54 protein-coding genes, 1 pseudogene and 1 riboswitch (1 of these 56 running past the window's edge) are annotated in these 57,671 nt (G+C 31.3%); of the genes and pseudogenes, 32 read left to right on the top strand and 23 right to left on the bottom strand.

Annotated features, from left to right (window positions below):
- Positions 1–218: 218 nt before the first annotated feature.
- From ACREVX_RS08635 to ACREVX_RS08645, 3 genes are all read left to right on the top strand, one after another.
- Positions 219–2,000: an urease accessory protein UreH domain-containing protein gene (locus tag ACREVX_RS08635; RefSeq protein ID WP_431543780.1), complete on the top strand. Its 1,782-nt coding sequence runs from the start codon at positions 219–221 to the stop codon at positions 1,998–2,000.
- A 679-nt stretch (positions 2,001–2,679) separates the two neighbouring features.
- The gene (locus ACREVX_RS08640) at positions 2,680–3,216 is read left to right on the top strand and encodes a hypothetical protein (RefSeq protein WP_431543781.1); all 537 of its coding nucleotides are present in this window, start codon (positions 2,680–2,682) and stop codon (positions 3,214–3,216) included.
- An 85-nt stretch (positions 3,217–3,301) separates the two neighbouring features.
- Positions 3,302–3,436: an LDCC motif putative metal-binding protein gene (locus ACREVX_RS08645; RefSeq protein ID WP_431543782.1), complete on the top strand. Its 135-nt coding sequence runs from the start codon at positions 3,302–3,304 to the stop codon at positions 3,434–3,436.
- 441 nt (positions 3,437–3,877) lie between these two features.
- Here the strand turns inward: ACREVX_RS08645 and ACREVX_RS08650 are convergent, their stop codons facing one another.
- Complete coding sequence (locus tag ACREVX_RS08650) at positions 3,878–4,372, bottom strand: GNAT family N-acetyltransferase (protein WP_431543783.1); 495 nt, start codon at positions 4,370–4,372, stop codon at positions 3,878–3,880.
- Positions 4,373–4,787: 415 nt separating this feature from the next.
- Here ACREVX_RS08650 and ACREVX_RS08655 point away from each other — a divergent pair, with 415 nt between their 5' ends.
- From ACREVX_RS08655 to nagB, 13 genes are all read left to right on the top strand, one after another.
- The gene (locus tag ACREVX_RS08655) at positions 4,788–5,150 is read left to right on the top strand and encodes an ArsR/SmtB family transcription factor (RefSeq protein WP_431543784.1); all 363 of its coding nucleotides are present in this window, start codon (positions 4,788–4,790) and stop codon (positions 5,148–5,150) included.
- A 66-nt stretch (positions 5,151–5,216) separates the two neighbouring features.
- Positions 5,217–7,388 carry a heavy metal translocating P-type ATPase gene (locus ACREVX_RS08660; RefSeq protein WP_431543785.1) on the top strand — a complete coding sequence of 724 codons (2,172 nt, stop codon included), beginning with the start codon at positions 5,217–5,219 and terminating at the stop codon, positions 7,386–7,388.
- A 336-nt stretch (positions 7,389–7,724) separates the two neighbouring features.
- Positions 7,725–8,033, top strand: a complete 309-nt coding sequence (locus ACREVX_RS08665; RefSeq protein ID WP_431543786.1) for a PTS sugar transporter subunit IIB — start codon at positions 7,725–7,727, stop codon at positions 8,031–8,033.
- A 30-nt stretch (positions 8,034–8,063) separates the two neighbouring features.
- Positions 8,064–9,392: a PTS sugar transporter subunit IIC gene (locus ACREVX_RS08670; protein ID WP_431543787.1), complete on the top strand. Its 1,329-nt coding sequence runs from the start codon at positions 8,064–8,066 to the stop codon at positions 9,390–9,392.
- Positions 9,393–9,466: 74 nt separating this feature from the next.
- A complete protein-coding gene (locus ACREVX_RS08675; protein WP_431543788.1) occupies positions 9,467–9,784 on the top strand; it encodes a PTS sugar transporter subunit IIA in 318 nt (105 codons plus the stop codon).
- A gap of 15 nt (positions 9,785–9,799) precedes the next feature.
- A complete protein-coding gene (locus ACREVX_RS08680; RefSeq protein ID WP_431543789.1) occupies positions 9,800–10,084 on the top strand; it encodes a hypothetical protein in 285 nt (94 codons plus the stop codon).
- Between the two features lie 86 nt (positions 10,085–10,170).
- Entirely contained in the window at positions 10,171–12,876 is a 2,706-nt protein-coding gene (locus ACREVX_RS08685; protein WP_431543790.1) for a sigma-54-dependent transcriptional regulator, read from the top strand.
- A gap of 18 nt (positions 12,877–12,894) precedes the next feature.
- On the top strand, positions 12,895–13,803 hold the full coding sequence (locus tag ACREVX_RS08690; protein ID WP_431543791.1) for an N-acetylglucosamine kinase: 909 nt from the start codon (positions 12,895–12,897) through the stop codon (positions 13,801–13,803).
- Between the two features lie 71 nt (positions 13,804–13,874).
- Positions 13,875–15,023 (top strand): anhydro-N-acetylmuramic acid kinase AnmK, encoded by a 1,149-nt coding sequence (gene anmK / locus ACREVX_RS08695; RefSeq protein WP_431543792.1) that lies wholly within the window; start codon positions 13,875–13,877, stop codon positions 15,021–15,023.
- Between the two features lie 3 nt (positions 15,024–15,026).
- Complete coding sequence (locus tag ACREVX_RS08700; protein WP_431543793.1) at positions 15,027–16,112, top strand: DUF871 domain-containing protein; 1,086 nt, start codon at positions 15,027–15,029, stop codon at positions 16,110–16,112.
- 195 nt (positions 16,113–16,307) lie between these two features.
- Positions 16,308–17,039 (top strand): GntR family transcriptional regulator, encoded by a 732-nt coding sequence (locus tag ACREVX_RS08705; RefSeq protein ID WP_431543794.1) that lies wholly within the window; start codon positions 16,308–16,310, stop codon positions 17,037–17,039.
- Positions 17,040–17,064: 25 nt separating this feature from the next.
- Positions 17,065–18,237 carry an N-acetylglucosamine-6-phosphate deacetylase gene (nagA, locus tag ACREVX_RS08710; RefSeq protein WP_431543914.1) on the top strand — a complete coding sequence of 391 codons (1,173 nt, stop codon included), beginning with the start codon at positions 17,065–17,067 and terminating at the stop codon, positions 18,235–18,237.
- A gap of 35 nt (positions 18,238–18,272) precedes the next feature.
- The gene (gene nagB / locus ACREVX_RS08715; protein ID WP_431543795.1) at positions 18,273–18,998 is read left to right on the top strand and encodes a glucosamine-6-phosphate deaminase; all 726 of its coding nucleotides are present in this window, start codon (positions 18,273–18,275) and stop codon (positions 18,996–18,998) included.
- 84 nt (positions 18,999–19,082) lie between these two features.
- Here the strand turns inward: nagB and ACREVX_RS08720 are convergent, their stop codons facing one another.
- Together ACREVX_RS08720 and ACREVX_RS08725 are read right to left on the bottom strand one after the other, a co-directional pair.
- Positions 19,083–19,514, bottom strand: a complete 432-nt coding sequence (locus ACREVX_RS08720; RefSeq protein WP_431543796.1) for a CBS domain-containing protein — start codon at positions 19,512–19,514, stop codon at positions 19,083–19,085.
- A 277-nt stretch (positions 19,515–19,791) separates the two neighbouring features.
- Positions 19,792–20,049: pseudogene (locus ACREVX_RS08725) on the bottom strand (MATE family efflux transporter); the annotation flags it as partial.
- 108 nt (positions 20,050–20,157) lie between these two features.
- Between ACREVX_RS08725 and ACREVX_RS08730 the strand changes: the two are divergent.
- Positions 20,158–22,071, top strand: a complete 1,914-nt coding sequence (locus tag ACREVX_RS08730; RefSeq protein ID WP_431543797.1) for a BMP family ABC transporter substrate-binding protein — start codon at positions 20,158–20,160, stop codon at positions 22,069–22,071.
- Positions 22,072–22,091: 20 nt separating this feature from the next.
- On the top strand, positions 22,092–22,688 hold the full coding sequence (locus tag ACREVX_RS08735; RefSeq protein WP_431543798.1) for a metallophosphoesterase family protein: 597 nt from the start codon (positions 22,092–22,094) through the stop codon (positions 22,686–22,688).
- A 108-nt stretch (positions 22,689–22,796) separates the two neighbouring features.
- Here ACREVX_RS08735 and ACREVX_RS08740 read toward each other — a convergent pair whose 3' ends face one another.
- Entirely contained in the window at positions 22,797–23,696 is a 900-nt protein-coding gene (locus ACREVX_RS08740; RefSeq protein ID WP_431543799.1) for a DMT family transporter, read from the bottom strand.
- 278 nt (positions 23,697–23,974) lie between these two features.
- Between ACREVX_RS08740 and ACREVX_RS08745 the strand changes: the two genes are divergently transcribed.
- Complete coding sequence (locus ACREVX_RS08745; RefSeq protein WP_431543800.1) at positions 23,975–25,117, top strand: cysteine desulfurase family protein; 1,143 nt, start codon at positions 23,975–23,977, stop codon at positions 25,115–25,117.
- Between the two features lie 93 nt (positions 25,118–25,210).
- A complete protein-coding gene (thiI, locus tag ACREVX_RS08750) occupies positions 25,211–26,353 on the top strand; it encodes a tRNA uracil 4-sulfurtransferase ThiI (protein WP_431543801.1) in 1,143 nt (380 codons plus the stop codon).
- 166 nt (positions 26,354–26,519) lie between these two features.
- Here thiI and ACREVX_RS08755 read toward each other — a convergent pair whose 3' ends face one another.
- Positions 26,520–27,092, bottom strand: coding sequence for a phosphatase PAP2 family protein (locus ACREVX_RS08755; RefSeq protein WP_431543802.1), 573 nt, complete (start codon positions 27,090–27,092; stop codon positions 26,520–26,522).
- Positions 27,093–27,460: 368 nt separating this feature from the next.
- Here ACREVX_RS08755 and ACREVX_RS08760 point away from each other — a divergent pair, with 368 nt between their 5' ends.
- Positions 27,461–28,999, top strand: a complete 1,539-nt coding sequence (locus ACREVX_RS08760; RefSeq protein WP_431543803.1) for a DUF4153 domain-containing protein — start codon at positions 27,461–27,463, stop codon at positions 28,997–28,999.
- Positions 29,000–29,124: 125 nt separating this feature from the next.
- Here ACREVX_RS08760 and ACREVX_RS08765 read toward each other — a convergent pair whose 3' ends face one another.
- From ACREVX_RS08765 to ACREVX_RS08775, 3 genes are all read right to left on the bottom strand, one after another.
- Entirely contained in the window at positions 29,125–29,865 is a 741-nt protein-coding gene (locus ACREVX_RS08765; RefSeq protein WP_431543804.1) for an amino acid ABC transporter ATP-binding protein, read from the bottom strand.
- Positions 29,866–29,996: 131 nt separating this feature from the next.
- Positions 29,997–30,638 carry an amino acid ABC transporter permease gene (locus ACREVX_RS08770; protein ID WP_431543805.1) on the bottom strand — a complete coding sequence of 214 codons (642 nt, stop codon included), beginning with the start codon at positions 30,636–30,638 and terminating at the stop codon, positions 29,997–29,999.
- A gap of 85 nt (positions 30,639–30,723) precedes the next feature.
- Complete coding sequence (locus ACREVX_RS08775; RefSeq protein WP_431543806.1) at positions 30,724–31,524, bottom strand: amino acid ABC transporter substrate-binding protein; 801 nt, start codon at positions 31,522–31,524, stop codon at positions 30,724–30,726.
- Positions 31,525–31,696: 172 nt separating this feature from the next.
- A riboswitch (FMN riboswitch) is annotated at positions 31,697–31,811 on the top strand.
- Between the two features lie 263 nt (positions 31,812–32,074).
- Between ACREVX_RS08775 and ribD the strand changes: the two genes are divergently transcribed.
- The 5 genes from ribD to ACREVX_RS08800 all read left to right on the top strand — a co-directional run bounded on the left by ribD (position 32,075) and on the right by ACREVX_RS08800 (position 36,146).
- A complete protein-coding gene (gene ribD / locus ACREVX_RS08780) occupies positions 32,075–33,172 on the top strand; it encodes a bifunctional diaminohydroxyphosphoribosylaminopyrimidine deaminase/5-amino-6-(5-phosphoribosylamino)uracil reductase RibD (RefSeq protein WP_431543807.1) in 1,098 nt (365 codons plus the stop codon).
- A gap of 43 nt (positions 33,173–33,215) precedes the next feature.
- Positions 33,216–33,863: a riboflavin synthase gene (locus ACREVX_RS08785; protein ID WP_431543808.1), complete on the top strand. Its 648-nt coding sequence runs from the start codon at positions 33,216–33,218 to the stop codon at positions 33,861–33,863.
- A 125-nt stretch (positions 33,864–33,988) separates the two neighbouring features.
- Positions 33,989–35,191 (top strand): bifunctional 3,4-dihydroxy-2-butanone-4-phosphate synthase/GTP cyclohydrolase II, encoded by a 1,203-nt coding sequence (locus ACREVX_RS08790; RefSeq protein WP_431543809.1) that lies wholly within the window; start codon positions 33,989–33,991, stop codon positions 35,189–35,191.
- Positions 35,192–35,257: 66 nt separating this feature from the next.
- Positions 35,258–35,719, top strand: coding sequence for a 6,7-dimethyl-8-ribityllumazine synthase (gene ribH, locus ACREVX_RS08795; protein ID WP_431543810.1), 462 nt, complete (start codon positions 35,258–35,260; stop codon positions 35,717–35,719).
- Between the two features lie 121 nt (positions 35,720–35,840).
- On the top strand, positions 35,841–36,146 hold the full coding sequence (locus tag ACREVX_RS08800; RefSeq protein WP_431543811.1) for a hypothetical protein: 306 nt from the start codon (positions 35,841–35,843) through the stop codon (positions 36,144–36,146).
- A gap of 57 nt (positions 36,147–36,203) precedes the next feature.
- On the opposite strand, the gene ACREVX_RS08805 is transcribed toward ACREVX_RS08800, so the two are convergent.
- From ACREVX_RS08805 to ACREVX_RS08840, 8 genes are all read right to left on the bottom strand, one after another.
- Positions 36,204–37,280, bottom strand: coding sequence for a GGDEF domain-containing protein (locus ACREVX_RS08805; protein ID WP_431543812.1), 1,077 nt, complete (start codon positions 37,278–37,280; stop codon positions 36,204–36,206).
- Between the two features lie 89 nt (positions 37,281–37,369).
- Complete coding sequence (locus tag ACREVX_RS08810; protein WP_431543813.1) at positions 37,370–38,098, bottom strand: HAD-IB family hydrolase; 729 nt, start codon at positions 38,096–38,098, stop codon at positions 37,370–37,372.
- A 75-nt stretch (positions 38,099–38,173) separates the two neighbouring features.
- Positions 38,174–38,755: a 5-formyltetrahydrofolate cyclo-ligase gene (locus ACREVX_RS08815; protein WP_431543814.1), complete on the bottom strand. Its 582-nt coding sequence runs from the start codon at positions 38,753–38,755 to the stop codon at positions 38,174–38,176.
- Between the two features lie 291 nt (positions 38,756–39,046).
- Complete coding sequence (locus ACREVX_RS08820) at positions 39,047–40,741, bottom strand: peptide ABC transporter substrate-binding protein (protein WP_431543815.1); 1,695 nt, start codon at positions 40,739–40,741, stop codon at positions 39,047–39,049.
- 95 nt (positions 40,742–40,836) lie between these two features.
- Positions 40,837–41,814, bottom strand: coding sequence for an ABC transporter ATP-binding protein (locus ACREVX_RS08825; RefSeq protein WP_431543816.1), 978 nt, complete (start codon positions 41,812–41,814; stop codon positions 40,837–40,839).
- Positions 41,814–42,824 (bottom strand): ABC transporter ATP-binding protein, encoded by a 1,011-nt coding sequence (locus ACREVX_RS08830; RefSeq protein ID WP_431543817.1) that lies wholly within the window; start codon positions 42,822–42,824, stop codon positions 41,814–41,816. Before ACREVX_RS08830 ends, ACREVX_RS08825 begins: the two co-directional genes overlap by 1 nt.
- Positions 42,825–42,837: 13 nt before the next feature.
- Complete coding sequence (locus tag ACREVX_RS08835; protein ID WP_431543818.1) at positions 42,838–43,776, bottom strand: ABC transporter permease; 939 nt, start codon at positions 43,774–43,776, stop codon at positions 42,838–42,840.
- Positions 43,777–43,787: 11 nt separating this feature from the next.
- A complete protein-coding gene (locus ACREVX_RS08840) occupies positions 43,788–44,708 on the bottom strand; it encodes an ABC transporter permease (RefSeq protein ID WP_431543819.1) in 921 nt (306 codons plus the stop codon).
- A 986-nt stretch (positions 44,709–45,694) separates the two neighbouring features.
- On the opposite strand from ACREVX_RS08840, the gene ACREVX_RS08845 reads away from it, so the two are divergent.
- The 3 genes from ACREVX_RS08845 to ACREVX_RS08855 are packed head-to-tail and all read left to right on the top strand — an operon-like array spanning position 45,695 to position 47,569.
- Entirely contained in the window at positions 45,695–46,681 is a 987-nt protein-coding gene (locus ACREVX_RS08845) for an FAD:protein FMN transferase (RefSeq protein ID WP_431543821.1), read from the top strand.
- On the top strand, positions 46,665–47,051 hold the full coding sequence (locus ACREVX_RS08850; protein WP_431543822.1) for a NusG domain II-containing protein: 387 nt from the start codon (positions 46,665–46,667) through the stop codon (positions 47,049–47,051). The genes ACREVX_RS08845 and ACREVX_RS08850 overlap by 17 nt, the downstream gene beginning before the upstream one ends.
- 23 nt (positions 47,052–47,074) lie before the next feature.
- On the top strand, positions 47,075–47,569 hold the full coding sequence (locus ACREVX_RS08855; RefSeq protein ID WP_431543823.1) for a Gx transporter family protein: 495 nt from the start codon (positions 47,075–47,077) through the stop codon (positions 47,567–47,569).
- A 68-nt stretch (positions 47,570–47,637) separates the two neighbouring features.
- Here the strand turns inward: ACREVX_RS08855 and ACREVX_RS08860 are convergent, their stop codons facing one another.
- Genes ACREVX_RS08860 through rsxC form a run of 6 tightly spaced genes read right to left on the bottom strand, consistent with a single transcriptional unit; the run spans position 47,638 to position 52,641 of the window.
- Complete coding sequence (locus tag ACREVX_RS08860) at positions 47,638–48,492, bottom strand: RnfABCDGE type electron transport complex subunit B (protein ID WP_431543915.1); 855 nt, start codon at positions 48,490–48,492, stop codon at positions 47,638–47,640.
- Between the two features lie 6 nt (positions 48,493–48,498).
- Positions 48,499–49,086 (bottom strand): electron transport complex subunit RsxA, encoded by a 588-nt coding sequence (rsxA, locus tag ACREVX_RS08865; RefSeq protein ID WP_431543824.1) that lies wholly within the window; start codon positions 49,084–49,086, stop codon positions 48,499–48,501.
- A 33-nt stretch (positions 49,087–49,119) separates the two neighbouring features.
- On the bottom strand, positions 49,120–49,809 hold the full coding sequence (locus ACREVX_RS08870; protein WP_431543825.1) for an RnfABCDGE type electron transport complex subunit E: 690 nt from the start codon (positions 49,807–49,809) through the stop codon (positions 49,120–49,122).
- On the bottom strand, positions 49,809–50,357 hold the full coding sequence (locus ACREVX_RS08875) for an RnfABCDGE type electron transport complex subunit G (RefSeq protein ID WP_431543916.1): 549 nt from the start codon (positions 50,355–50,357) through the stop codon (positions 49,809–49,811). Before ACREVX_RS08875 ends, ACREVX_RS08870 begins: the two co-directional genes overlap by 1 nt.
- A 25-nt stretch (positions 50,358–50,382) precedes the next feature.
- Positions 50,383–51,303 carry an RnfABCDGE type electron transport complex subunit D gene (locus ACREVX_RS08880; protein WP_431543826.1) on the bottom strand — a complete coding sequence of 307 codons (921 nt, stop codon included), beginning with the start codon at positions 51,301–51,303 and terminating at the stop codon, positions 50,383–50,385.
- Positions 51,304–51,318: 15 nt separating this feature from the next.
- A complete protein-coding gene (gene rsxC / locus ACREVX_RS08885) occupies positions 51,319–52,641 on the bottom strand; it encodes an electron transport complex subunit RsxC (protein ID WP_431543827.1) in 1,323 nt (440 codons plus the stop codon).
- A gap of 428 nt (positions 52,642–53,069) precedes the next feature.
- Between rsxC and ACREVX_RS08890 the strand changes: the two genes are divergently transcribed.
- The 3 genes from ACREVX_RS08890 (at position 53,070) to ACREVX_RS08900 (ending at position 57,505) form a co-directional block, all read left to right on the top strand.
- Positions 53,070–54,716, top strand: a complete 1,647-nt coding sequence (locus tag ACREVX_RS08890; protein ID WP_431543828.1) for a YceG family protein — start codon at positions 53,070–53,072, stop codon at positions 54,714–54,716.
- A 149-nt stretch (positions 54,717–54,865) separates the two neighbouring features.
- The gene (locus ACREVX_RS08895) at positions 54,866–55,966 is read left to right on the top strand and encodes a toxic anion resistance protein (RefSeq protein WP_431543829.1); all 1,101 of its coding nucleotides are present in this window, start codon (positions 54,866–54,868) and stop codon (positions 55,964–55,966) included.
- 213 nt (positions 55,967–56,179) lie between these two features.
- A complete protein-coding gene (locus ACREVX_RS08900; protein WP_431543830.1) occupies positions 56,180–57,505 on the top strand; it encodes a replication-associated recombination protein A in 1,326 nt (441 codons plus the stop codon).
- A gap of 46 nt (positions 57,506–57,551) precedes the next feature.
- On the opposite strand, the gene ACREVX_RS08905 is transcribed toward ACREVX_RS08900, so the two are convergent.
- Positions 57,552–57,671, bottom strand: partial view of a M3 family oligoendopeptidase gene (locus ACREVX_RS08905; protein ID WP_431543831.1) — the 3' portion only. The gene runs 1,650 nt beyond the window's last position; only the last 120 of its 1,770 coding nucleotides appear in the window; its start codon lies off the right edge, out of view; it ends in the stop codon at positions 57,552–57,554.

Here is a 57,671-nt window from a genome sequence, read left to right on the forward strand (position 1 = left end):
GTCTAATCAGTATAACGAAATATTATCTTAGAACTTGTTAGTTCTATAGAACCGCCCTGTACCGAACGGTATGCGGGGTGGTGTGAGAGGTCGGCTAATCAAATAATGATTAGCCTCCTACTCGATTATTAAATTCTTTTAGTTTATCTTTATAAAATCTACACATCTTATTTGTATAATATAGTTAATAATATAATATAATGGAGTAGAGGTGACCTATGAGTATTAAAAAACAAAATATTAAAGTTTACAACATGACATGTACCTCCTGTGAAGCTAGAATAGAAAAGTCTCTGATGAGTATCTTTGGAGTTACTAAGGTATTGGCTGACTACAAAAGCGAAAGTGTGTTTGTGCAATATGATGATGAAACGTGCAACATTGCACTAATTAAAGAAAAGATATCGAAACTAGGTTATAGTACAGAGGATTCTGGAAATTTTAAACTTATTGGATTACTAATAATAGTTCTTGCTATTTTTCTTATAAGCAAGGCTGGTAATAGTTTTGACATGGAATCTAAGCTAGCAAACGCATCTTATTTTGTTCTGTTCATAGTGGGTGTTTTCACTTCATTACACTGCGTAGGTATGTGTGGTGGAATAATGTTATCACAAAGTATAAGTGCGGAGAATAAGAGCAAATTTCAATCTCTAAAACCTGCTATATTTTATAATTTAGGCAGAGTAATATCCTATACTATTCTTGGAGGAATAATTGGAGCTTTAGGTTCTGTTTTTTCTCTTACTTTACCTTTTAAGGCTGGGCTTCAGGTTTTAGCTGGTTTTTTTATGATTATTATGGGACTCAATATGTCTGGATACAGTCTTTTTAGAAGATTCAACATAAAATTACCTTTGTCTGTATGCAATATTAAAAAGAGCGGAAAAACTCCATTTATTGTAGGGATTTTGAATGGGTTTATGCCATGTGGACCTCTTCAAACTATGCAATTATATGCTCTTGGAACAGGAAGTGCGGTACTTGGGGCTACTTCAATGTTCATATTTTCGCTTGGTACGGTACCTCTAATGCTTGGATTTGGAGCTGTTTCTGGTCTTTTAAGTAAGGGCAACACAAAGCAACTTGTAAAATTTGGAGGGATTCTTGTAGTTGTTTTAGGGCTTATTATGGGTAATCGTGGGCTAGCTCTTGCTGGAATTAACATATCTCCTATAGCTTTAATGCGCGCTGCTTATCAGGAAAATAATTCTGCTCTGCAGACGGATACACCTTCAAAGGGTTCAAAAGCTATTATAGAAAATGGAGTTCAAGTAATAAATATGACTGCAACTGCACGTGGATACACGCCTAGCGTATTATATGTACAAAAGGAAATACCAGTTAAATGGGTAATAAATGGAGAACAGCTAACTTCATGTAATAATTCTATTGCTGTCCCCTCTCTAGATATAGAAAAAAAATTAGAATCTGGTGAGAATATTATAAATTTCACACCAGGCGATAAAGATATAAATTATAGCTGTTGGATGGGTATGATAGGTGGAGTAATTAAGGTAGTAGATGATGTTAATGCAATAGGTGCTTCAAGTAATGCTACTACTAGTGATAATACGGTTGCGAGTGCTGAGACTCCCGTTAGCTCTAGTATCTATGAAACTGATTTAACTAAAACCCCAATTGATATCTTAGTTAAAAAAGCCAAGATTACAAATGACACTCAAAGCTTAAGTATAAGTGGAATTGGTTATGAATTTTCTCCAATTATAGCGGTAGTACAAAGTGGTCTTAAAATTAATTTATCAATTGACTTAACAAAGTTTGATAATGCGGAGGGGCCATATTCAATAATTGATGCAGACTCTAAGCAAATTTATTCATTTGAAGGCAAAAAAGCAATTAATCAAGTTGAATTTACCTTTGATAAATCTGGTGTCTATGGAATCATTAAAGATGAAAATACACTAGCTTTAATACATGTATCTGAGGATATTAAACCAATAGTGATTGAAGAAATACGAGATAGATACTTAAAATAAAAATTAAATTAACTTTATATTATATACTTTATGGTAAAATTAGCGCTTTACATAATGGAAGATGGGGGTATAGTGAAAATATGTAATTATTCCCAAATACCAATATTGCTCTAATTCCAGTGCTTCAGCTTCTCGTATTGTTTCCACTAAGTTTTTTTTGTTAGTAAACATATTTTAACTCATTTTAACAAAGCCAGATACAAAATACAAGGAAACTACCATATGTACCAACAGAATAGGAAAAAATAAATTATTATAAAGAATTATAATATTGAAATAGTGTGCTATTTTAAAATTTAAAGTAATGTTAAATTTTTATTGTTAACTAATATAAATGTAGCTCAAGACATATCTCACAGTCTTGAGCTTGAATTTTAAAGTCGTTTTTCCTCATCCTGGCCAGACTTACCTCCTTTTGAACCTTTAAGCATCATTGGTATCTTAAATAGCATCATTAGTGGTATTTAATTGATAGAATATTATCTTTATAAAATCAACACAAAAGTTTGGTACTATATAATTAAAGAAAAAATATTAATCATTTAATACTCTTACGAATTATTTCCCCCCATATGGTGGGGTGGGTAAATTAAAATAACTCTTCATCTATAAATATGTAAGTTATAATAAAAAAGTCGAAACAAATTTAATTACTAATACAAGGAGATGATTTTATAGTATGTTTAAGTTTATTAATAAAAAACCTAGTTTGAAGGTAGATAAATTAATTAGAACCATAAGAGATATTAAACTTAGTAATGCAATCATAGAGGAATCAGATTATATGACAGATTCAGGATATAATAAAATAATAGTAAAATTAGATAAAGTAAATATAATTGATATAATAAAAATTGATTCATTCTCAAAAGAAGAAGAGCACAATATTGAAATTGAGCTTGAAGATAACTCAAATAAGCTTATTGTATATAAATCTCCTCCAGTATATGTAAGCGAAGAAAATAACGGGCGATTGTTAATTAAAGATAATGATATGTATTTATTTAACAGGTCGTTAATAAAAAATGATGTAGTTAAGTGGATTATTAAAGGAAATTGGTGCAAGTATATAGTCTTCAAAATTAATGAATTAGAATTAGAAATAGAAAGCTTGAAATTAAAACAGAAAACTGAGGGAATTAAAAGAGAAGAAAAACTTATAAGGGAAAAAAGTAATAAAGTTAAAAATTTTAACAACTTATTTAAAGTAGATTAATATAGACCATCTCAATATTCATATTATCTTCATAAAAAAATGTTAAACTGAGCTTATAAATAATGTTGAAATCGGAGGTTTAAAATTGAAAAAATTAAAGAAGTGGTATGATAATTTTTTAAAAAGCATGGAAAAAGCCAATAAAGAATCTTTTGGTGATAAAAAACTAGATTGTTGTGGATTAAACTCAAATAAAAATAAAAAATCGGAACAAAATTAGCAACATAAATTGTCCACTTCGTTACCAATTTTTGTAATGGCGTCGCATCAGCAACCTATTATATGGGAATACGCTGAGCTAGGTGAGGATGGGCATCTGATTTGGGTGTGACCTTAATTACACAATATAATCTTTATACAAATTTTACATTTATTAGTCGGCTGATACGACCCTGTTGTAAAATGTGGAAGTGTATACGCACAGGTTTTACTTTTTTATGTGTCTATCTCACAACATTGTTTAAAATTTAATTAATTTTGTGCATTCGCTTTCTATGGCAAACATATTTATTTATAAGTACTGATTGATCACCATAAATGAGTAGGGAGCGGTTATTTTAATATATACTTTATTTAAATGTAGAATTTTGCTAATTATATATCTCATTTTGTAGGCATGTATTAACTATGTAGCTATTTATTGCAGTCTTCCACATTTTAGTTAGATGATTTTTCCCATATAATATTCAGAAACATATCTTCCATCAACTATAAGTGAGTTTTCTTTTAAACCTTCTTTTTTGAATCCCATTTTTTCATATAATTGAATGGCGACGTCATTATGTTCTATCACAGTTAATTCTAATCGTGTAACCCTATTTTTTAATGCCCATTTCTCCAACTCTTCAAATAGTTTCACTCCAATTTTTTTACCTCTATACTTTCTTAATATCCCAATAACTATATAAGCTCTATGACTTATTCTTTTAGCAACACCAATTTCAGATGATAGGAATCCAATTATATCTCCTTTATATTCAACTACTAATCTTAACGATTTTGAACTGCATATATTATTAATATTAGAATCCATTTCTTCTAAAGTCGTTTTTCTTTCTCCTGGTTCCCACATCATATTGGTTGTTTCAGTATCCAATTGATTTAACATATTTAAGAATTTCTCTGAATCCTTAATTTCAATTTTTCTTATAAGCATACGGTTACCTCCACGTTATTTATGGCAAGTTTTTAATATAAGTTCGTCTATTTAATTTATGTAAATTGCTTTACAAAATAATGACGTTTACTGGTTAATGGATATTGTTCTAATGTAAAAACCTCTTATTTTTTCTAAATCAGTCATAGTGACGTCCTCCTCAGATTTTATATACTTTTATCGAATTAACTTATTTACTTTATTATACTATATATTCCATATAAGAATGCAGTTTTAAAGGATAAAAAGCCATAAAACATAACAAACGTTATATTGTATTGAAAAGAAAATAAATTGGTAATAAAGAATAACAGCATAAAAATTTTATAGTTTTTTTGTTGACAAGTATAAAGTGTCCGCATATAATGAACATATGAACAATAATTCATACGTTCATATAAATGGAGGGTAATAAATGGATAAAAATATAGAGTTTTGTAATTGCTCAACAATACATGAAGATGTAGTAGATAAAGTAAGAAATTCAATACCGCCAGCGGAAACTTTATATGATTTAGCAGAACTTTTTAAGGTTTTTGGAGATAGTACAAGAATTAAGATTCTTTGTGTATTATTTGAAACTGAAATGTGCGTTTGTGATATAGCAGCTTTACTTATCATGACTCAATCGGCCATTTCACATCAACTTCGTGTTCTTAAAAATGCTAGACTTGTAAAATATAGACGAGAGGGTAAGGTTGTATATTATTCTTTGGATGATCAACATGTTAAACAAATATTTGATCAAGGACTTATACACATAAAAGAACTTAGGTAATATCCTAATACATAAACAAAATTAATAATATATAGAAGATAAGAAACTTTGAAAGCGGGGGAGAAAATGGGTGCTGTAATAAAAAGAGAATTCATTTTAGAAGGTCTAGGTTGTGCTAATTGTGCAAATAAAATTGAAGCTCAATGTAAAAAAATAGATGGAGTAATAGATGCCAATATAAATTTCATAAGTAAAAGCTTAGTAATTCAATTTCAAAGTGAAGAAAAAATATCTGAAATTATAGATGAGACCACTAAGATAGTTAAGAGGATAGAACCTAGTACCAAGGTTATACCAAAAGAGGCAAAAACATTTAGGGGTGTGGATAAACAGCATGACCATGAACATGGTCACAACCACAGTCACGAACATGGACACGGAGATGCAGAAGGAAACAATAAAAATAAAATTATACGTTTTTCAATAGGCGTAGCTATTTTCTTAATAGGAATTGTATTTAAATTTGATTATTTAGTTGAGTTTGCTTTGTTTTTCGTAAGTTATTTGTTAATCGGTGGGGATATCCTAATAATTGCTATAAAAAATATATTAAGAGGTCAAGTGTTTGATGAGAACTTCTTAATGGCACTTGCTACGGTGGGAGCATTTTCTATTGGACAATTTTCAGAAGGTGTTGGGGTTATGCTCTTTTATAAAGTAGGAGAATTTTTCCAAGATATAGCTGTTAATAAATCAAGAAAATCTATATCTGCACTTATGGATATAAGACCAGATTATGCTAATAAAAAAATCAATGGTGAAATTATAAAAGTAGATCCAGATGAAGTGCACATTGGAGATATCATAATAGTAAAGCCAGGAGAAAAAGTACCTTTAGATGGCTTTGTTATAGAAGGCAAATCATTAATAGATGCATCTGCTTTAACTGGTGAATCAGTTCCAAAAAATGTTAAGACTGGAGATGAAATTTTAGCTGGTTGTATAAATAAAAATGGGTTATTAACAATAGAGGTTGCAAAAGAATTTGGAGAGTCAACCCTTGCTAAAATTTTAGATTTAGTACAAAATGCTAGTAGCAAAAAAGCACCAACTGAAAATTATATAACTAAATTTGCAAGGTATTACACACCTATTGTAGTTATAAGTGCAATAGTTCTTGCAGTGGTTCCCCCTCTTTTATTACCGGGTGCTACTTTTTCACAGTGGATATATAGAGCTCTAGTATTTTTGGTAGTATCTTGTCCTTGCGCACTAATAATATCTATTCCACTAGGATTTTTTGGAGGAATAGGTGGTGCATCTAAGAATGGTATCCTGGTTAAAGGTGGAAACTATCTAGAGGCACTAAATAGCGTTGAAATGGTAGTTTTTGATAAGACAGGAACACTAACTAAAGGAGTATTTCAGGTTACTCAGATGAATGCCGAGGGTAGTATAAGTGAAGATGAGTTACTGGGGTATGCAGCTCATGTAGAAAGCTATTCTAGTCACCCCATTGCAACATCAATATTAAAAGCTTATGGCAAAGATACACGAAAAGAGGATATTGAAGATGTTTTGGAGATAGCGGGAAAAGGAATTAGTGCTAAAGTAAAAGGGAAATATATTTTAGCTGGTAATTCTAAGTTAATGGATAGCGAAAAAATTTCTTATAAAAAGGCTGAAAATTCTGGAACGGTAATTTATTTAGCGATTGACAAGAAATATGTTGGCAGTATTATTATTTCTGATGAGCTAAAAGAAGATTCTGCTTATGCAATAAGAAATTTGAAGTCTATGGGCGTTAAAAAAATAGTAATGCTTACAGGTGACAATAAAGATATAGCATCAGATATTGGGAAAATTCTCGGTGTAGATGAAGTTTATTCAGAGCTTCTTCCACATGAAAAGGTTGAGAAGTTAGAACTACTGCAAAAGCAAAAATCACCTAAAGGAAAGATAGTATTCGTGGGAGATGGTATTAATGATGCACCTGTACTAGCTAGAGCAGATATAGGAATTGCAATGGGTGGTGTAGGATCTGATGCAGCTATAGAAGCTGCAGATATAGTTATAATGACAGATGAACCGTCCAAAATCGCACTTGCAATAAAAATTGCTAAAAGAACAAAAACAATTGTTATGCAAAATATTATATTCGCACTAGGTGTAAAAGCAATTATTTTGATATTTGCAATTTTTGGAATTTCAACTATGTGGGAAGCGGTTTTTGGTGATGTAGGAGTTGCGTTAATTGCAGTCTTAAATTCAATGAGAGCTATGAAGGTAGATAATTAACAGCAACTAAATCATCTCCTGCGGAGCTGCAATATTAAAAGGTTAACAGGAACGCAATGTTCTTGTTAATCTTTTTTTAGTTGAATTATTTAAGTTATTAGTAAGATTTAGAGGTCCTTCTAGCAAGGATCTTGGAGCTCTAATATAATTTTAAAAATCTAGTGTATCAAATTTTGGGCTAAAACAGTGTATCAATTTGGAGGGATGTTGATACACTGTTTTATAATGAAGATAAATCAACGTTTATAGGAACTGGCATGAAATTTGCTTATAATATTAGTGTAAAGATAAATTATTAGCAAAATTACTTAATAAAATAACGGGAGGTAAATTATTATGAAAGTTTTATTAGTATGTTCAGGGGGAATGTCAAGTGCTATTGTTGTTAAGGCTGTAAAGCAAGAAGCGGACAAGCAAAGCTTTCCACTTGAAATAAAATCAGTAGGAACAGGAGAATTTCAAGATGAACTAGGTGACGGAAACTATAATTTAGTCATAGTTGCACCTCAAGTTAGACACAGAATGAAAACGTTTGAAGAACAAGCTAAACCATTTAATGTTCCAGTAGAAGTTATAGTACCTATGGGATATACACCAATAGGCGCATCAAAGGTATTAAATCAAATTAAAAAACATGTAAAATAAATTATACCATACGAGGGGGATATATTTAAAATGGAAAGATTCTTAAAATGGATTGAAGAAAAGTTATTACCACCCATGGCATCATTATCAGAACAAAGACATTTAAGAGCTATAAGAGACGGAGTTATTTCTACAATATCACTAATTATTGTAGGTAGTTTTTTCTTGATAATTGCTCAGCCACCAATTGCATCATGGGCACTAGCAATAAAACCTTTTGTACCCAAAATTATGATTCCTTACAGATTGACAATGGGATTAATGTCATTATATGCAGCCTATGGAATGGGGTATAGCTTAGCTAAATCATATAAATTAGATGGAGTAACTGGAGGAGTTTTGTCACTAGCAGCATTCCTTTTAGCAACTACACCAGTCAATATTGATGCAGTATTAGCGGAAGCTACAAAAGCTGGCGTTGCTGGAGCAACTCCTGTTGGATGGGTACTGCCAATGGCTAATCTTGGCGGTTCAGGTTTATTCGTTGCAATAATTTGTATGATACTAGCTGTTGAAACATTAAGATTATTAACTAAATATCATGTTACTTTAAAGATGCCAGAACAAGTTCCAGAATCAGTAGCAAGATCTTTTGAAGCGCTAATACCAGCAGCTGTAATTATAACGTTTGTATGGTTCATAAGAGTTTGGTTAGAGTTTGATATACAAGCTGCAATAATGAATTTGTTTAAACCTATTGTAAATGTAGCAGGAAATAGCTTAGGTGGTATTTTATTACCAGTTATATTTGTAACTTTACTTTGGGCAGCAGGTATTCACGGAATGTCAGTTATAGGTTCTCTTGTTAGACCTATATGGCTTGTATTACTTGATCAAAATACTGCAGCAGTAGCAGCAGGAAAGCTTATTCCAAATATAGCTCCGGAACCATTTTTTCAATGGTTTATATGGATAGGAGGAGCAGGTGCTACGTTAAGTTTAGCGCTACTTATGTGTTTTTCTAGTTCAGAGTACTTAAAAAGAGTTGGAAGATTTTCTATTATACCTGGTGTATTCAACATCAATGAGCCATTAATTTTTGGTGCACCAATAGTTATGAATCCAATACTTGCTATACCATTTATATTAGCACCTACTGTAGCTGCAATTATAGCTTATGGAGCTACAACTTTAGGACTCGTATCAAAAGTATATATAATTGCACCGTGGACATTACCAGCACCAATAGGAGCCTATGTAGCTACTGGTGGGGACTGGCGAGCTCCACTGCTTGTAATATTTAATATTATATTAGCAACATTTATCTACTATCCGTTCTTCAAGGTTTATGAGAAAAAGATGGTTGCAGAAGAACAGTCACAAGTTACTAGTAAAAGTGGAGAAGTGATTACAGGTTAATAAATAATATTAAATTAATTTAGCACCGATGATTATTTAATCATCGGTGTAATAAAATAAAAAGGGTGATTAAGATGGATGACAACATGGAAGAACAAATATTTGAATTAATAAGTCATGGTGGAGATGCTAAAGGGTATGCATATGAAGCATTAACTGCGGCTAAAGAAAACAAAATGGAAAAGGCAGAGAAATTATTAAATAAGTCGCAAAAAGAATTAGATATAGCACATACTACTCAGACAAAGCTTATACAAGCAGAACTTAATGGTGAAGACTTAAAAATATCATTACTTATGATTCATGCTGAGGATCACTTAATGGCAGCTATTTCTGAGAAAAACCTTATTAAAGAAATGATAGATATAATTAAACTAATACACGCTAAATAAAGGAGGACTTGCATAGTGATAAAGTATATATATATATTAGGATGCATTGCGTTAGTTTTAGGATCTGTGAAGGTTACAAAGGTTTTAATGAAAAAAATTAAACTAAACAGGTGGATTATTGGCTCTATGGCTCCTTTCGTTCTAATAATCCCATCTCTACTATTTAAGAATATGAGTATGATAGTATGGAATTTACTATCAATAATTTTCTGTGTAATGTGTATAATGTTTTTTGAAATTACTAGATATAAATTAGAAAATAATGAAATTAAAGGGATATTAAATTATAAGAAAAAGTAGAATTAACAGGAATTTATCTATTTATTTTAATGATATAATGTATTTATTGTCGATGTCATTAAAATACATACAAGGCGGTGTAAGCAATGAAATACGAAATTGTTTATGAAACACTAAAGGATTTATGTGTAAAGCAATTAAAGCAAGGGGATAAGGTAATTGGCTATAGCACTGACGAAATAGCTAGTTTACTTAATATGGAAAGAACTAATGTAGCTAGAGAGTTTGGAAAACTAATTAAAGAAGGGCTAATATATAAGAGTAAAGGCAGACCTGTATTGTACTATCTAAAAAATATAAATTCTGATTTGATTGTGACAAAAGACGAGGATGAAATCCAGAATAAAATGTTTTCTGTATTTGATACGATGATTGGTAATGATTTAAGCTTAAAAAATGTTATATCTATTGCAAAGGCGGCAATCGTATATCCACCAAGAGGATTGCATACCCTCATAATTGGTGAAACTGGAGTAGGAAAGTCATTTTTTGCAAAATGCATGTTTAAGTATGCTTTGGAGATTAAAACTATAAAGGATAAGAATAGGTTTGCAGTTTTTAACTGTGCTGATTATGTTAATAATTCACAGCTTTTAATAGCCCATATTTTTGGAGTGAAAAAGGGCGCATACACTGGAGCTATTGACAATCAAGAAGGAATTATTGAAAAGGCTAGGGATGGCATTATATTTTTAGATGAAGTTCATAGACTTCCACCACAAGGTCAGGAGATGTTATTCACTCTAATTGATGAGGGTAAATATACACCACTTGGAAGTACACAAGAGATTAATATAAATATTATGATTATTTGTGCTACTACTGAGAATATTAAGTCATCATTACTTAAAACTTTCACAAGGAGAATTCCTGTAACTATTTCTCTCCCAAATTTAAGGGAAAGAACAGTAGAAGAAAGAATAAGATTAATTGAGAGCTTCTATAAAGATGAATCTAAAAGAGTTTTAAAGAAAATTGAGATAGAAGAAGATGCTTTAACAGCACTACTTAATTATGATTGTACCAGTAACATAGGTGAACTAAAAAGCAATATACAAATTTCCTGTGCTAAGGCTTTCCTAAGAAGTATGTTTTCTGATTCTTTAGTAAAAGTAAAGCTTGAAGACTTTTCTGATGAAGTAAGAACAGGACTTTTAATGGCTAAGAAAATAAAGCCAAGGAATTTCAATCTAATTACAAATAGTTATTTAAATTCAAATAATAAGGATGAGCAAAATAATGAAGATAAAGAAAATAATGAAGATAAATATAGATTATCAGAGAATATATATGAATTTATTGAAATGAGAACAAAAAACTTGCAAGCTAAAGGTCTGGATCGTAGTGCAATTGAAAATAAGTTATCTAGTGAGGTTGAAAAATTTATTAATAGTTATCTTACAAACATTAATAATACTCATAAGGAAGATGACATAAAGAGAATAATAAACAATGAACTATATGATTTTTTAAATAAGTTTATGTATTTAGCTGAGTATAAGCTAAAGAGAAAAATAACGAAAAATATTTTCTTGGGATTATTAGTACATATAGATACGTTTTTAGGGCGCATCAACGAAAATAGAACTATAGAAAATCCTAAGATAGATGAAATAAGAAAAAAATATTCAGAAGAATTTAAAATAGCAATGAAATTAGCAGAAATGATAGAACAGAAGTATAAAATAGATGTACCTATTGATGAAATTGGATTTATTACTATGTTTTTTGCAGCTGATGTTGAGAAAGGTGAAGGCAGAGTGTTGATTATTGTAGCTATGCATGGAAATAGCACAGCTACATCAATGGTAGAAGTATCAAATCAACTTTTAGATACGAATTTTGCTATACCTTTTGATATGCCTCTTTCTATGAAACCAGAAACGGCACTTCATGAAATAGAGGAACTAATAATTGAAAACCATGAAGGTGTCGGTGTTATACTTTTGGTAGATATGGGTTCTTTAAAGTTTTTTGATAAAATAATTGCAAATAATACAGGTATTGAAGTAAAGGCTGTGGATATGACTACCACAGCTATGGTTATAGAAGCTACGAGAAAAGCCATTATGAATCAGGAAATAGATGAAATTGTAAAATCTATAGACTTAGAAAGTAGATTCCTAGGAAATTTTCTTGGTGAAAGTGTAAAGCTAAAAAAGGATGTTATTATAACTGCCTGTTCTACTGGTCAAGGCACTGCTCAGAAGTTAAAGGATATTATCTACAGCAAGTTTGACAAAGATAAACATGAAGTAATTAATCTAAGTATAAAGGATAAAGAAGAATTTATAAGAACTGTAGAAAATATAAAAAAAGAATCAAATATTGTAGCGATAATAAGTGCTTTTAACTTGAAAATCAAAGGTATAAAATATATATGTTTAAGTGATTTTTTCAAGGATTTTATGGGAGAAGACTTTGAAGAGTATATAAGTGATGAAAAGTCAATTGAGGATATTAAAACAGTATATACAGATTATTTAGAGATTGAAGATGGAGACTATATTGTAAACAGTTTTATTGAGATTGTATCTACTATGAAGTACACTTTTGATATTTATATGGATAGCGAGAAGTTAAATGGAGTTCTTATGCATTTTGGGTGTTTAGTACAGAGACTTATAAATAAGGAAGATACGCCTAAATGTAAGAATATTAAAACTATACTTTCCAGAAATGGAGATGTATTTAGCCAACTAAAGTTAGGACTTGCAAATTTAGAGAAGAGGCTGAAGATTACTTTCTCAGAAGATGACCTTACAAATATTGTGGAAATACTTAAAAATTAATTGGAAGGGGATTTAGTTTTGAATTATATAATTGGTGTGGATGGTGGAGGGACCAAGACTGAGGCGGTTGCATACAGTTTGGAAGGCAAAGAGTTAGGTAAAGGTCGTTCAGGTTTTGGAAATCTCCTTCTAAATTTCAAGCAGGCATTAAAAAACATAATAAATGCCGTTGAGTTATGTAAAGACGGTATAAATGAATATGGTGGTAATTTGGATTGTTTGTGTATATACGTAGGCCTTGCGGGACTAGAAACTATTGGATATAAAGAAAAAATAGAGAATGTACTTAAAGAAAAGTTTAATTGCAAAGTAGAAGTATGTAATGATGCAGAGATAGCGCATGCAGCGCTACTTAAAGGCAAAGATGGAATCATGACTATATCTGGAACTGGTTCAATATGTTATGGTTTGTATAAAGGCAAGCGGGATAGAACTGGAGGCTGGGGTCATATTTTAGGTGACAAAGGAAGCGGCTATTATATAGCATTGGAAGCTTTTAAAAAGATGGCTTTTGAGGAAGATTCAGGACTAGAAAAAAGTAAACTTACGCTAGCTATTATGAGTAAACTTAATATAGACAATGTAAATGATATAAAAGAATTTATTCACTCAGAAAATAAGGGAGAAATTGCATCATACGCACAACTAGTTGTGGAACTTGCTAATATTTTCGAGGTAAATTCAGTGAATATACTTAGAAAAGCAGGAGAAGATCTAGCAATTATGACAGAAAGGCTCTATAAAAAACTTGAAATAAATGAACCAATTAACATAGGGGTTAAGGGAAGTATTCTTACTGAGGTTAGTCTAGTAAGGGAAGAATTTTCAAACTACTTACAAGCTAAATTGTCTGACGTTACCATAATAATGGAGGATATTTCTCCAACAAAAGGAGCCTGTTATTTACATAAGGCAATAATGAAATAGATTATCTAAGGGGAATATGTAAATAATATTATATCTAAGCATTAATAAGAACTTTATTGGGAGGGTTTATAATGGAAAAATATGCTGTTGGACTAATGTCTGGAACTTCATTAGATGGTATAGATGCTGCATTAGTTAAGATACATGGATTTGGTGAACAAATTAAAGTAGAATTAGTAGAATTTATAAACGAGGAAATTCCAGAAGAAATAAAAGAAGAAATAAAAGAATGTTTTTCTATAGATAAATCTAACGTAGAGCTTATTTGCAGCTTAAATTTTAAACTAGGTTATTTATTTGCCAAGGCAACTAAAACAGTTTGTAATAAAGCAAATTTCCCAATGGAGAAACTTGATTTTATTGGTTCTCATGGGCAGACAGCATTTCATATACCTAAAGCTTATGGAATGTATGCAAAATCTACACTTCAGATTGGAGAACCTGCTGTAATAGCATATGAAACCGGAGTTACAGTAGTTTCGAATTTTAGAACCATGGATATGGCTGCAGGAGGAGAGGGGGCGCCTCTAGTTCCATATACAGAATATTTATTATATAAATCAGAAAATAATAGAGCGTTACAAAATATAGGTGGAATAGGTAATGTAACTGTATTACCTGGAAATTGTAAATTAGAGGATCTTCATGCCTTTGATACTGGCCCCGGAAATATGATTATCGATGAAGTAACTAAAAGGTTAAAGGGACTAAATTATGATAAAGGGGGCACGTTTGCCTCAGAAGGAGTGATAAATAGTAACTTATTAAATGAGTTAATGGATATACCATATATTAAGCAAGAACCACCTAAAACAACAGGTAGAGAGCTTTTTGGTAACCAATTTGTTGAGCAACTATTAAGGAATTGGAAGAGTTTAAAAGCTGAGGATATCATAGCTACGGTTACTGCGTTTACAGCTAAATCTATCGCATATAACTATAGGCAGTTTGTATTTCCGAGGTGCAAGATTGATGAAATTGTTTTGGGTGGTGGAGGAAGTTATAATAATACGCTTGTAAAAATGATAACGGACTATTTACCAGAGTGCAAGGTGCTTATCCAAGAAGAGTTAGGGTATTCGTCTGATGCTAAGGAAGCTATTGCATTTGCTGTTTTAGCAAATGAAACTTTAAATGATAACTGTGGCAATGTAATTGGAGCTACAGGAGCTAGAGAAAGAGTTTTATTAGGTAATATTACATACGGAAAGAGGAGATAAAATATGAGACAATTAGGAATTTCAATATATCCAAGCCATGCAAGTCTTGAAGAAAATATAGCATATCTAAAGCTAGCACATAAATATGGGTTTAAAAGAGTATTTACATGCCTTTTATCAGTAGAAGGTGACAAAGAGAAGATAGTTAAAGGGTTTAAAGATATGATAAGCCAGGCAAACAAATTAGGAATGGAAGTAATTGCAGATGTTAGTCCTAGGGTATTTGGAGAACTAGGGATAGGTTATGATGATTTATCATTCTTTAATGATTTAGAGGCTTATGGAATAAGGCTTGATATGGGATTTAGTGGACTTGAAGAATCACTTATGACTTTTAATTCTTATGGGCTTAATATTGAAATAAATATGAGCAATGGAACAAAGTACCTTGAAAATATAATGAGCTACAAACCAAATACAGAAAAACTTTTAGGATGCCATAACTTTTATCCACATAGATATTCGGGCTTAAACTATGAGCATTTTATAAATTGTACAAAACAGTTTAAACAATTTGGAATAAGAACTGCAGCGTTTGTATCTTCTAAGGACGCTACTTTTGGACCGTGGCCAGTTAGAGAAGGGTTATGTACTTTAGAGTCTCATAGGACTTTACCTGTTAAGGTTCAGGCAATGCACTTATTTGCAACTGGACTTATTGATGACGTAATCATAGCTAATGCTTTTGCTTCAGAAAAAGAACTTAAGGCATTAAGTGAGATTAACAAAGAAAAACTTACTTTTGAAGCAATACTTGTAGATAGTATACCAGAAATAGAGAAGAAAATAGTATTAGAAGAATTTCACTTTAACAGAGGAGACGTATCAGATTATTTAATAAGGTCTACTCAAAGTAGAGTAAAATATAAAGGCCATGAGTTTGTGCCATTTAATTCTCCAGACATAAAGAGAGGAGACTTACTTATAGACACATCACTTTATGGACATTACGCAGGAGAACTTCAGGTCGCACTAAAGGACATGGAGAATTCAGGAAAAACAAATGTGGTAGGAAGAATTATAGAGGAACAATTATTTTTATTAGACTATATAGAAGCTTGGCAAAAGTTTGCAATAGTTGAAAATTAATGAAGGGTTTATCAATGTTTAAGGCAGTATTTTGTATTTGGGAAAATAAGAATGAATAATTAAACTATTGAGGTCTATTAGGTTGCAAAAAACACAAATCTAAGATATGATTGGTATATACAACATAACAACATGATAATATATAAATTATTATTGTCTATACAAAAAATTACTGTTAATTAAGGAGGGAAAGTTTTGAGGAAGGTATCAAAGAATAATCCCATTCCACTTCATTATCAAATAAAGGAAATCTTACAAGAAATGATAGAAAATGAAGTTTTAAAACCAGGTCAATCAATACCAACAGAAAGAGAGTTATGCGAAGTTCAAGGAGTTAGCAGAATGACTGTAAATAAGGCTATTATGTCCTTAGTAAATGAGGGGTTAATTTATAGAGAACAAGGAAAAGGAACTTTCGTGGCTTACCCAAAAGTTAATCGTGAAATATCGCCACTCAAAAGTTTTAGCGAGCAAATGGAACAAAATGGCGTTATATCTAGAAGTGAAATATTATCTTTTAAAGTAATAAAAGCAACCAAGAAATATAAAATCGAACTAAAAATGCCTGAAAATGAAACTAAAATTATTGAGATTAAAAGGGTGAGATTTAGTGATGAGCAACCAGTGGCAATCGAAACGGCATTGCTTCCGCTCTATTTATTTATAGGCATGACTAGAGAGATGATTGAGGATAAATCACTATATGAAATTTTTAGAAAACATTATGGATATAAGCTAGATAAAGCAAAACAAACAATTGAACCCACGATACTTAATGATTATGAAAGTAAACTTTTAAATCAAGAAGATGCTACTTTGGCATTAATATTTAGCCAAACTACCTATTTAGAAAATGGAATCCCAATTGAATATACTAAGGCAACATTTAGAAGTGATAAGTATAAATATCAAATCACATTGAAATGATAAATATAAGACGGGGGTGATTAATATTAAAGCTATAATTAATGGAAAACTTATTATGAAAGATAAAGTAATTGATGGCAGCGTAATAATTTTTGACTCGAAAATTATAGATATTATAAGTAAAGATAAATTCGCTGGGTATAAAAAAGAGTATGTAAAGGAATATAAACAAGAAATGCTAGTGATAGATGCTAAGGGTAAATATGTATCACCAGGATTTATTGATATTCACATTCATGGCTCTGGCGGCTTTGATACTATGGACGCTACAAAGGAAGCCTTAAATGGTATAAGTACCACAATTGCTAAAAATGGAGTAACGTCATATTTACCTACTACAATGACTACGGATAGTTTAAGTATATATAAAGCGCTAGATGTTGCACGGGGTATTATGAAGTTAGAAGCAAAGGGAGCAAAAGTTTTAGGTGTACATATGGAAGGACCTTTTATAAATGAGAAGTACAAAGGGGCGCAGAAGGCAGATAATATTATAAAACCAAGTTATGATGTTATAAAGGATTATTTAGATATTATTAAAATCATAACACTTGCTCCAGAAAAGGATGAAAATCATAGTTTTATAAAAAAAGTTAAAGGTAATTCTGAAATTACATTGTCAATGGGACATACAGATGCAAGTTATGAAGAGGCAGTCCAGGCAATTGAGGATGGAATAACACATGCAACACATACATTCAATGCTATGACTCCATTAAATCATAGAAAGCCAGGCGTTGTAGGTGCAATATTTACAAGTGATATAACTTGCGAGCTAATAGCTGATTTAATACATGTTCATCCTGCAATTTTTAATATACTTATAAATCAAGTAAATAAGAATAAACTGGTACTCATAACAGATTCTATGAGAGCTGGTTGCATGAAAGAAGGTACATCTGAGCTTGGTGGACAGAAGGTAACAGTTAAAGACGGGGCTGCAAGACTTCAGGATGGAACATTAGCAGGAAGTATTTTAACTTTGAATAAAGCAGTACTTAATATTCTAAGTAATAGTGAACTTAAGATTTATGAAGCAGTTGCAATGGCATCAATTAATCCAGCAAAAGTAATTAATATGGATAACAAAAAAGGAAGTTTAATGGTTGGATATGACGCAGATATAGTTATTTTTAATGATGATATAGATGTGTTTTTTACAATAGTAGAAGGTAAAATAATGTACGAGGCTCATTAGTAAAATTTTGAGTATTATTATGAGGTGGTGCAAATATGAGAATAATAGTAGTAGATAATTATGAGGAAATGAGTAAAAAAGCGGCATTAATGGTTGCAAGTCAAGTTATGTTAAAGCCTGCAAGTGTATTAGGGCTTGCTACTGGTGATACTCCAGAAGGAATGTATAAGGAAATAATTAAGTTGTACGGCAAAGGTGAGGTGGATTTTAAGGAAGTTAGAACTTTTAACTTGGATGAGTATTATGGTTTTAATAAAGAAAACCCTCAAAGTTATTATAATTACATGAATACTAACTTGTTTGACAATATAAATATAAGTAAAATAAATATTAATATGCCTGATGGCATGGCAAAGGATGTAGATGCCAGTTGCCAGCTTTATGAGGATAAAATAAAGTCAATTGGTGGAATTGATATGCAAGTGCTTGGCATAGGAGGAAATGGACATATTGGCTTTAATGAACCAAATGTAAATTTTGAGGCACAAACGCATTTAGTTAATCTTGATGAGGAAACAATAGAAGCAAATTCTAGATTTTTCAAATCAATAGACGATGTTCCGGTAAAAGCCATAAGTATGGGAATTAAAACAATAATGAACTCTAAGAAAATTATATTACTTGCAAATGGATTAAATAAAGCAGAAGCTATAGAAAAAGCTATTAATGGTAAAATAAATCCAAGTATACCTGCTTCAATTTTGCAGCTACATAATGATGTAACAATAATTATAGATAAAGAGGCTGCTAGCAAGTTATAAAAACAAAACACCTATATTAGCAAAATTGCTATATAGGTGTTTTGTTTTAAGATATATATTTATTGAAATATTAATTATCTTTTGTTATTTAATTGAAGTCTTTAATTCGCTATTTTTGTATAATAAATTATAACAATAAGTTATTATATCACTTCTTTTAATTATTCCTATAAAAACACCATTATCATCTACAACGGGAACAAAATTTTGATCTTTTGCTAGTGATATTAAGCTCTCTATATCTGCACCAATTGATACTGCTTTGTTAGAGAAATGCCTAGGAATATCTTCAATTAAAATCTTGCTTGTATCATTAAAACTTAAATTTGGGGTATTCTTTAATTTCCACAATAAGTCACCTTCAGTTAAAGTACCTACATAAATTCCTTTTTCATTTACCAGGGGTACAGAAGTATATCTGTGGTACTCCATTCGTTCTAATGCTTGCCTCATTGTAGAATTCGGCTTTTCATAAACAACTTCATTTTTAGGTGTAAGGAAAAAAGCTATGTTCATAGTTTACCCATCCTTTAGAGATTTTTATTTTAGTTTGTCAGTTACCGTTTAATTTCATTATAACATGTACTTGTAGATTTAGTAATGTACAATCTATTAAATAAGTCTGATTTTAATAAAATTTGGTTAAGAGTTAAGAGTCATTTTTATTAAAGTCTTGTGTTTCCATTTTCCTTTTTTGAACCGAATAAGGTAGAGAGAACCACGAACAACCCAATCTACGATCATACCTATCCATACGCCTATAAGTCCAAAATTTAATACAATGCCTAAGAGATAACCTCACATTTATAATATTCATAAAGATACTTATTTTCATAGGAGTTTTTGTGTCGCCAGCTCCACGCAAAAGACCATTTGAGATTAAATCAATAGTTATTAATGGGTAGGTAAGTAAAGTTATGCGTAAATATATATGAGCATTACTTATTACTAGCGGTTCTGCGCTACCAAATAACATGGTAAGAAATTTATTGAAATTTTTAATTGGATATATTATGAAGAGTATCCTTAAAAAGATTATATTATGTTCTAAATTGTTGGTAAAAAAGACTTTGGTAGATTATAATAGATATAAGAATATTAATGATAATAGGCTGTTGAGGTAATAGTTATTAATCGCTAAAAACTAAGGAGTGAGTTTATGAATGATTTTTCAACTGTTGAAGAATATAAAAAGGCCAGTAAATTAGCTAAAGCTAGATATTTAGTGGATACTACAAGTGGGTCATCCGGTCATATATCATCCTTAGATAGTATTTTAAAAAAAATAGACATAGTAGCTGAATTACCACTGGGAATCAAAAGTATTCCACTAAAAAAAATAAAAGGAACCTATTTTTATACAAGGAGTAGAGATTTTGCAATGAACTTTCTTCCCATTGCCAGTATCGATAGTGAGTTTTCTATGAAATGGCAAGCTGTATACGCCCATCATATTAATGATGGTATAACTGACCCTATTAAAATCTATGAGTATATGAATCAATTCTATGTTATGGAGGGAAATAAGCGGGTAAGTGTACTAAAATATGTAGACGCTTATGCAATTGATGGGGATGTTACTAGGCTAGTTCCTAAAAAAGATGATAACGATTTAAAAAATATAATATATTACGAATTTTTAAGCTTTAATAATAAGACAGGAATAAATGACATTTGGTTTTCTAAGGAAGGTAGTTTTGTACTACTTGATAAGTATTTAGATGATTACAATCCAAAACTTTACTGGTTTGCAAATAAATACGTACATTTTATAAAAAACGTTTACTCACCCTTTAGAAACGTATTTTATGAACTAGGGGGAGATAAATTAGATATTACCACTGGAGACGCGTTTTTAGAATATATAAAAATTTACGGTATTTCAGATCAATTTGATGAAACGAAAAGAAAATCTAGAGTTGAAAAGTTCTTAGTAGAACTTAGAATACTTTCGAATAATAATACAGTAGAAATCCAAACACAACCTTTTGATGTCCATAAGAAAAATGTTATAACATCATTTACAAATTTAGTAACCACACATAAAAAATTAAAAGTGGTTTTTGTATATGAAAAAACAATTGATACATCAGGTTGGAGTTATGTTCAAAATTTAGGAAGATTGTATGCGCAGCAAGAACTCTCGGGGGAAATAGAAACATTTGTTGTAGATAATTTTCAAAATGATAGTGATGGCTACGAAAGGTTAAGTGAGTTATGTGAAAAAGATTATGACATTGTATTTACTACATCTTCAGCTTATCTTAATATAACATTAAGAGCAGCGTTAAAACACGAAAATATTAAGTTTTTTAACTGCTCTCCGGTAAAGGCATTTAGAAATGTAAGTACTTATTTTGGACGTTCTCATGAACCTAGATTTTTACTTGGCCTTATTGCTGGGTCAATAACAAAATCTGGTATTATAGGTTATATAGATATTTATAATGAGACAGAGATTATAACAGGAATTAATGCTTTTGCCTTAGGTGTTAAAACTGTAAATCCTAATGCAAAAGTTATAATTTCATGGCTTAATGAAGCTGGAGATGTGAATAATTCAAAAGATTCAATTCAGGAACTTCATAGGAGTGGTGCAGATATTATAATGCAAAATGACCTAATAGCTTTAGGTAAGGGATCGAGAGACTTTGGTCTATATTCTTTAAAGTACAATGAAAAACAGAAAAAATGGATACCGGAAGTAAACTACGCTTTAATTACATGGGATTGGGGCATGTTTTACGAGAAAATACTTAGGAATATCGTAAATGGTAGTTTTAAAGGTATATTTAGCACCGAATCTAAACGTGTAAGTTTTTGGTGGGGGATGGACTCAGGCCTTGTGGATATTATATATTCAAAACATAATGTTCCAACTCAAACACAAAGACTGGTAGACGTAATGCGCGAATTAATTATTGAAAACAGGTTTCATACTTTTGTTGGACCGATATTTGATACAGATGGTGAACTTAGGATAAAAGATGGCGATATTGGAAATTACGAAGATATGTTATACATGGACTGGTTTGTAGATAATGTGGTAGGTAATCTTCCAGGAGTAGAGTAGGATATTTAAAAGAAAAGTAGGTGATTAAAGTTAAGGTTTTATTAGTTTCAGATGTTGAAGATGATTATATTTGGGAACATTTTGACCAGGAAAAATTTAAAGATATTGAACTTGTAATTTCTTGTGGAGATTTAAAAGCAGATTATTTAGAATTTCTAGCTGATATGATTAAAGCACCCGTAATTTATGTTAATGGTAATCATGATGGATCGTATTTACAAAAACCGCCAGGTGGATGTATTCCTATTGATGATAAGATTTTAGTATATAAGAACATTAGAATATTGGGCCTTGGAGGATCTGTTGACTATAGTAAGGGCCCTTTTCAATATTCTCAAAAGGATATGAAAAAAAGACTTAAGAAGTTGAAATTTTCTTTATGGAAAAATAAAGGTGTGGATATATTAGTAACACATTCACCCGCTAAAGGAATGGGCGATGGAGAAGATCGTTGCCATAAGGGTTTTGAAGTGTTTATTGATATTTTAAACAAATACTCTCCAAAATTTTTCTTTTACGGTCACCAACACTTACAGTATGGTAGAGGTGAAAGAAAAATGATATATAACACTACTACACTTGTAAATGCTTTTAAATATCATATTATTGATGTTTAATAAATTAACTTATTAAATATTTTTTGGGTAAGAAAAAGTATATATTATGTATAATGCATTAATCATATTGCAATACGCGTAATATATACTTTTTCTTTTTTATCGACATTATATAGGGTTAGAAATATTCTTTCTTTTTGAAAAATCCCATTTAGTCTCTGTTGTTATAATTGCGATGAATATAATTAAACACCCTAAAACCATTTTTGGAGTAAATATCTCATCAAGTATTATTACTGATAAAATAGAACCAAAAACTGACTCTAGACATAAAATAATAGCAGCATGCGAGGCGGTAGTATATTTTTGAGCTACATTTTGTACTAGAAACGCAAGCATTGTGCTGAAAATTCCTAAATAACCGATTGCAAGTATTGTATCTAAGTTTAATGGTTGCGGTTTTGGTTCGAAAATCAAAGCAGCTATAATTGAGAACACTGCAGCTGACCCTAACTGTATTATTACTAATATAATAACATCAACTTTTTTAGCGAAAAACCCAACAGCAACTATATGAGCTGCGAAAAATACTGCGCATAATAAGGTTAAACTGTCTCCGATGCTAAAATGCATCCTGCTGCCCAAAGTTAACAAACCTATTCCTACAAAACATAGAAAAGCAGATATTAGAGAATAAACATCTGGTTTTTTTTTGCTAATAGCCCAGTACAAGAAGGGTACAATAACAACATTAGTTCCAGTTAAAAAAGCATTTTTACCAGCAGTTGTATATTTCATACCAATGGTTTGAGCTGCGAAACCTAAAAACAGAAGAAAGCCAACCATAGTCCCAATTTTCAAATCCCTTTTAGTTATAAGTTTAATTTTATTTCTGAAAATTAATAACATAATTAAAACAGAAATGCCAAAACGCAATGCTACTATATAAAAAGGCGAGACACTATCTAAAGCACCTTTAACTGCTATAAATCCACCACCCCAAACAAGTGCTACGAGTAGCAAGGACACATCCGCGAGGATGCTCTTTTTTTTGCCTGTATTTTTCATAATTAGAACTCCTTTAAAAAATAATAATTTGGATAATAAATTTATTTTATCACAAAAGTAAGTATTAACCTAAATCAAAATTTGAGAGAACTACACTTTCTAATACTTTTCATAGTTTAGAACATGTAATGTAGATACATCTACTCTCTTTTATATCCATTGACATTGAATATTAACATATTTATAATTAAATAAAGTAGAGTGAATTAATAAGAATTAATGCAGATATTTTAGTATACAGAGATATCACTAGATATAACGAGGAGAGATATAAAAACATGGAAATATATTTAGATAATAGTGCAACAACAAAACCGTATGAGGAAGTTATTGAGGTTTCTTGTAGTGCTATGAGAGATTATTATGGAAATCCATCATCAGCACATGGGTTAGGGTTTAAGGCCGAGAAAAAAATCAGGAGTGCTAGAGCAAATATAGCTAAAAGCATAAATGCTACGAGTGAGGAAATAATATTTACATCAGGAGGAAGTGAAAGTAATAATTTTCTTATAAAGGGATTTTCTAAAATCGCTTCTGATATAATAACTACAAAAATAGAACATTCAAGTGTTTTAAATACCTTTAAGGCAATAGAAGAGTCAGGAGTAAAGGTTACTTATATTGATGTAGACGACAATGGTAGAGTCGATGTAGACAAGCTAATAAGTAGCATAACTCGTGACACACAAATTGTTAGTGTAATGCACGTTAACAATGAGGTAGGAGTAATTCAGGATATTGAGCTTATAGGTAAATTAATTAAAGAAAAAAGTAGTAGGGTTAAATTTCATGTAGATGCAGTGCAGAGTTATGGAAAGCTTCCTATTGATGTACAAAAATCTAATATTGATTTATTATCTACTAGTGCACATAAAATACATGGACCACGAGGAGTTGGGTTTGCATACATAAGGAAAGGACTTATACCTAAAAGTTTAATAAGTGGTGGTGGGCAAGAAAGAAATTTAAGATCTGGTACAGAAAATGTTGCAGGGATTGTTGGATTTGAAACTGCAGTTGAAATTATATGTAAAAACAGACAAGATAATTTCAATAAAGTTTTAGATGTGAAAAAATATTTCATAGAAAGTCTCGCAAGTGTAGAAGATATTAAAATTAATAGTGATCTAAGCGATAACTTTACACCTTATATTTTAAGTGTTTCATTTATTGGAGTTAAGGGTGAGGTTTTACTTCATTCATTAGAAGATAAAGGGATTTATGTTTCTACAGGTTCAGCATGTTCTTCTAAAAGTCATAAAACCAGTGAAATATTAAAAGCTCTTGGAAGAACTTCGCAGGAGCAAGCTGGAACTGTGCGTTTTAGTTTTTCCGAATATAATACTAAGGATGAGGTAGACTATGTTATAATCGAATTGAATAAAATATTAAAGTTTTTGAGAAAACTAAATAAAAGATAATTAAAAGATTCTAATATAGTAAATATATTCTAGGATGGTCTTAACTACTAATGATTAAGGCATATGTTATAAATAGTAGAGGAGTGCGAGAAGATGAAAAAATTGATACTTGTAAAATTTGCCCCGGAGATATTTTTAAAAGGGCTAAACAGAGGTAAATTTGAAAAAAAACTTAAAGACAATATAAAAAATTCAATTAAAGGATTAGAATACGAGTTTGTTGAAGACCAAGGAAGATGGTTTATATCCTCAGATGTTATGGAGCAAGTTATAGAAAAGGTTAAAAATGTTTTTGGAGTAATGGAGGTTTGTCAGGTTACTCAGGTTGAAGCGAGCCTTGAGGCTATTGAAAAGCAAGCACTTTTAGAACTAGATGGTAATCCTGCTAAAACATTTAAAGTAGAAACTAATAGGGCAAATAAAAGTTTTACCCCAGGTTCAATGGATGTAAGTAGAAAAGTAGGGGGACATATATTACGAAACAATGATAGTGTTAGTGTTGATGTACATAACCCAGAGTGTGTTATAAATGTTGAAATAAGAAATATGGCATATATATATTCAAAAAGAATACAGGCAGTTCGAGGATTACCTTATGGGGTGAATGGGAGTACTATGCTTATGTTATCAGGAGGTATAGATTCTCCTGTTGCAGGTTACATGATGGCAAGGCGTGGAGTAGAACTTCATGCAGTTTATTATCATAGCCATCCATATACTAGTGAACGTGCAAAGGATAAGGTAAAGCAATTAACAAACATACTAAAAGAATATACTGGAAAATTAACATTATACGTAGTTCCTTTTACTGAAATTCAAATGCAAATTATAGAAAAGTGCAGGGAAGACGAATTAACAATAATTATGAGACGATTTATGATGAGACTCGCTTGTGCACTAGCTGAAAAGTATGGTATAAATTCAGTAACTACTGGGGAAAGCATAGGACAAGTAGCTAGTCAAACTATGGAAGGCCTTGTAGTAAGTGATGATGTTTCTGATAGACCAGTGTTTAGACCGCTAATAGCTATGGATAAAGTGGATATTATAGATGTTTCAAGGCAGATAGATACATATGAAACTTCAATTCTACCTTATGAGGATTGTTGTACTATTTTTGTTCCTAAACATCCAAAAACAAAACCAAGGTTAGTTGAGATAATTAAGTCTGAATCAGTTTTAGATATTGATAAATTAGTTGAGAAAGCTATTGAGGATATGGAAATTTATAAATAAATATATTAATGTTAATTAGTATCTGGTTAAAAGGATACAAAAGATACAACGCAGAAAAAAATCAAAAGGGTAATACAGTTAAATGAATGATAGTATAAAAAAAGACATCAGATAAGTATAACTTATCTGATGTATTTTTGTTTTATGTGTTTATCTTAAATATATATTATTTATTTTTAAGTCTCTTAATATTGATAGTAAAATATTTATTTAAAAATTTTTCTATACCTTTTTGCTTGCAATATTTATAAATAGTGATAGAAATATATGACCACACTGCAGCAATAAACCATCCACCAAGAACATCTGTTGGATAGTGTGCACCAACGTAAACTCTACTAATTCCCACAAGAATTAGATATAAAAATATAAAACCACTAAGTATATATGCAACTTTTTTATTTTTTATTCCTTTGATTATGAAGTAAATAAGAACTATACCAATAGCGGTAGAGATGGAAGAATGTCCACTTGGGAAACTATAGCCATGAGCTTCCATTAACCATGGTTCTAGGGGCCTAAATCTTTTAACTGTATTTTTAAGTATCAAGTTAGTAAGACCAGTGAATCCGATATTAAATACAGAGCAAATAGCTTCTAATTTATTATTTAATAGGTACAATATAACGAAAACAAAAAGAGTTATTAAAATCTGATAAGTTGGGTCTGATGATATCGATAAAACAATAAAGAATTTATCCCATCCCAAATTCATAGAATTTGCTAAATAATAAGGCATTTTAAATCAATCATCCTTTCTATATTACATTAAGCATCGACATGTTTATAAACATTGCTTTTAATAAAACATACCAAAATTCAATTAGATAATATTATTATATCATTTAATATTATATCAAAAGGCTTTATTAAAAGATACATTTATATTCTTCCTGGGGATAAGCTAAGGAATTTCAAACAATTATAATTATAATTTTTAGCTAATTATACAAAGGTAATGCTGAAAAAAATATATTGTTTAAAATAAAAAAAATATTGATAAACAATAAAAATGTATTGATATATAGTTAATATAGTAGTATTATTGAAATTGTAGTAAATGTTATTAAGAAAAAGAAGAATATTGAAATTTTGGAGGGGAATGAAATGGAAGAGAAACATGTGTTAAGTAATATTGAAAAATGTAATATGAAATTATTAAATGAAGAACGTATAAAGGAAACAAAAGAGATAGATTCTAAAATTAGCGCAAGCGAGAAAATACTTACTATTTGTATAGCATTTGGTTTAGCAATAATTTATGATCGTTTGTTTAGCTTTAAACAGGTTGGCATATCTGTTGTTATTTTCTATGTAATGTTTATGGGGTTTTTCTTATGGAGTATTAGGGAAAAGGTTAGATCTATAAGAAACATTGACTTTATTATGATTATTCCTATCTTACTACTGGCAATAAATTATTCTATCCATTCAAATAGTCTTTTGAATTATTTGAATGGGGTTATGATACTCTTACTTACAGTCATAAGCACTTTATTAATTAGATATCGAGATAGAAAATGGGAGTACGATCAATTGGTGAGAAAAGTTTTCACTAGGGTTTTTAAAAAAATCCCGGAAAATATTTGGAAACCATTTATATTTATCAAAGAGAGTATAACTTTAAAAGGTAAAAAACAAAAAAATTCAACAAATAAAAATATTTTAAGAGGATTAATTATTTCTATACCACTTCTAATTGTTATTATAGTTTTATTAACATCGGCGGATATGGTATTTAAGAACTATTTAATGAATTTTTCAAGAGCATTTGAAAATATAAATATAGGCAATACAATGAGTCACTTTTTAGTTATTATGGCGATTTTCTTAATTTCATTTTCATATATATGGAGTTTTAAATATACCTGTAAGCACAAGGAATATAATAAAAAGACTTTGCAGTGGGAGCCAATAAGTATGCTCACAGTTATTTTTATGATAAATATAGTATATCTTTTATTTTCAATAGTACAGTTTTCTTATCTTTATGGTGGAGATACTAGCTTTCTTCCCAGTGGTTTCACTTATTCAGAATATGCAAGAAAAGGTTTCTTTGAGCTTTTTGCAGTTACAATAATTAATTTTACAATATTACTTAGCAGCATGAAATTTATTAAAAAGGATAATAAGACAATTAGCATTATAGCTAATATATTATTAACGCTACTTGTAGGGTTTACAATGAATATGTTATTTTCAGCTCATTATAAGATGTCCTTATATGAACAAACTTATGGATTTACTTATTTAAGAATTTTCGTTCATATATTTATGTTTATGTTGTTTTTGCTATTTATAATAGCTCTAATTGGAATATGGAATAGAAAGGTTCCGGTAAATAAAGTTTTATTGATAACTGTTTTGATTATGTATATAGTGTTAAATTATATTAATGTAGATAAAGTAATAGCGCAAAAAAACATTGATATATATTATAAAACTCAAAAAATTGATGTATTATATCTAGAGAGCTTATCTTATGATGCTACAGTCGAAATCATAAAGCTAAAAAATGATTCTAACGAAGAAGTTTCTAGTGAGGTTAATATATATCTATCTGATATAAAGAAAGAATTATCAAAGGAGTCATCTTGGTATGAATTTAATTATTCTAAATATAGGTCTAAAAAGGCTATAAATTAAATATATTTACACAACATTCGTTAAAAAAGTATATTTCCCGGGAATTAAAAGCTATTGTCGTATAAATTAGCAAAGAAAGCAGCAAATCTACTTAATTAGACTTACTGCTTTCTCTAAATGCTATTTTATGACAAACTCAAAAATTGTTTTATTCTTTCATGCTCAGGATTTGTGAATAATATTTCTGGAGTAGAATTTTCTAATATCTCTCCATTTTCCATAAAAATAATTCTATCTGATATTTCCCTTGCAAATTGCATCTCGTGGGTAACTACCATTAGTGATATTTTATCAAGGGCAAGATCTCTAATTACTTTCAATACTTCACCAACTAGTCTAGGATCTAATGCAGAAGTTGGTTCATCAAACAGAATTAACTCAGGGTTCATCGCAAGGCACCTAGCGATAGCAATACGCTGCTGTTGTCCACCCGAAAGGGTACAGGGATAAGCGTTAATTTTGTCTATTAGATCTACTTTTAAAAGCAGTTTTTCTGCAACCGTTATAGCTTCTTTTCTAGATATGCCATTTACTAGAATAGGAGCTTCAATTATATTCTCTAGAACAGTTTTATGAGGGAATAAATTAAAGTTTTGAAAAACCATTCCTATCTTTTTAGAAGCATTAATTGCCTCCAGATTAGTGATTTTATTTTTGGATTCTGCAATAGTGATGCCTCTAAATTCAATCTTGCCACTATCCATATGTTCAAGTCCACTTATGCACCTAAGAAGAGTGCTTTTTCCAGAGCCAGAAGGGCCAATAATTGATATTACTTGACCTTTTTTTAGATCTATGGAGACGTCCTTTAAAACTTTATTTTCACCAAAACTTTTATTTATTTTTGATATCTTTAATAAATCCATACTAGCACCATCCTTCAATTCCTATTAACATTTATGTTTTGTGAATATAAAATATTAATTAATATGTACCACACCTGCATCCTGACAGCTAAAAGTTTTTTTGTTACATGGGAGACTATAATGTTTTCATTCTATTCGTATATTGAATATTTCTTTTCAAGCTTTCTAAAAGCCATCACAATGAGAGATGTAAATAGTAAATATATAATTGCGGCAATAAAAAAAGGAGTGATTGTAAAATCTCTAGTTACAACTTCTCTAGCAGCTCTTAATAAATCTTGTAATCCAATAGCGGCGACTAAAGCAGTATCCTTTACTAAATTAATTGCTTCATTACAAGTGGGAGGGATTATTCTTTTAAAGGCTTGGGGAAGTATTACTTTTGACATAGTTTGTTTATAGTTCATTCCCAGTACTTTGGCAGCTTCATATTGACCTTTATCTATGGACTGAATACCAGATCTAAATATCTCCGTAAAATATGCTCCGTAATTCAAGGAAAAAGTAAGAGCAGCAGCCATAAAAGGAGAAAATCTAATACCTATAATAGGTAGTCCAAAATATGTGAAAAATAGTTGAAGAAGTAAAGGAGTTCCCCTAAATAACCAAGTATAAAAGTCGACAACTTTGCCAAGTATCTTTAAATTTGAAACTTTAATTAGTGCACCTATTACTCCAAGTGGTATACAAAAAATTATTGTTGCGAAATATAATTCTATTGTAAATATGCTTCCTTTTAAAATATATGTTGTAACGTCTAAAAAATCAACCAAGTATAACACTCCTTTTGAAAAATTACATTATTATGATTATTACTACTCAAACATTACTTATATGGAATGTTTGAGCAGTAGTTTATTATTTGAAAGTTATATCTTTACCAAACCACTTTTGAGATATAGTGTTGGATGTGCCATCATTTTTCATTTCTTCAAGTAGTTTATTTATTTCAGTAGTAAGGTTTATATCATTTTTTCTAATACCTACGCCGTAATCTTCAACTCCAAGATCTTCCTCAAGTATTTTATAATCATTTGGTTTTTTATTAACATAGTATCTTCCAACTACCTCGTCAACTATTACAGCGTCAATTCTTTTTGCATTTAAATCTAATAGTGCTTCTGTGTTGTTTGAATATTTTTTTACCTTTTTTAACGAATCAGTAAGAGTCGTGTCCTTAGCAAGGGCAGTTTCACTACTGCTTCCTAATTGAAGTCCTACATTTTTATCATTTAAATCAGTTTTACCTTTTATAGTCGAATCACTGCGCACAATAATTATTTGCTTATTTTGAAGGTATACTTTAGAAAAAGCAATTTGTTCTTTTCTTTTATCTGTTATAGTGAGTCCATTCCATATAGCATCAATATCTTTATTATTTAAACTTAATATAACTCCGTCCCACTCTACAGGTTTAAAGGTGACTTTAACGCCTAACCTCTTACCTACTTCTTTCGCCATATCAATATCAAACCCTACAATTTCACCTTTATCATCTCTAAAACCCATTGGTGGGAAATTATCATCAAGCCCAATTACAAGTTCTTTTTTTTCTTTTAAATCAGCTAAAGAACTATCGACTGCCGGTTTACTGCTACACCCAGCTAAAATAGCAGTTGAAAGTATTGCCACCATTAATAAGTTGAATTTAATTTTCATATTAAGCACCCCTTTATAAATCCTATTAATATCATTTTACTTTATCGTATTAACTTTGTAAAGCAAAAAACCGAAAATAATACTATATTCAATATTCTGATTAGTTGCATTTTTTTATATAATTAACTTGACACTAAAATAACAAAGTGTTATTATAAATTTGAAAATTGAATAAATCCTTCAGGGTAGGGTGTAATTCCTAACCGGCGGTAAAGCCCGCGAACCGAAAGGTAGATCTGGTATAAATTCCAGAGCCGACAGTAAAGTCTGGATGAGAGAAGGAGAAGAACGATGATAAATATAGATGATTTTTATTTATTAACAAGAATTATAGTTAATAAATGCTTTTGTGTTTTGAGTTCAAATGTATTTAGTAAACATTGCCACAAGGTGATGAGGAACTAAATGCGTAAGTAGCTTATTAAGCCCTGAAAACATTGTTTTCAGGGCTTTTATTCGTTCAATAATTTTATTTTGCTAAAATAGTGTTTATCAGGAAAAGAGTTTCTAGGAAGATTAGTACCACAATTATATAATTAGGGGTGATAAATTGGACAATTATTATATGGCAAGAGCGCTTGAATTATCGAAGCTGGGGGTGGGTTTTGTAAATCCTAATCCACTTGTTGGAGCCGTTATTGTAAAAGATAATAAAATAATAGGTGAAGGATATCATGAATATTTTGGTGGACCTCATGCAGAAGTAAATGCTTTTAAAAATGCAACGCAGGATGTAGAAGGTGCAACAATATATGTAACTTTGGAGCCTTGTGCACATTATGGTAAAACGCCACCTTGCGCTGAGGCTATAGTAAAAAATAAAATAGCTAAGGTTGTAGTTGGAATGGTAGATCCTAATCCATTAGTTGCAGGTAAGGGGATAGAAATTTTAAAAAATAATGGTATAGAAGTTATTAAGGGCATAATGGACAAGGAAATAGAAAATACTAATGAGATATTTATAAAATACATAACTAATAAAAAACCATTTTGCATTATAAAAACTGCTATGACACTGGATGGTAAAATAGCAACTTCAACTGGTGATTCAAAGTGGATAAGTAATCAAAAATCTAGATCATATGTGCATGAATTAAGGCAGTTGGTATCTGGAATTATGGTTGGTATTGGCACTGTCTTAAGTGATGACCCTGGGCTTACTACAAGAAGAGGAGGCAAAACTAGCAAAAATCCAATAAGAATAATCATAGATTCCACGGCAAGGGTGCCATTAGATGCAAAGGTACTTACATGTGATGATAAAACGAAAACAATTATAGTTACAACTAAGCTTGCAAGTGATACTAAGATTTGCGCTATTAAAGAAAAGGGCGCCCAGGTTATTGTAACTCCATGTAAGAACAACCGGGTAGATTTGGTCTATTTAATGGGCGTCCTAGGTGATATGGAAATAGATAGTATATTGCTTGAAGGTGGAAGTACTTTAAATTATTCCGCTCTTGAGGAAGGAATAGTTGATAAAGTTATTTCGTTTATTTCTCCAAAAATATTTGGAGGGACTTGTGGTAAAACTCCAGTAGGAGGTCAGGGAATTGAGCGAGTGAGTGATGCCTTTAAACTTAAGGATACTAAGGTTTCTACCTTTGATGAAGACATCATGATAGAAGGATATATAAGTAAATCTTAGTAATTAGATTGATAATTAAAATTAAAATAAATGAGGTGATAACATGTTTACAGGATTAATTGAGGAAATTGGTGAGATAAAGTCTATTGTAAAAGCTGCGAGGTCCGCAAGAATTACTATAAAAGCTGAAAAAATCATGAGTGGGTTAAAGATTGGTGATAGCATAAGTACCAATGGGGTGTGTCTTACAGTAACAGAGTTTAATAAAAACACCTTCGCCGTAGATGTAATGGCAGAAACTATCAGAAGTAGTAATTTAGGCAAATTAAAGTCTGGTTCTTATGTTAATTTGGAAAGAGCATTAATGGCTAGTGATAGGCTAGGAGGTCATATAGTAAGTGGCCATATTGACGGAGTAGGAACTATTATAGAACTTACCAAGGAGGAAAACGCCACCTGGGTGTCTGTTGAAACTTCAAAGGATATATTAAAGTATATTGTACATAAAGGCTCAATAGCAATTGATGGAATTAGCTTAACTGTAGCATATGTTAATGAAGATATTTTTAAAGTATCAATTATACCTCACACTAAGGGTGAAACTACTTTATTGATTAAGAAGACTGGTGACGTAGTTAACCTTGAGTGTGATATGATGGCAAAATATATTGAAAAGCTACTTATATATGGAGATAGTCCAAAAGAAAAAAAATCTATTAGTCAAAATTTTTTAGATGAAAATGGATTTTAACGACATTTCAGCTCCTCAGGAGATGATTTAATATACAGACATCAGTGTAGTTCAAAGCAAATGATATTACATCACAAGAGTTATGAATATAGCACTTGTAGTTGTTAAATAAGGGGTTGGAGAAAATGTATAAATTTAATACTATAGAAGAAGCTTTAGAAGACATTAAAAATGGTAAAATGGTTGTTGTAGTGGATGACGAGGACAGGGAAAATGAGGGAGATATAATTATAGCAGCAGAGATGGCCAGTCAAGAAAATATAAATTTTATGGCGAAATATGCACGTGGACTTATATGTATGCCTATAGTTAAAGAAAGATTAGAAAAGCTAAATATAAATTCTATGGTTGCAAACAATACTGATGTACATGGAACTGCGTTTAGCATATCTATTGATGCAACAAGTACTACTACAGGAATATCAGCTGCTGAAAGAGCTATTACTATATTAAGGGTTTTGGATCCAGAGTCCACCTCAAAAGATTTTAATAGACCAGGTCACGTATTTCCACTAGCTGCAAGAGAAGGTGGAGTACTAAATAGGGGCGGTCATACGGAGGCTGCGGTAGATTTAGCAAGAATTGCTGGATTATATCCTGCAGGGGTTATTTGTGAGATTATGAATGATGATGGATCAATGGCCAGGGTGCCAGAACTTATGGATTATGTTGAAAAACATGATTTAAAGATAATTACTATAGTAGATTTAATTGCATATAGAAGAAAAACTGAATGCCTTGTAGAAATGGTTACTGAGGCTAAAATGCCAACGAGATACGGAGAATTTACTATATATGGATTTGTAAATAAGTTGAATGGAGAACATCATGTAGCATTAGTAAAAGGAGATGTAAAAAAAAGTGAATCTGTACTTGTAAGGGTACATTCTGAATGTCTTACTGGTGATGCACTAGGTTCTATAAGATGCGATTGTGGAGAACAATATGATGCGGCAATGAAAGCTATATCAAAAGAAGAAAGTGGTATTCTACTTTACATGAGACAAGAGGGACGTGGAATAGGATTAATCAATAAGCTAAAGGCATATAATCTTCAAGATGAAGGAATGGATACCGCAGAAGCAAATTTAGCGTTAGGCTTCCCAGTAGATATGAGAGATTACGGCATTGGAGCTCAAATACTAGAACTTTTAGGTGCTACGAAAATAAGACTAATGACTAACAACCCTAAAAAAATAACAGGAATTTCAGGTTATGGTATTGAGATAGTTGAAAGAGTAGCTATAGAAATGAATCATAATGAAAAAGATAAGTTTTATTTACAAACTAAAAAAGAAAAAATGGGACATTTATTAGATTTGAAATAAAGCAGTTGCGCATGAGATGAATTTAATTAAGAACTAAAAAAATATAAATTAATAGGAGGATTTGAAATGAAAGTATATGAAGGTAAATTAATAGCTGAGGGTTTAAAATTTGGAATTATAGTAGCACGGTTTAATGAATTTATAGGTGGAAAATTATTATCAGGAGCACTAGATGGATTAAAACGTCATGGTGTTGAGGAAGAAAGTGTGGAAATTGCATGGGTACCTGGTGCATTTGAGATACCACTTGTTGCACAAAAGATGGCTAAGTCTGGCAAATATGATGGTGTAATATGTTTAGGAGCAGTAATAAGAGGGGCTACATCCCATTATGAATTTGTAGCTGGCGAAGTTACTAAAGGAATTGCATCTGTAACATTACAAACAGGAGTTCCAGTTATTTTTGGAGTACTTACTACTGAAAATATCGAGCAAGCAATTGAAAGAGCAGGAACAAAGGCAGGTAATAAAGGATATGATGCTGCAGTAACAGCAATAGAAATGGCAAATTTACTAAGAGAAATTTAGGGGCAAAAACGTATGGAATTTAACCTATGGTCTAAGCGCAGGGGCGAGGCGATTTCGCCTTGGGCTATTCTTATGGTATAATATTACTAAAGAGTAGGTAGAAGAGTGGGGCGGAGCTAAAATGGGACTTGGTGAGAGTGTGTTTAGTATTATATTTATTGTTACAGGTATAGTGGCTATTATAGCTGGACTAAATTTTGATAACAAATATAGAGGGGAATATAAGGGCGTAAATAAAACGGAGTATATAAAAGTAAATAAGCTTGTTTTAATTTCAATGGGTGGGATAATGTTGTTTGGAGTTTTTCTGGGACAGGGGTTACCAGTGTTTAAGGATATTATAACAGTTATGACATTTATATGTTTGTTAGTTTTATGGATTATATATTCAATAATATCTAAAAAAAATTTTACTAATAAAAAATGAATCAGAGTTGAAGCTTGTAACTTCTATTCTGATTCATTTTTATTTATAGAGAAAACATTATGGCTGACATACTTTATTTCTTCCAGAACGTTTGGCAGAGTATAATGCAATGTCAGCTTGACTTACCAGGTTTTCTAGAGTGGTTACGTTGTCAGGGTAGGTAGCAGCACCTATAGAAATGTTTAAATTAATGCTAAGCTTATCTGGTAAAATAAACTCGTGAATTTCTACAGCGGATCTTAAACGTTCTGCAACTTCTAACGCTTGCGAACTTGGACAATCAGGTAAAATAACAGAGAATTCTTCTCCGCCAATTCTAGATATAATGTCAAAACTTCTACTAGATGTAGATAATACAGTACTTAGTTGTTGCAATACGCTATCACCAGCTAAATGCCCATAAGTGTCATTTACATTTTTAAAAAAATCAATGTCTATAATAAGAATAGACAAATGTTCTTTATTAATTCTAACATCCACAAACGACCGAGTCAGCGCATTATCGTATTGCCTAACATTATTTAATCCAGTAAGAAAGTCTAACGTTGACTCTTGCTCTAATTTATTGAGTTGATTAATTGAAATATTCATATAATTTGATATATGATATGACAAAGTTCCAATTATACAGGATGCTATCCAAAAATAAACAAGTGTATTGTGGAGTATTATTGTATCTTTAATAATCAATAAAAATGTACTAGTCATAATTAAAGCACTTATAAAGTTTAGGTAAATCCATCTTTTTAATGGATTTATATTTAATTTCAATATTAAAATACAAGCGATAGCAATATTCAACATGTTAATAGAAGCTATTAGGGAGGTACTAGTGATACCAAAGTAACTAATTCTAAATACTGCAATTGTAATTCCAGCAATAATTGAAGCTGATCCACCACCATAAAGAGCAGCCAGCAATATGGGAATATGACGAAAGTCCAGAATTACAACAGGTGTAATGCGGACAGTAAATAACATTAAAATAATACCGAGAATTCCATGTGACAAGCCAAAGAAAAACTTTTGTTTATAGGAGAGTGATAAATTCAGAAAAATTCTTTTAAATACTTGACTATTTATAAAAATGAAGGAAATTAGTATCATACCATTTATAAATAAATCCCTTAACATTAGATAACTCCTTCCAAGAATAAGTATATATATTAAAATTAAAAATCTACTATATAATATTATATAGTAGATTCAAAAACAAGTGAACATTAAATTTTAATATCTTCAGGACGCAGACTATAAACTACATCTTTTCTTTCTAGCATTATACTAATTTTGTTTTTTAATTCGTCATCATTAAAAATTTTTAATAGTAGTTCTTTGGTGGGATTTACTGCTGTTGGGTTACTAATTAACTTTAACATGTTAAAATCGCCTGAGGTATCGCCATAAGCATAACTTTGATTTAAGTCAATATTATATTTACCTACAAAATATTCTATGGCAGTTTGTTTACTTATACTATCCCACATAGGGACAATATCACCAGTGTAAATATTATGTTCATTCAATGTGTATTTGGTCCCAACATAATCATCAAATCCGTATTTTATAGACATTTCACGTACAAGTTCAATGGGACTACCTGATATGGTAATAATTATATGACCTTGGCTCTTATGCCATTTAATTATATCACGGGTGTAGGTATAAACTCTATCACCTTTTTGCTTTACAATTTGTTTTGCAATAAACTCAATCTGTGACCTATGAAGTCCAATTATAGCTTCAGAATATATATCAGCCATCTTGAGCAGGTAATTATCATAGTTACCAATTCGCTTATCCCATTTGACGAAAAAAGGTTTTACTTCTTTGTACCATCTATCATTTTCTATTAGTTCACTTTTTATCAATTTTTTAAACACTTCGGTAATTAAAGCTTCTCTATAAAGAGTACCATCAATATCAAAGAAAGCAGCTATTCGTTTTTCCAAAGGTACACCTCCGATTTAAGTAGACTTTTATATGGCTTTTTTTATTATATGCTTCATTATAATAAGTGTTAATAGTTAGTTAGGATATATTATTCTGCCCTGGGTTACTATGAAATCAAGGGGCACATCATAAATATCTGCTGGAATTTCATCAATTATTTGATTATCGTAAGCTATACCAATAGTTATCGCATCTTTTGATTTTTTAGATAAAAACCTATCATAGTAACCAGCACCAAAACCTATTCTATTGCAATGTTTATCAAACAATACTCCAGGAACTATGATTAAATCGATATCATTTATATTTACCATCTTTAATAAATCATGTTTTGGCTCCATAATACCAAAAGCAGATTTAGTAACATCGGTTTTAATATCATTTATTTCAAAAGGGATTATCTCTCGCGTCTTCTGCACGCAATAAGGTGCTATTACCGTTTTAGAATTATTTAAACACCAAGTGACCAGAGGCAATGTATCAACTTCGTTGTTAAAACTGAGGTATAACATGATGTTCTTGCATTTTATAAATTGAGGTAATCTAATAATTGTGTTTATAATTTTATTACTAAAAGCACTTACATCCTGTATTTTCATGTTTTTCCTTTGAGAAAGCATATCTTTTCTTAAGGTGTTTTTGCTGTTGTTGTCCATAAGTACCCCCTCGGTATTATTTATAATTGTGAAAAATACCTCATTAATAATAAAAAAAATTATAGCATAATATAATTATATATCACAAACTATATTAAGACTAGTCAAGTAGTATAAAATATTTCATAGGAAATAATAAAAACGAAAACTATTAATTAATCTATTAATTTTTTATATTTATTTACCAAATTTACTAATATACATAAAAATACCCTATAGGGTTGACTTTGACATAGTCTACTCTATAGGACATTTTTAATTATGCAATGAATTTTATTATTTTACTAAATATTATTTAGCAGCTTCTACATACGCTTTTTGGAACCATGTCTGGCCTAAAGGTGATGTACGAGTTCCCTTAATATTTGGTCTTATAACTATTGTATTTGTATATTCATAAATAGGGATTATAACCATGTTTTCCATAAGAATGTCTTCTGCTTCATGCATGATAGTCATTCTCTTAGCTGGATCAATTTCTTTTTTTGCAGCTAAAATTTTAGCATCATATTCTGGATTTTTGTATCCTGGATCATTATTTCCTGAACTTGATGCCAATAAATCAAGGAATGTCATTGGATCAGTGTAATCTCCAAGCCATCCATCTCTTGCAAGTATATATTGTTTATCATTTCTTGTTTTTAAGAATACTTTCCATTCTTGGTTCTTAAGCTCTATGTCTACTCCAAGATTTTTCTTCCACATATCTTGAATTGCAGCAGCTATGTTTTGGTGTCCTACTTGTGTGTTATATAGTAAAGTTAATTTAGGGAATCCTTTTCCATCTGGGTAGCCCGCTTCAGCAAGTAATGCTTTAGCCTTAGTTACATCTCCAGCTGCAGGGAAGTATTCTTTACTTGCAAAGTCCTTACCATCTGGCTCAAACATACCATGTGGTACAAATGAGGTTGAAGGAGTTTGACCGCCTTTGGAAACATTTTCAACTATAGCTACTCTGTCTATAGCAAGATTTAATGCTTTTCTTACTTTAACATTTTGTAAAGCCTCACCAGCTTCTTTATTTATATCTAAAGCTTTAGGTGTAAGATTTGCTGCGTAGTAGTAAGTTCCTAAGTTAGGAGTTATTTCACACAAGCCATCTTTTATAAGACCAGGAATTTCTGAAGCGGGGGGAGTCCTAAGCATATCCATTTGACCAGCTTTAAATGCCGCAAGTGCTGCTGTTTCATTCTCTAGCATTTTATAGTTTATAGTATCAAGTTTGATATTATCAGCATCCCAATACTTATCATTTTTAACGAAAGTCATTACATCTTTAGGTAACCATTCTTTTAACTTGAATGCACCATTAGTGATATAAGTTTCTTTTTTAGTAGCCCAAGCAGTATCATTTTCTACTACATCTTTTCTAACTGGCATATATGTTTGGAAAGCCATAAGTGATAAGAAGTAACTTGTTGGGTTCTCAAGAGTAACTACAAGAGTTGAATCATCTGTAGCTTTTACTCCAACTTCATCAATTGTGGCAGGTTTTATACCTTCCGTTTTATCTGCATCTGGAAGTTCGCTTTCATTGTATCCTTGCCCATTCTTTAAATAAAAGAGTTGGTAATTGTATTCAGAAGCAGTGGCAGGCGTTAAAACTCTTTTCCATGCATATTCGAAATCTCCAGCTACAACTGGTTGACCATCTGACCATAGAGCGCCATCTCTAATATGGAAAGTATAAGTTAAACCATCATCGGACATTTTATAACTATCAGCAATACCTGGGATTGGTAAATCTTTGTTATCTAATCTCATTAAACCTTCGAAAGCATTTCCTATTATAGTGCCGCTATCTACTGCAGTACTTAATGCTGGGTCTATAGTCTTAGATTCTGCACCTAAATTGAAAGTTATTACTTGTGGTATTTCACCCGGTGTAGTAGCATCTGATGCGTCTTTATTACTGCAACCCGATAGTAAAGATATACTGAAGGTTGCCGCAAGTAAAAGTGAAGCAAGTTTCGTTGACTTAATCATTTTATTATTCCCCCTTTAATTTATATATATATAAAATCGGTGCAAGCACCGATTTATAATCTGTATTATACGCAATAAACATATTTTTGGTTAAGTTAGAATAAGTGACAAGCAACAAAGTGATCATTACCTAAATTCTTCAACTCTGGATTTACCTCTGAGCATATTTTTTTAGCATATTTACATCGGCCTTTAAATCTGCACCCTGGTGGAGGATCTATAGGTGATGGTATTTCACCTTTAAGCATAATCCTCTTTCTTAATGCTGCTTCTTCAGGGTCAGCTATTGGAATAGCTGAAAGTAAGGCTTGGGTATATGGATGCATTGGATGATTATATACTTCATCACTAATACCGATTTCAACCATGTTACCTAAATACATAACTCCTATTCTATTAGATATATGTTTAACCATTGATAAATCATGGGCTATAAAAAGATACGTTAATCCCATCTTTTCTTGCAATTCTTCAAGCATATTTATAACCTGTGCTTGTATTGAAACATCTAACGCAGATATAGGTTCATCACAGATTATAAATTCTGGTTGCACGGCTAATGATCTAGCTATACCAATTCTTTGTCTTTGTCCACCAGAAAATTCGTGTGGATATCTGCTAGCATGTTCACTACTTAATCCTACAGTTGTGAGCAATTCTTGAATTCTTGATATTCTATCTTTGCCTTTATAAACACCATGAATGTCAATGGATTCACCAACTATGTCACCAACAGTCATTCTAGAGTCTAGTGAAGCATAGGGATCTTGGAATATCATTTGTATTTTTTTTCTATAAGGGAGCATCTGCTTTTGACTTAACTTTGATAAATCATGTCCATCATAAATTATTTGTCCACCAGTGGGTTCGTACAGCTTTATTATTGTTCTTCCAGTAGTGGTTTTACCACAGCCTGACTCTCCAACTAATCCCAAAGTTTCACCTTTATTGATTGTAAAAGAAATACCATCTACTGCTTTTACATTACTGTGAGATGGTAGAAATAAACCTTTTTTCACTGGGAAATACTTTTTTAAATTTTTTATTTCAACTAATACTTTTTCATCACTCATTATAAACCTCCCCTTCCAACAGGTGCTTTTGTTTTAGGTGCATCAGGGTGATTTAGAAAACAAGCAGAAAAATGTTCCTCGCTAATTTGAAATAATGGTGGTCTTTGCTGTTCGCAAATTTTCATAGCATACTCACATCTAGGTGCAAATGGGCAGCCAACAGGTGGCTTTAATAAATCTGGCGGTTGACCCTCTATTGGTTTTAATTTTTCTTTAATACCACTTTTATGATTTGGGATACTGTTTATAAGTCCCCAAGTATATGGGTGTCTTGGATTGTAAAACAAATCCTTAGTAGAACCTGTTTCTGCAATTAATCCACCGTACATAACATTTATTCTGTCACAAACATCCGCAACCACACCTAAATCGTGTGTAATAAGAATAATTGAAGTGTTTAATTTTTCTTTAATGTCCTTCATAAGCTCAAGAATCTGTGCCTGTATTGTAACATCAAGGGCAGTTGTAGGTTCATCTGCTATTAATAGCTTCGGCTCACAACATAATGCCATAGCGATCATTGCACGTTGTCTCATACCACCAGAAAATTCATGAGGGTATTGTTTCATTCTTTGCTCTGGACTTGGAATTCCAACTAAGGAGAGCATTTGCACTGATTTATCAAAAGCCTCTTTTTTGGTTAATTGCGTATGTTTAAGTAACGGCTCCATTATTTGATTCCCTATAGTGAAAACTGGATTTAGGGAAGTCATTGGATCCTGGAATATCATCCCTATTTCATTTCCTCTTATTATTTCCATTTTTTTCTCTGAAAGCTTTGTAAGATCTTTTCCTTGGAATAGCATTTCACCTTCTATTATTTTCCCTGTATCAGGAAGTAGTTTCATAAGCGACGTCATAGTAACACTCTTTCCACTTCCAGATTCTCCAACTATTCCAAGGGCCTCACCTTTGTTTAAGTAAAAGGATATTCCTCCAACAGCTTTCACTTCTCCTACATGTGTAAAAAAAGATGTTTTTAAATTATTTACTTCGAGTAATCTTTCCATAACTTCCTCCTACCTATTTTCGCATCTTCGGGTCTAGCGCATCTCTTAAGCCATCGCCAAGGAAATTAAACGCAAGTATTGTTACACAAATTGCCATCGCTGGGAAAAACAGTTGCAATGGATAAAGCTGATATCCATCTAATGCTTCTGATGCAAGACTTCCCCAGGATGCTCTAGGTGCAGAAATTCCAAGTCCTATAAAACTAAGGAATGCTTCTGTAAAAATAGCTAATGGCACAGACATTGTCATTGTTACTATTATTGGTCCCATACTATTTGGAATTAAATGCTTTAATATTATTCTCATGCTACTAGCACCAGATATTCTTGCAGCAAGTACAAATTCCTGTTCCTTTAGCGCCATAACCTGTGAACGAACTATTCTTGCCATCGTTACCCAAAATGAAATTGCTAATGCAATTATAATGCTTGTCATACCACCATCCTCAGAAGGGTGATCTGGTGGATTTAGAATAACCATTAAGAGAATAACATAAATCATAGAAGGAACTGACCAAATTATATCAACAATTCTCATCATTATATTATCAACTAAACCACCAGCATATCCTGAAATACTACCATATAAAATCCCTATAACAAGATTTAAAATACTTGCCACATATGCAATGGTTAGTGAAATTCTTGCTCCATATAATACTCTTATAAACATGTCTCTACCAAACTTATCAGTACCAAACCAATGAGCTGAGCTAGGATTTTGATTTGCAATCATAAAATCTTGTGAATAATAATTATATTGTGATACCATTGGCCCAACTATAGCAAGTATAGATATAAATATAACGAAAACTAATCCTCCCATTGCAAGCTTGTTTTCTTTTAATCTTCTCCAAGCATCTTGGAAATAAGTTTCGCTTGGTCTAACTATTTCATTTATTTTTTTCTGATCATTTGGTATTCGCTCAAATAACTCATTATTTATTTCCATGTGTGTACCCCCTACGATTCAACTTTTATTCTTGGGTCGATTGTTGCATATAGTATATCAACAACAAGATTAGCGAGCACTAAGAAGGTAGCTTGTAGAACTACTAAACCTATTGTTACCGTATAATCTCTGTTTTGTATACTTTGAATAAATTCTCTACCCATGCCTGGAATACCAAACAGACCTTCAATTACAAAGCTTCCAGTTAAGACAGCAGCAATTAGCGGTCCAATATAAGTTACAATAGGGATTAATGAATTTCTTAAAGCATGTTTATATATAACCACATTTCTAGAAAGCCCCTTAGCTCGTGCAACTTTAATGTAGTCCTGCCTTACGACATCAAGTAAAGATGACCTTCCAAGTCGCGCAACAAAAGCCATTGAACCTGCGCCAAGAGCTATTGAGGGAAGCACATAATCCTTTACTGATTTAAGCCCTATGGCATTAAATATATGCATATTTATTGCAAAAACATATATTAGAAGTGTTGCTATTACAAAGCTCGGCACCGTAATACCAATGGTCGCTATAAACATGCACAATTTATCCGGCCATTTACCTTGATGAAGAGCTGCAACTATTCCCATGTATATACCTACAATCAATGCAAAGGCCATAGAAGTAAACCCTAATCTAGCTGAAACTGGGAGTGAATAATCTATAATATCATTAACAGTTCTTCCTTTATATACCATTGATGGCCCAAGATCACCTTGTGCTAGTTTTGTTAGGTAAGAAGTGTATTGTTCGAATACAGGTTTATCCAAACCATATTGTTTGTTCAAAGTAGCTAGAACTTGTGGAGTTAGTTTTTTTTCTCCGGAAAAAGGTCCACCAGGCATTAATCGCATTAAGAAAAAAGTTATTGTTACAATTACGAAAATTGTAATCACAGTTGAAAATAGTCTTTTAATTAAAAATTTTAACATCTTTTAACTCCTCTTGTAATATAATGTTGATACTTTTACCTTCATTATATTGATATTTGCTTTAAATTAATATTTACTTTGAATTATTACTTTTAATTTACACCTCACCATCTAATTTTAAATTTTCTTTAGCTAATTAAAATATAACTCTATTATATAAATTCCAGTGAGCAACAATTAAATTACCATCTGAAAATATACTTTAATGTCATAAAATGATTTTTTATTATCTGTAAACCTAATGCTACAAAATACTTCATAAGTAGCTTATTTATTTAAAAATTAGATTTAATTATATAAACTTAATTTTAAAATTATTAATTGTTAATGTACATTTACAATTAATATGTAGTAAGAAAATCATTTCGAATTTTGTATAATGCTATCACTAAAACACTTCACTGTCAATATTTGAAGCAACTTTTTATTTTAAAATACTTATGTCAGAATAAACTGTAATTTGACGATAAAAATTAGATAGTTGATATTTAATTCATATTATATTTTGAGTTTAATATATAAATGTTAAAGTCAATCTAAATAGGAACTAATTATGTGTATTTTTCGTAATAATTGCTGAATTCCACTTAGTTATGCAGTAAAGGGATTCATAAATAATAATTAGTGTTTATTTTTTGATCATTTCACGGAATATGAACAGGCATTTATATTGGATATAACAATTAATGATGACATTTCATTCTTTTTATAATATTATATATTCCAATTATTATTTAAATATATGCAATTGATAGAAATAAAAATACATGTAATTAGTAGAATAATTTTAAGCGAGTAATAAAACTTACGACTTAATTTAGCTCGTCACGTAATTTTTGAGGTACATATAATAGAACAAGATTTACTTGAATTATATATGCTATAATATATAATGTGCTATGTACTTAATAACAAACTAAAGGTGGTGAGGTACCATAAAAAAATTACATAAAAAAAGGTATATACTTGCAATATTGTCCGTTTCAATGTTTTTAGTATCCTGCAAAGATAATACTAAACCTGTTGAGAAAGATACATATTTGATGGGTACAATAATTCAGTTAAAAGTCTATGGTAAAAATGCAGAAAAAGCAGCGGATGAGTCCATAAAAAGGATAAATGATATAGAAAATAAAATGTCCGTTAATATAGCAACTTCAGAAATTAGTAAACTGAATGCAAATGCTGGGGTTTCAGCAGAAAAACTTAGCGTGGATACATATGAGGTAATACAAGAATCTGTAAAATATAGTAAGTTAACTGGGGGAGCCCTTGATGCAACAGTAGAACCAATTGTAAAATTGTGGGGCATTGGTACAGATAAGGAGAGATTACCTTCAAAGACTGAAATTGATGAGAAATTAAAGTTAGTAAGTTATAAGGATATTATTCTTGACGATAAAAATTCTACGGTGAAGATTAAAAACACCAATCAAGCTATCGATTTAGGTGCCATAGCAAAGGGTTATACAGCTGATGAGATAAAAAAAGTGTTATTAGATAACAAGATTAGTAGTGCTCTTATAAATTTAGGTGGAAATGTTTATGCTCTCGGTAACAAAACAGATGGAACTAAATGGAATGTAGGTATACAAAATCCATTAAGCAACCGTGGAGATTACTTAGGGACGATTAGTGCTGCTGATAAATCAATAGTTACATCTGGTAACTATGAAAGATTTTTCATAAAAGATGGTGTGCGTTATCACCATATATTTGATCCTAAAACTGGGTATCCAGCTGAGCAAGGGCTTATAAGCACAACAATAATATCGGATAAGTCAATTGATGGAGATGCACTATCTACGAGCACATACATCATGGGCCTTGATAAAGGGCTTAAACTGGTGGAGTCTATTAAAGGTGTAGAGGCTATTTTTATAACAAAGGATAAAAAAGTATATACTACCCCAGGACTGAAAGGCACTTTTAATTTAACAAACAAGGAGTTCACTTATGAAAAAGGGCGATAAAATAGTTGGAATAATACTTTTATTTTCTGTAATAATAACATTAGGCGGCACTTTAATATACAAAAGTTCAATTAAGGGAACAGAAAAAATCGCAGTTATTAAAAGCGATGGTAAGGTAGTTAAAACTATTGATTTAGATAAGGTAGTTGAGCAGCAAGAGTTTACTATAAAGACAAGCGATGGCCATTATAATACTATAATTGCTACTCGTGATAGTATTAAAGTAAAAGATGCTGATTGTTTACATAAAGAGTGTGTTAAAAGTGGAAGTATAGAAGAACCTGGTGAGATTATTGTTTGTTTACCTAATAAACTTATGATTAGCATTGAAGGAAAAGAAAATACCGTTATAGATGGTGGAACATTTTAAATTTAAAAGATGCAGGTGAAAATATGAAAAAGACTAAAAAAATGGTTTTACTTAGTATGTTAGTAGCAATGGCTTTAGTTATTTATTTAATTGAGGCTCAAATTCCAGTGATATTTCCAGGAATAAAATTAGGGCTTGCTAATTCTATATCCCTAGTTGCATTAGTATTACTCGGATGGAAAGAAGCATTTTTAATTATGATTTTAAGAACCATATTGGGGTCTATTTTTGGGGGAAGTATGTCAGCATTTATGTATAGTATTGCTGGTGGAATATTTAGTAATGTTGTGATGATATTATTATACAAGTATTTTAAAAAATCATTAAGTCTTCCTACAATAAGTATTTGTGGGTCTGTTTTTCACAATATAGGGCAGCTACTAGTAGCTGCCTTTATAATCAACGATTTAAGGATATATGTATATTTACCACTATTACTCGTATCGGCCATTGTAACAGGGTATTTTATTGGTATATTAACTAGTATGTTAAAAGATAGGTTAAGCAAAATATTATAAAAGTGAATATAAAAATAAAAAAGTGTACTAAGATATAATATCTTAGTACACTTTTTCTATTTGTTGTTTTATTTAGCAGCAGTTACGGTTGGTTCTGTTTTAGATGCCTCACTCATGTTTACATGATCTTTTAGAGGTTTTGAAATAGCTTTTGTAGGACACTTAGCAGCACATTTGCCACATTGAATACATTTTTCAAAGTCTATTGTAGCTAAGTTATTAACCATAGTAATTGCCTGCGTTGGACAGATTTTTACACACATTTGGCATGCAATACATCCGACCGAGCAATTATCTTTTACTGATTTACCTTTTGATTTTGAGTTACATTCAATAAGTACTTCTTGACTCGCTGGAACAAACTCTATTAGGTCCTTAGGACATACACTAATACAGGCGCCACAAGCAACGCAATTATCCTTATATACTACAGCAACGCCATCTATTATATGAAGAGCATTGAACTCACAAGCTTTAACACAACTACCGAAACCCATACATCCATCTGAGCAAGCTTTAGGACCGCCACCAGGAGCAATAACTGCTTGACGACAATCTTTGATTCCATCATATACATATTTTTCTTTTGCAACACTACAGGTTCCTTTGCATTTAACAAAGGCAACTTGTGGATTAGCTGTTTCTACTGATACGCCCATTATTTCTCCGATTTTGTCAGCAACGGAGGCCCCTCCTACGGTGCATAAGTTTAGGGCAGCGCCGCCTTCAACTACGGCTGCGGCATACGCATCACAACCAGCAAATCCACATGCACCGCAATTTGCGCTAGGTAATGATTCTCTAACTAGTGGTATTTTAGGATCAACTGGTACATGAAACTTTTTGTTCGCATAACCAAGGACTATTCCAAATGTAAGCCCTAAGCCACCAATGCTGATTGCTGGGTAAAGTAAATTAGTTATATCCATTTAAATACCTCCCAATTTTAAACCACTGAAACCCAAAAATGCGATAGACATTAGTCCAGCAGTAATTAATGAAATTGGAAGACCTTTTAAGCATAAAGGCATATTCTCGTTCTCTTCCATTCTTTCTCTTAGACCTGAAAGAAGTACAATAGCAAGCATAAAACCAAAACCTGCTCCAAGAGCATTAACTAAAGATTCTAATAATGTATATTTTTCTTGTAGGTTTATAAGGGCCATACCAAGAACAGCACAGTTAGTTGTTATTAGAGGAAGAAATATTCCAAGTGCTTTGTATAGACTTGGTTGAGTCTTCTTAATAACCATTTCAACAAATTGAACTAATGCCGCAATAACTAGTACATAGGCTAGCGTTGATAAATAAGTTACATTTAAAGGAACTAAAATCCAATTGTAGACCCCATAAGTCATAAATGAAGCTAGGAACATAACAAATATTACTGCAAGTCCCATACCCTTTGCAGTTTCAGTTTTTTTCGAAACACCTAGAAAAGAACATATTCCAAGGAATCTAGATAATACGAAGTTATTTACTAAAAATGCACTTATAAAAATTGAAAAAAGTCTCATTTTAATCCACCTTTCTTAAAAGCTAAAAAATTATTATTTGCAGTCGTGTGAACAAGCTCCACAACCAGAACATTCACCAGTCTCAGGATCAAATTCATGAAAATGCGCAATCTTATCATTAACTTTATTTGTTTTATTGATTGATCTTTGATTGAGTAATGCCATTAAAATTCCAACGGTGATAAAAGCACCAGGTGCTAAGATCATCATTATAGCGGGCTCATAGGAGTTTCCTAATATTTTATATCCACCGATTGAACCTGCTCCTAGTAATTCTCTTATTGAACCGAGAACAGCTAATGCTATGGTAAATCCAAGACCCATTCCGATAGCATCATAAACCGAAGGAAGTGGTTTGTTTTTTCCAGCATAGGATTCAGCTCTTCCAAGAATTATACAATTAACAACTATAAGTGGAATAAAAATTCCTAGTGATTTATATAATGATGGAATAAAACCTTGTAACAAAAATTGTATTATTGTTACAAAAGTAGCTATTACTGTGATGTAAGCTGGTATACGAACCTTATCAGGAACTACTTTTCTTATTAAGGATATAATAAGATTAGAACCAATTAACACTACAGTCGAGGCAAGGCCCATACCAACAGCATCGACTAAACTAGTGGTAACAGCTAAGGTTGGGCACATAGCTAGAACTTGTACAAATATTGGGTTTTCGGTTACTATACCATTTTTTATTCTTTCTGAAAATATGCTCATTATTTTTTATCTCCTTTCAGTGAAGAGTTATAAAAATCAACAGCATCGTTAACTCCAAGTGTTATAGCTGCCGATGTAATAGTAGCGCCTGTAATAGCTTCTATTTGATTGTCCTTTGTTGGGACTATTTTTACAACTTCTAATTTCTCTTTTGTAGGTTTATTCTGATACTGATCTGAAAATTCAGGGTTAGGCGCATTAGCACCAAGACCAGGAGTTTCTTGGAGTGCTAGAATTTTAATGCCAGTCACTTTTCCATCATTAGATATTCCAACCATGGTTTCTACTGGACCACCATATCCGTTTGGAGCTACTTTTATAGTATATCCAATTACATCAGTACCAACAAGAGCAACATTAACTTCAGAAATCTTTTCATTTCCCTCAAGTTTTACATCTGAGGCCTCAAACTTATCAGCCGTTGGTAACAGTTCTTTCATAGCAGCTTTCTTATCAGCAAGAACTTTTGCAGCGATAGGTGCTTTTGTTATTTGGAAGACACCGCCTAATAAAAGACCTGCCATTGCTGTAATAATAAGCAAAATCATACCTAATTTTAAATTATCTTTCAAGTTACTTCGCCTCCCCGAAAATACGTAGAGCAGTAAATTTGTCAATAAATGGAACAAATAAACTCATTATTAATATAGCGTATGATACCCCTTCAGGATAGCCACCATATATACGTATTATTGTAGTTAATAATCCACAGCCGAGTCCAAATATGACTTGTCCTTTTTTTCCCATTGGAGAAGTTGAATAATCGGTTGCCATATAAAAGGCACCGAGAACTAATCCACCAGTAAAAATTTCATATAATGCATTGCCAGTCATAAGACCGTCTCTACCTAATATTAAAGTTAAAACAAATACACTACCGATAAATGCTACTGGAATATGCCAGCTTATTATTTTTCTATATAATAGATAAGCTGCACCAATTAGTAATGCAAGTACGGATGTATCACCAATACAACCACCAATATTACCAACAAAAACGTTCATTAGGCTAGGTAATGCATCACTTCCACTTTTAAGTAGAGCAAGTGGAGTAGCGGATGCAACACCATCAACAGTCCAATTAGTCATATGAACTGGCCAAGATGCTAGTAAAAATGCTCTAGCAGCTAGTGCTGGATTCATTATGTTTTGTCCAATTCCACCAAAGAATTGTTTTACAATAATTATTGCAAAAAATCCTCCGATTGCAGGAAGCCAAAGTGGAACAGCAGCTGGCAAATTAAAAGCTAGTAATAAACCAGTTACAACAGCACTAAGATCTCCTATTGTAATTTTCCTATGTGTTAGTTTTTGCCATAAAGCCTCTGCCGCAATGCACGATAGCACAGATACTAATGTAACTAAAAATGCTTGCATTCCGAAAAAATATATTCCAGCAAAGGTAGCAGGTATTAATGCTATTATTACGTCTCTCATTATACCCTGCACAGAATCATTTGATTTTATGTGTGGGGATGAAGATACTGTATACATATAATTCACCTCTATCTATTTTTTTCTTCTATTAATATTTACTGTTCTTTTACCTTCACGGCAAGTTTGAGTTAAATGACGTTTTGCAGGACATACAAATGAGCAACAAGCACACTCGATACAATCCATACCATGGAGTTCTTCAAACTCTTCATAGTTACCTCTTAAAACTAAAGAATTAAGTTTTGTAGGGTTTAAAAACATCGGACATACACTCATACATTTTCCACAACGTATGCAACTAGATTCTTCTTCTAATTTAGCTTGTTCTTTTGTTAAACATAGTATACCAGATGTCCCTTTAATTACGGGGGTTTCTAGTGAGCTTAAAGCCATTCCCATCATAGGTCCACCTGAAAGTACTTTAACAGGTGTTTCTTTAAATCCACCAGCAGCCTGGATAACTTCTTCTATAGAAGTTCCTAATTTTACTTTTAAATTTAATGGTTCGTTGATCGCTTCTCCAGTTACTGTTAAAACTCTTTCCGTAAGAGGCCTACCATTTACTACAGCATTATAAATCTCGTATGCGGAATCAACGTTTTGGACTATACATCCAACATCTGCAGGAAGTTTTCCAGAAGGTAACTCTCTACCAGTAATTGAGTAGATTAATTGTTTCTCAGCACCTTGAGGATATTTTGTAACAAGTGGAGTAACTTCTACATTAGTGAGGCTTGCACAAGCTTTTTTCATAATTTCAATTGCCTCAGGTTTATTATCTTCTATTGCAACATAACCCTTAACGCCAGGGAACATCTGAAGAATAATTTTTAAACCCATAGCTATTTCATTAGATTTTTCCAGCATCATTCTGTAATCACAGGTTAAATATGGTTCACATTCGGCAGCATTTACTATAATACTGTCAATTGTTTTATCTGCTGGTGGGTTAAGCTTAATATGAGTTGGGAAACCTGCTCCACCCATACCTACAATACCAGCTTCTTTAATAATAGTTATTAGTTCACTTTTTGACAATTTTTCATAATCAACATGAGGAGTCATAGTAAGTACTTCTTCATATAAATTATCGTTTTCCACTATAATAGACAATACCATTGTTCCATTACTGTGAAGTCTTGGAGCTACATCTTTTACAGTTCCAGATACACTTGAGTATATTGGCGCAGATACAAAGGCTTTGGATTCGCCTATTTTTTGTGCCACAAGCACTCTGTCACCTTTTTTTACTAAAGGATCGCATGGCGCGCCTATATGTTGTTGCATAGGAAACACTAAGTTACCTGTTGGAAGTAAATCTTGAATTGGTTTTTGCATACTCAAGTCTTTTTTGCCGCCAGGGTGAATCCCTTTTTTGAAAGTCAAAAGTCCCATAATAAACCTCCTTGTAGTTCTTTAAGGGATATAACAATTATTATTTGTTATATCCTTATTCGCTTTTATAGGGTAGATAACAATAATTAATTGATAGCTACCTTATGATGATTTTTAGCTGTGATAATAATTATAAAATAATTTTACATACAATATTGTAAAAATTGAAAAAAATGTATGAAATTCTTATGTGACTGCATATAAAATGAACTATAGTATATATATTACACCATTTGTGATGAAAAAAGTATATTTTTCATCAAAAAAAGCTGCTTTTTAAAAAGAAGATTAATTTGACAATTTATTAATATAAATAATGTTTATTTTTCAAAATAATGCAATGAAAAATGTATGATTGTTATGCTATACTTAATATGGATAAATAAACTATATTTACAACAAAATACAATTGCAAAGGTAAGGTGAATATGGAAAAGAGTAATTTGAACAATTTAGAGATTAGCAGCGTGAATCTAGATTTTAATGAAGATATATTAAGTAGTTTAAAAACAGAAGTTTGTAAAAGAAAAAAATTTCAATATAATTCTAATATTATAACGATTCCAAAATATTTTTATAGGTTTATAGGAATAAAAAATAATGTGAAAGATTATTATGAAAACTTATATAGTTTAGACAAAGAATTAAAGAAAGTAGGTCCATGTTACATTAGGATTAGTGATGGATTAGATAAGGACATTAATATAAAAGTTCAAAATTTATTAAATAGTATTTGGAATGCAACATCCAAAACGGATCCACTAGATGTGACTTTAATTATAAATTCAATAAGTGATAACGGTCTTTTCCCAAATTTAACAAATAAAGTTTTATTACAACAAATTAAAAATAATTTTAAAGGACTATTAGAATATTATATTAAGTCAAGAGAAATATCTGATAACAACGATATTAAGGTTATTATTAATTATACTATTCATTGGATAAATATGTATTCAAAAAAAATGTTTGAGAAGTTTAATTATGCATTGGTTAATCCTAAAGTACTATTTTATGGAGAAATTTCGAGGGCAGAAGTTTTTTATTTGATATTATTATCAACATTGGGCTGTGATATAGTGTACTTTAATCCAAAAAATTCTGGAACATTTGTTGAAATTGATAAATGTAATGTTTTTTCAAAGGAAATTGTTTATAATAACAATAATGAAATAAAACCATTTCCAACTAGTAATGAGGATAGGATTAATACTACTGCATATAACGCTAGGCTAGAACTTAATAAAACGTTGTTTACAAATGAGTCGGGATTCTACAGACCTTGGCAGTTCGCAGATTACAATATAGATGCTATAACTCTTAATACCACATATGAAGAAATATATATATGGATTAAAGAAAAAGCATATGTAAGAGAGGGTTTTGATATTAAAGATTCAACAGTAGTGGTACCTAACATGTTCTCAAAGATCTGTGGTACTCATGAAAACATCAATCAATATTTTAAGGAAATTAATGATGTCGTAACTCAAAAATTTACTAAATTTTATAATGAATTACCTATAATGAAGGCAGCCCATCTTGAATATGGAAAGTTTAATCAAATATACCCCAGTGATGTTTTTTCAGAGTTTAATACTCAGGATTTGGTTAATTCGTCATGGTGGAAATATAAAGAGCTTAGGTCCGGACTTCAAAAAACTATGGCAGATAAAATTAAAGAACTGTGCCTCAATCCTGTAATAATAAATGTTGAAAAAGAAGATTTAAGAGATTTGCAAGTAGATATTTTCTCAGTGTTAATAAATTTAGATAAAGAAATGCTTGAGCTACTTCAAGCATATGATTACTCAGAAGAGGTTCCTAAAATTGTGGTATATAATAATGAGGAAAATGGAAACTTATCCTTTGAAGATTGTATAATGCTTGCATTTATGAATTCTATGGGACTGGACATAATTATATATAACCCTTCAGGATATAATGACATAGAGAATTATATATATCATGAGCAATATGATATTCATAGACTGGAGAATGTCAGTTTTAAACTTCACTTTAAAAAATATGCGGAAAAGAGAAAGGGTTTCTTTGAAAATTTATTTGGTGGTTAAATCAGTCCTTACTGAGCTATAATAGTTAAATCATCTCCTGCGGAGCTGAAATGTCCTTAAAGTGACAAAATAAGATCAAAATTAAGTTTTATAATCTAACACTGAAATTTTACAATAAACTAAAAAACAATTTAAGAGGAGTGGAAAACATGGAAAATAATAATCAAATACTTAAAATTGAAGATGAGAGCATAGAGGATAAAAACATAAAGCAAAAGGCTGTAAGCATAAGTAATCAGCTCAAAGTATCACCACAGGTAATTCAGATTGCATCAAAAATAAACATTAAGGATGCAAATGCAATATTAGAATTTGGTAATGAACCAGCACAGCAAATATCAAAATTTGCAGATCAAATATTAAACTCTATTAAGAGTAGCAGCGTTGAAAATTCAGGTGTTATGATAAAGGAACTTACGAGCATAATGAAAAAATTTGATAAACAAGATTTTGAGGAAGAAAAAAAGGGTTTCCTTGCAAAAATTTTTAGTAAACCTGCTAAGGCAATTGATAAAATGCTTGGCAAATATAAAACTATTGGTGGAGAAATAGACAACATATATACACAACTTAGTGGATATAAAGGTGAGATAAATAGTGCTAACTTATTGCTTGAAAACCTATATAATCAAAATTTTGAGTATTATGGAGAGTTAGAAAAATACATTACGGCAGGGAATATGGTTGCAGAAAAGTATGAAAAGGATGAGTTGCCTAAACTTGAGGCATCAGCGGCCGGTGGTGAACAAATAAACTTGATAAATTATGAGAATGCTAAAGCAGCTCTAGAAATGTTAAAACAAAGAATTTACGATTTAGAAATGGCTAAGATGGTGTCTCTACAAACAGCTCCTCAAATTAAAATGATTCAAAGGGGGAATTATAAGTTAATATCTAAAGTGCATTCTGCTTTTATAATAACTATACCTGTATTCAAAAATGGAATAATTCAAGCTATTGCATTAAAAAAACAAAAGTTAGTGTCTGATTCTTTAGCAGAACTTGATAGAACTACTAATGAATTATTAATGAAAAATGCTGAAAACATAAGAAGTCAAAGTGTTGATATTGCAAAACTTGCTGGAGGAACAAGCGTGAAAATTGAAACTCTTGAGAAAACTTGGAATACTATCATGCAAGGAATAGAAGAAACAAAGGCTATTGAGGATGAGAATAAAAGATTAAGATCAGAGGGAATAGTTAAATTACATGATATGACAGAAAAATTAAAGCAGAAATCTTTGAGCTAATAAATCCTAAGATATAACTTCTAGAAATAACAAATTATAGTTCATAAAATAATAAACTTAAATTAAGACAAGGAATGTGTAGGGGGAAATTAAATCCTAATATCTACATATCATTGTCTTATATTTTATTCATCTTAAAACTTATGGTATTGAAGAAAAGTATCAATTAAGATATAATAATATAAAGAAAATGAAGGATTTAAAGGTGATTACATGGATATATTTGAATTACAAGCTCAAAAAAAATTGCTAAAAGATGCACCTCTTGCTGAGAGATTAAAACCTGGAAAATTGGAAGATTATATAGGTCAAGAACATATTTTAGGGAAGGGAAAACTTCTTGCGCGTGCAATAAGTGCAGATAAGATAACATCTTTACTGCTTTATGGACCACCTGGTACTGGTAAAACTAGCTTGGCTAAAGTTATAGCAAATTCAACGAAATCTAATTTTGTTAGACTTAATGCTGTAACGGATGGACTTAAGGAACTACGAGAAGTAGTTGCCACGGCAAAAAACGATTTAGGTATGTACAATACTAAAACAATATTATTTATTGATGAAATACATAGGTTTAACAAAGCTCAACAGGATGCGCTATTACCCTTTGTAGAGAAGGGAACAATAACTTTAATTGGGGCTACAACAGAAAATCCATATTTTGAAGTTAACAATGCATTAATATCAAGATCAATGCTCTTTAAATTGGAACCATTAAAGGAGAAACATATTGAACTTATTATTAAAAGGGCACTTGATAATAAAGATGTAGGGTTTGGGAATACTAATATTTGTATGGAACAGGGAGCTATTAAGTATCTTGCAAGTATGGCTAATGGAGATGCAAGGCGTGCACTTAATGCATTAGAACTGTCAGTTTTAACTACTGATCGCGATGAGAATGGAATAATAAATATAACTCTTGCGGTTGCGGAGGAATGCCTCCAAAAAAAGCATATTAAATATGATAAGAATAGAGATGAACATTATGATATAATTTCTGCTTTTATTAAAAGTATGAGGGGTTCAGACCCTGATGCTGCGGTGCATTACCTTGCTAGAATGGTATATGCCGGAGAAGATCCTAATTTTATTGCTAGGAGAATTGTAATAGCTGCATCTGAAGATGTGGGAAATGCAGATCCTATAGCTATGCTCGTAGCAAATAATGCAGCTGCGGCAGTTCGTTTTGTTGGAATGCCTGAAGCAAGAATTATTTTAGCTCAAGCTGCTATTTACGTAGCGTCAGCTCCTAAAAGTAATGCATCTTATATGGCCATTAATAGGGCACTGGAAGATATAGAAAAAAATGACATAGGGAGAGTTCCTGCGCATTTAAGAGATCAACATTACAGTGGTGTTAAGAAACTAGGAGCTGGAGAAGGGTATTTGTATCCACATGCATATGAGGGGAATTATGTAGCTCAGCAATATCTGCCTGATGAATTAGTAGGAACAACATATTACAATGCTAGTGAAAATGGATACGAGAAAAAAATCAAAGAAAGACTTAACGAACATTCAAATAAAAAACTATAAAAAGAAGCAAGAACATAAATTAGAGTTTATGTTCTTGCTTCTTTTGCTATTTCATGTTTATAAATTTCTCTATATCTTGCGTAATGAGATTTAATGAGCTTCTCCAAAAATCAATAGAATGAATATCTATATCCATTTTTTTTGCAACTTGAACTAAATCATTTTT

It is taken from the genome of Clostridium sp., from assembly GCF_050717545.1.
Classification (GTDB): Bacteria; Bacillota; Clostridia; order Clostridiales; family Clostridiaceae; genus Clostridium_AD.

Excerpts from the sequence above, each read along its gene's own strand:
- ACREVX_RS08635 (WP_431543780.1), top strand. The coding sequence starts at position 219 with ATGAGTATTAAAAAACAAAATATTAAAGTTTACAACATGACATGTACC.
- ACREVX_RS08640 (WP_431543781.1), top strand. The coding sequence starts at position 2,680 with ATGTTTAAGTTTATTAATAAAAAACCTAGTTTGAAGGTAGATAAATTA.
- ACREVX_RS08650 (WP_431543783.1), bottom strand. The coding sequence starts at position 4,372 with ATGCTTATAAGAAAAATTGAAATTAAGGATTCAGAGAAATTCTTAAAT.
- ACREVX_RS08655 (WP_431543784.1), top strand. The coding sequence starts at position 4,788 with ATGGATAAAAATATAGAGTTTTGTAATTGCTCAACAATACATGAAGAT.
- ACREVX_RS08660 (WP_431543785.1), top strand. The coding sequence starts at position 5,217 with ATGGGTGCTGTAATAAAAAGAGAATTCATTTTAGAAGGTCTAGGTTGT.
- ACREVX_RS08665 (WP_431543786.1), top strand. The coding sequence starts at position 7,725 with ATGAAAGTTTTATTAGTATGTTCAGGGGGAATGTCAAGTGCTATTGTT.
- ACREVX_RS08670 (WP_431543787.1), top strand. The coding sequence starts at position 8,064 with ATGGAAAGATTCTTAAAATGGATTGAAGAAAAGTTATTACCACCCATG.
- ACREVX_RS08675 (WP_431543788.1), top strand. The coding sequence starts at position 9,467 with ATGGATGACAACATGGAAGAACAAATATTTGAATTAATAAGTCATGGT.
- ACREVX_RS08685 (WP_431543790.1), top strand. The coding sequence starts at position 10,171 with ATGAAATACGAAATTGTTTATGAAACACTAAAGGATTTATGTGTAAAG.
- anmK (WP_431543792.1), top strand. The coding sequence starts at position 13,875 with ATGGAAAAATATGCTGTTGGACTAATGTCTGGAACTTCATTAGATGGT.
- ACREVX_RS08700 (WP_431543793.1), top strand. The coding sequence starts at position 15,027 with ATGAGACAATTAGGAATTTCAATATATCCAAGCCATGCAAGTCTTGAA.
- nagB (WP_431543795.1), top strand. The coding sequence starts at position 18,273 with ATGAGAATAATAGTAGTAGATAATTATGAGGAAATGAGTAAAAAAGCG.
- ACREVX_RS08720 (WP_431543796.1), bottom strand. The coding sequence starts at position 19,514 with ATGAACATAGCTTTTTTCCTTACACCTAAAAATGAAGTTGTTTATGAA.
- ACREVX_RS08730 (WP_431543797.1), top strand. The coding sequence starts at position 20,158 with ATGAATGATTTTTCAACTGTTGAAGAATATAAAAAGGCCAGTAAATTA.
- ACREVX_RS08740 (WP_431543799.1), bottom strand. The coding sequence starts at position 23,696 with ATGAAAAATACAGGCAAAAAAAAGAGCATCCTCGCGGATGTGTCCTTG.
- ACREVX_RS08745 (WP_431543800.1), top strand. The coding sequence starts at position 23,975 with ATGGAAATATATTTAGATAATAGTGCAACAACAAAACCGTATGAGGAA.
- thiI (WP_431543801.1), top strand. The coding sequence starts at position 25,211 with ATGAAAAAATTGATACTTGTAAAATTTGCCCCGGAGATATTTTTAAAA.
- ACREVX_RS08755 (WP_431543802.1), bottom strand. The coding sequence starts at position 27,092 with ATGCCTTATTATTTAGCAAATTCTATGAATTTGGGATGGGATAAATTC.
- ACREVX_RS08760 (WP_431543803.1), top strand. The coding sequence starts at position 27,461 with ATGGAAGAGAAACATGTGTTAAGTAATATTGAAAAATGTAATATGAAA.
- ACREVX_RS08765 (WP_431543804.1), bottom strand. The coding sequence starts at position 29,865 with ATGGATTTATTAAAGATATCAAAAATAAATAAAAGTTTTGGTGAAAAT.
- ACREVX_RS08775 (WP_431543806.1), bottom strand. The coding sequence starts at position 31,524 with ATGAAAATTAAATTCAACTTATTAATGGTGGCAATACTTTCAACTGCT.
- ACREVX_RS08785 (WP_431543808.1), top strand. The coding sequence starts at position 33,216 with ATGTTTACAGGATTAATTGAGGAAATTGGTGAGATAAAGTCTATTGTA.
- ACREVX_RS08790 (WP_431543809.1), top strand. The coding sequence starts at position 33,989 with ATGTATAAATTTAATACTATAGAAGAAGCTTTAGAAGACATTAAAAAT.
- ribH (WP_431543810.1), top strand. The coding sequence starts at position 35,258 with ATGAAAGTATATGAAGGTAAATTAATAGCTGAGGGTTTAAAATTTGGA.
- ACREVX_RS08800 (WP_431543811.1), top strand. The coding sequence starts at position 35,841 with ATGGGACTTGGTGAGAGTGTGTTTAGTATTATATTTATTGTTACAGGT.
- ACREVX_RS08805 (WP_431543812.1), bottom strand. The coding sequence starts at position 37,280 with ATGTTAAGGGATTTATTTATAAATGGTATGATACTAATTTCCTTCATT.
- ACREVX_RS08815 (WP_431543814.1), bottom strand. The coding sequence starts at position 38,755 with ATGGACAACAACAGCAAAAACACCTTAAGAAAAGATATGCTTTCTCAA.
- ACREVX_RS08820 (WP_431543815.1), bottom strand. The coding sequence starts at position 40,741 with ATGATTAAGTCAACGAAACTTGCTTCACTTTTACTTGCGGCAACCTTC.
- ACREVX_RS08825 (WP_431543816.1), bottom strand. The coding sequence starts at position 41,814 with ATGAGTGATGAAAAAGTATTAGTTGAAATAAAAAATTTAAAAAAGTAT.
- ACREVX_RS08830 (WP_431543817.1), bottom strand. The coding sequence starts at position 42,824 with ATGGAAAGATTACTCGAAGTAAATAATTTAAAAACATCTTTTTTTACA.
- ACREVX_RS08835 (WP_431543818.1), bottom strand. The coding sequence starts at position 43,776 with ATGGAAATAAATAATGAGTTATTTGAGCGAATACCAAATGATCAGAAA.
- ACREVX_RS08840 (WP_431543819.1), bottom strand. The coding sequence starts at position 44,708 with ATGTTAAAATTTTTAATTAAAAGACTATTTTCAACTGTGATTACAATT.
- ACREVX_RS08845 (WP_431543821.1), top strand. The coding sequence starts at position 45,695 with ATGTTTTTAGTATCCTGCAAAGATAATACTAAACCTGTTGAGAAAGAT.
- ACREVX_RS08850 (WP_431543822.1), top strand. The coding sequence starts at position 46,665 with ATGAAAAAGGGCGATAAAATAGTTGGAATAATACTTTTATTTTCTGTA.
- ACREVX_RS08855 (WP_431543823.1), top strand. The coding sequence starts at position 47,075 with ATGAAAAAGACTAAAAAAATGGTTTTACTTAGTATGTTAGTAGCAATG.
- rsxA (WP_431543824.1), bottom strand. The coding sequence starts at position 49,086 with ATGAGACTTTTTTCAATTTTTATAAGTGCATTTTTAGTAAATAACTTC.
- ACREVX_RS08870 (WP_431543825.1), bottom strand. The coding sequence starts at position 49,809 with ATGAGCATATTTTCAGAAAGAATAAAAAATGGTATAGTAACCGAAAAC.
- ACREVX_RS08875 (WP_431543916.1), bottom strand. The coding sequence starts at position 50,357 with ATGATTTTGCTTATTATTACAGCAATGGCAGGTCTTTTATTAGGCGGT.
- ACREVX_RS08880 (WP_431543826.1), bottom strand. The coding sequence starts at position 51,303 with ATGTATACAGTATCTTCATCCCCACACATAAAATCAAATGATTCTGTG.
- rsxC (WP_431543827.1), bottom strand. The coding sequence starts at position 52,641 with ATGGGACTTTTGACTTTCAAAAAAGGGATTCACCCTGGCGGCAAAAAA.
- ACREVX_RS08890 (WP_431543828.1), top strand. The coding sequence starts at position 53,070 with ATGGAAAAGAGTAATTTGAACAATTTAGAGATTAGCAGCGTGAATCTA.
- ACREVX_RS08895 (WP_431543829.1), top strand. The coding sequence starts at position 54,866 with ATGGAAAATAATAATCAAATACTTAAAATTGAAGATGAGAGCATAGAG.
- ACREVX_RS08900 (WP_431543830.1), top strand. The coding sequence starts at position 56,180 with ATGGATATATTTGAATTACAAGCTCAAAAAAAATTGCTAAAAGATGCA.